General features: G+C 44.3%; 36 protein-coding genes, 3 tRNA genes and 1 pseudogene. 24 read left to right on the top strand and 16 right to left on the bottom strand.

The features are described 5' to 3' along the window. Positions 1-27 precede the first annotated feature (27 nt). The 3 genes from F6J94_RS00200 to F6J94_RS00190 all read left to right on the top strand — a co-directional run bounded on the left by F6J94_RS00200 (position 28) and on the right by F6J94_RS00190 (position 2,991). A complete protein-coding gene (locus F6J94_RS00200) occupies positions 28-270 on the top strand; it encodes a hypothetical protein (RefSeq protein ID WP_293035696.1) in 243 nt (80 codons plus the stop codon). 388 nt (positions 271-658) lie between these two features. Next, positions 659-1,045 carry a hypothetical protein gene (locus tag F6J94_RS00195; protein WP_293035693.1) on the top strand — a complete coding sequence of 129 codons (387 nt, stop codon included), beginning with the start codon at positions 659-661 and terminating at the stop codon, positions 1,043-1,045. Positions 1,046-1,341: 296 nt separating this feature from the next. Next, positions 1,342-2,991, top strand: a complete 1,650-nt coding sequence (locus tag F6J94_RS00190) for a tetratricopeptide repeat protein (protein ID WP_367142139.1) — start codon at positions 1,342-1,344, stop codon at positions 2,989-2,991. Between the two features lie 456 nt (positions 2,992-3,447). On the opposite strand, the gene F6J94_RS00185 is transcribed toward F6J94_RS00190, so the two are convergent. After that, positions 3,448-3,861, bottom strand: coding sequence for a peptide chain release factor 1 (locus tag F6J94_RS00185; RefSeq protein ID WP_293035690.1), 414 nt, complete (start codon positions 3,859-3,861; stop codon positions 3,448-3,450). A 70-nt stretch (positions 3,862-3,931) separates the two neighbouring features. On the opposite strand from F6J94_RS00185, the gene F6J94_RS00180 reads away from it, so the two are divergent. Beyond that, positions 3,932-4,849 (top strand): histone deacetylase, encoded by a 918-nt coding sequence (locus F6J94_RS00180; protein WP_293035687.1) that lies wholly within the window; start codon positions 3,932-3,934, stop codon positions 4,847-4,849. Positions 4,850-4,984: 135 nt separating this feature from the next. Beyond that, positions 4,985-6,136: a glutamate--cysteine ligase gene (gene gshA / locus F6J94_RS00175; RefSeq protein WP_293030429.1), complete on the top strand. Its 1,152-nt coding sequence runs from the start codon at positions 4,985-4,987 to the stop codon at positions 6,134-6,136. Positions 6,137-6,800: 664 nt separating this feature from the next. On the opposite strand, the gene F6J94_RS00170 is transcribed toward gshA, so the two are convergent. Continuing rightward, positions 6,801-6,980 (bottom strand): hypothetical protein, encoded by a 180-nt coding sequence (locus F6J94_RS00170; protein ID WP_293035684.1) that lies wholly within the window; start codon positions 6,978-6,980, stop codon positions 6,801-6,803. A gap of 285 nt (positions 6,981-7,265) precedes the next feature. Between F6J94_RS00170 and trmL the strand changes: the two genes are divergently transcribed. The 3 genes from trmL (at position 7,266) to F6J94_RS00155 (ending at position 11,903) form a co-directional block, all read left to right on the top strand. Further along, positions 7,266-7,727, top strand: a complete 462-nt coding sequence (gene trmL / locus F6J94_RS00165; protein WP_293018498.1) for a tRNA (uridine(34)/cytosine(34)/5-carboxymethylaminomethyluridine(34)-2'-O)-methyltransferase TrmL — start codon at positions 7,266-7,268, stop codon at positions 7,725-7,727. 1,395 nt (positions 7,728-9,122) lie between these two features. Then, positions 9,123-11,486, top strand: a complete 2,364-nt coding sequence (locus tag F6J94_RS00160; protein WP_293035681.1) for a peptidoglycan DD-metalloendopeptidase family protein — start codon at positions 9,123-9,125, stop codon at positions 11,484-11,486. Between the two features lie 344 nt (positions 11,487-11,830). Next, positions 11,831-11,903: transfer RNA gene (locus F6J94_RS00155), tRNA-Met, on the top strand. A 40-nt stretch (positions 11,904-11,943) separates the two neighbouring features. Here F6J94_RS00155 and pyrE read toward each other — a convergent pair. Further along, positions 11,944-12,555, bottom strand: a complete 612-nt coding sequence (gene pyrE / locus F6J94_RS00150) for an orotate phosphoribosyltransferase (RefSeq protein ID WP_293018270.1) — start codon at positions 12,553-12,555, stop codon at positions 11,944-11,946. 146 nt (positions 12,556-12,701) lie between these two features. On the opposite strand from pyrE, the gene F6J94_RS00145 reads away from it, so the two are divergent. Further along, on the top strand, positions 12,702-13,169 hold the full coding sequence (locus F6J94_RS00145; protein WP_293035679.1) for a hypothetical protein: 468 nt from the start codon (positions 12,702-12,704) through the stop codon (positions 13,167-13,169). A 56-nt stretch (positions 13,170-13,225) separates the two neighbouring features. Here the strand turns inward: F6J94_RS00145 and F6J94_RS00140 are convergent. Next, positions 13,226-13,298: transfer RNA gene (locus F6J94_RS00140), tRNA-Ile, on the bottom strand. A gap of 169 nt (positions 13,299-13,467) precedes the next feature. Here F6J94_RS00140 and F6J94_RS00135 point away from each other — a divergent pair. The 3 genes and pseudogenes from F6J94_RS00135 to F6J94_RS34050 all read left to right on the top strand — a co-directional run bounded on the left by F6J94_RS00135 (position 13,468) and on the right by F6J94_RS34050 (position 15,238). Continuing rightward, a complete protein-coding gene (locus F6J94_RS00135; protein WP_293035676.1) occupies positions 13,468-14,190 on the top strand; it encodes a hypothetical protein in 723 nt (240 codons plus the stop codon). Positions 14,191-14,529: 339 nt separating this feature from the next. Then, positions 14,530-14,987, top strand: a pseudogene (locus F6J94_RS00130) (CNNM domain-containing protein); the annotation flags it as partial. A gap of 23 nt (positions 14,988-15,010) precedes the next feature. Continuing rightward, positions 15,011-15,238 (top strand): NADP-dependent isocitrate dehydrogenase, encoded by a 228-nt coding sequence (locus F6J94_RS34050; RefSeq protein WP_367142138.1) that lies wholly within the window; start codon positions 15,011-15,013, stop codon positions 15,236-15,238. Positions 15,239-15,451: 213 nt separating this feature from the next. Here F6J94_RS34050 and F6J94_RS00120 read toward each other — a convergent pair whose 3' ends face one another. The 3 genes from F6J94_RS00120 to F6J94_RS00110 form a co-directional block, all read right to left on the bottom strand. Beyond that, a complete protein-coding gene (locus F6J94_RS00120) occupies positions 15,452-18,133 on the bottom strand; it encodes a DUF3769 domain-containing protein (RefSeq protein ID WP_293035670.1) in 2,682 nt (893 codons plus the stop codon). 210 nt (positions 18,134-18,343) lie between these two features. Next, positions 18,344-18,460, bottom strand: a complete 117-nt coding sequence (locus tag F6J94_RS00115; RefSeq protein WP_293035667.1) for a photosystem II reaction center protein I — start codon at positions 18,458-18,460, stop codon at positions 18,344-18,346. A 391-nt stretch (positions 18,461-18,851) separates the two neighbouring features. Continuing rightward, a tRNA-Thr gene (locus F6J94_RS00110) sits at positions 18,852-18,923 on the bottom strand. A 72-nt stretch (positions 18,924-18,995) separates the two neighbouring features. Here F6J94_RS00110 and F6J94_RS00105 point away from each other — a divergent pair. After that, positions 18,996-19,295 (top strand): DUF3493 domain-containing protein, encoded by a 300-nt coding sequence (locus F6J94_RS00105; protein WP_293021322.1) that lies wholly within the window; start codon positions 18,996-18,998, stop codon positions 19,293-19,295. A 309-nt stretch (positions 19,296-19,604) separates the two neighbouring features. On the opposite strand, the gene recA is transcribed toward F6J94_RS00105, so the two are convergent. Beyond that, positions 19,605-20,690 carry a recombinase RecA gene (gene recA, locus F6J94_RS00100; RefSeq protein WP_293021320.1) on the bottom strand — a complete coding sequence of 362 codons (1,086 nt, stop codon included), beginning with the start codon at positions 20,688-20,690 and terminating at the stop codon, positions 19,605-19,607. Positions 20,691-21,238: 548 nt separating this feature from the next. On the opposite strand from recA, the gene xseA reads away from it, so the two are divergent. After that, positions 21,239-22,474 carry an exodeoxyribonuclease VII large subunit gene (gene xseA / locus F6J94_RS00095; RefSeq protein ID WP_293035664.1) on the top strand — a complete coding sequence of 412 codons (1,236 nt, stop codon included), beginning with the start codon at positions 21,239-21,241 and terminating at the stop codon, positions 22,472-22,474. 17 nt (positions 22,475-22,491) lie between these two features. Here xseA and F6J94_RS00090 read toward each other — a convergent pair whose 3' ends face one another. From F6J94_RS00090 to F6J94_RS00080, 3 genes are all read right to left on the bottom strand, one after another. Next, positions 22,492-23,772, bottom strand: a complete 1,281-nt coding sequence (locus F6J94_RS00090) for an aspartate aminotransferase family protein (RefSeq protein ID WP_293035661.1) — start codon at positions 23,770-23,772, stop codon at positions 22,492-22,494. Positions 23,773-23,845: 73 nt separating this feature from the next. Beyond that, positions 23,846-24,493, bottom strand: coding sequence for a response regulator transcription factor (locus tag F6J94_RS00085; protein WP_293021314.1), 648 nt, complete (start codon positions 24,491-24,493; stop codon positions 23,846-23,848). A 152-nt stretch (positions 24,494-24,645) separates the two neighbouring features. Then, positions 24,646-25,176: a ferredoxin gene (locus tag F6J94_RS00080; protein WP_293035658.1), complete on the bottom strand. Its 531-nt coding sequence runs from the start codon at positions 25,174-25,176 to the stop codon at positions 24,646-24,648. A gap of 382 nt (positions 25,177-25,558) precedes the next feature. Between F6J94_RS00080 and groES the strand changes: the two genes are divergently transcribed. The 4 genes from groES (at position 25,559) to F6J94_RS00060 (ending at position 30,412) form a co-directional block, all read left to right on the top strand. Continuing rightward, positions 25,559-25,870 carry a co-chaperone GroES gene (gene groES / locus F6J94_RS00075; RefSeq protein WP_008180318.1) on the top strand — a complete coding sequence of 104 codons (312 nt, stop codon included), beginning with the start codon at positions 25,559-25,561 and terminating at the stop codon, positions 25,868-25,870. Positions 25,871-25,982: 112 nt separating this feature from the next. After that, positions 25,983-27,614 carry a chaperonin GroEL gene (gene groL / locus F6J94_RS00070; RefSeq protein ID WP_293035655.1) on the top strand — a complete coding sequence of 544 codons (1,632 nt, stop codon included), beginning with the start codon at positions 25,983-25,985 and terminating at the stop codon, positions 27,612-27,614. Positions 27,615-28,196: 582 nt separating this feature from the next. After that, positions 28,197-29,168, top strand: a complete 972-nt coding sequence (locus F6J94_RS00065) for a DnaJ domain-containing protein (RefSeq protein ID WP_293035652.1) — start codon at positions 28,197-28,199, stop codon at positions 29,166-29,168. After that, complete coding sequence (locus tag F6J94_RS00060; RefSeq protein ID WP_293035649.1) at positions 29,168-30,412, top strand: ATP phosphoribosyltransferase regulatory subunit; 1,245 nt, start codon at positions 29,168-29,170, stop codon at positions 30,410-30,412. The genes F6J94_RS00065 and F6J94_RS00060 overlap by 1 nt, the downstream gene beginning before the upstream one ends. Before the next feature lie 35 nt (positions 30,413-30,447). On the opposite strand, the gene pdhA is transcribed toward F6J94_RS00060, so the two are convergent. Beyond that, a complete protein-coding gene (pdhA, locus tag F6J94_RS00055) occupies positions 30,448-31,476 on the bottom strand; it encodes a pyruvate dehydrogenase (acetyl-transferring) E1 component subunit alpha (RefSeq protein WP_293035646.1) in 1,029 nt (342 codons plus the stop codon). A 405-nt stretch (positions 31,477-31,881) separates the two neighbouring features. On the opposite strand from pdhA, the gene F6J94_RS00050 reads away from it, so the two are divergent. The 5 genes from F6J94_RS00050 (at position 31,882) to F6J94_RS00030 (ending at position 42,947) form a co-directional block, all read left to right on the top strand. After that, the gene (locus tag F6J94_RS00050) at positions 31,882-34,269 is read left to right on the top strand and encodes an IMS domain-containing protein (protein WP_293035643.1); all 2,388 of its coding nucleotides are present in this window, start codon (positions 31,882-31,884) and stop codon (positions 34,267-34,269) included. A gap of 856 nt (positions 34,270-35,125) precedes the next feature. Then, positions 35,126-36,307 (top strand): DUF4912 domain-containing protein, encoded by a 1,182-nt coding sequence (locus tag F6J94_RS00045; RefSeq protein ID WP_293035640.1) that lies wholly within the window; start codon positions 35,126-35,128, stop codon positions 36,305-36,307. Positions 36,308-37,320: 1,013 nt separating this feature from the next. Then, positions 37,321-37,512, top strand: coding sequence for a hypothetical protein (locus F6J94_RS00040; RefSeq protein WP_293035637.1), 192 nt, complete (start codon positions 37,321-37,323; stop codon positions 37,510-37,512). Positions 37,513-37,993: 481 nt separating this feature from the next. Further along, positions 37,994-39,766, top strand: a complete 1,773-nt coding sequence (locus tag F6J94_RS00035) for a ShlB/FhaC/HecB family hemolysin secretion/activation protein (protein ID WP_293035634.1) — start codon at positions 37,994-37,996, stop codon at positions 39,764-39,766. A 262-nt stretch (positions 39,767-40,028) separates the two neighbouring features. Continuing rightward, positions 40,029-42,947, top strand: coding sequence for a cation-translocating P-type ATPase (locus tag F6J94_RS00030; protein WP_293035631.1), 2,919 nt, complete (start codon positions 40,029-40,031; stop codon positions 42,945-42,947). Here F6J94_RS00030 and F6J94_RS00025 read toward each other — a convergent pair. After that, entirely contained in the window at positions 42,910-43,404 is a 495-nt protein-coding gene (locus F6J94_RS00025) for a hypothetical protein (RefSeq protein WP_293035628.1), read from the bottom strand. The two genes, F6J94_RS00030 and F6J94_RS00025, sit on opposite strands and share 38 nt — an antisense overlap. Before the next feature lie 63 nt (positions 43,405-43,467). After that, positions 43,468-43,725 (bottom strand): hypothetical protein, encoded by a 258-nt coding sequence (locus F6J94_RS00020; RefSeq protein ID WP_293035626.1) that lies wholly within the window; start codon positions 43,723-43,725, stop codon positions 43,468-43,470. 39 nt (positions 43,726-43,764) lie between these two features. Between F6J94_RS00020 and recF the strand changes: the two genes are divergently transcribed. Next, on the top strand, positions 43,765-44,916 hold the full coding sequence (gene recF, locus F6J94_RS00015) for a DNA replication/repair protein RecF (RefSeq protein WP_293035623.1): 1,152 nt from the start codon (positions 43,765-43,767) through the stop codon (positions 44,914-44,916). Positions 44,917-45,258: 342 nt separating this feature from the next. On the opposite strand, the gene F6J94_RS00010 is transcribed toward recF, so the two are convergent. Beyond that, a complete protein-coding gene (locus F6J94_RS00010) occupies positions 45,259-46,536 on the bottom strand; it encodes a hypothetical protein (RefSeq protein ID WP_293035620.1) in 1,278 nt (425 codons plus the stop codon). 3 nt (positions 46,537-46,539) lie between these two features. Continuing rightward, entirely contained in the window at positions 46,540-47,448 is a 909-nt protein-coding gene (locus tag F6J94_RS00005; protein ID WP_293035617.1) for an Hsp70 family protein, read from the bottom strand. Positions 47,449-47,685: the final 237 nt, after the last annotated feature.

The following is a 47,685-nucleotide window of genomic DNA, read 5'->3' as shown; positions in this document are numbered from 1 at the left end:
TTGACTAACGTTAACTAGCAAAGATTTATGAACCGGGCAGTTATATTAACCGCTATTCCTGTTGAATACATTGCTGTTAAGGCTCATTTGAGCAATATTCAAGAGGAAGAACATGAACAAGGGACAGTTTATGAACTAGGACAGTTTTCAGATAATGGTAAGTCCTGGGAAGTAGGAATTGTTGAGATTGGTCCGGGAAATACCAGAGCAGCAATGGAAACAGAAAGAGCGATCGCTTACTTCGATCCTGATGTTGTTCTGTGTTTTTAATACGTATAATGTCTTACACATTAAATTGTATTTTTGTCAATTACATTTTATACCAAATTTGTATTATATGAGGTTTTATATGAGGTTTTATACCAATTTTGGTATTACATGAGGTTTTATATGAGGTTTTATATGAGGTTTTATATGAGGTTTATGAGGTTAATAGATACTTATTAGGGTTAATATTAGATTGTTCCAACTAAAAATTAGGAACTCGGGATAATTGTTCAAAGTTGTGGAACAAATGAACTATATAAGAGGTGCTTGCCCTGTGCTTAGTGTTATGTCATCAGAGTAAGCTTAAACCATAGATGGGACTCTAGATATAGTACAAATGTTTTGCATAAATGACATGTTCTCTGTAAAAAAATTAAAAGGAGAAGTTCAAATGAAAAGCATTCTCAAAATTTTTTCTTCCCTCTTGCTGACTTTTACCTTGTTCTTAGGGTTCACAGGTGCCGCAAGCGCCTACGGCTACCCCGAGTGCGATCTGGTCAACGATTACTTTTGTCCCCCTGAGAATTTGGATGTATATGATGTGGAAATAGTAGAGCTACCGAGTTTCAATACTGTGATTGTAGAGATCGCTCCTTTTGTGCCGGACATCCCATACTATGTGAATTATCAATTGGGAACTGAGAAAGATCCAAACAAAGAGTGTGTAAATATTTGTGAAATTGTGGCACCTACAGAGGGTACTGATTTAGGTTTTGTGCAAAACGTCTCCGTCGATTACCCGCAGATTATCGATGTTTCGATAAGCAAGCTGCGCTAGACTTCTAGTAAACTGAGATCTTGCACTTCACCTACAGCTGATTCTGGGTATGGTTTCGTCCCCCTAGCCCCCCAATTCTGGGTGTAACAAAACTCTCAAGCGATGCAGAGGTGCGCTTTCCGTTGGCGAATTAAATTCTCCAACGGAAAGCGCACCCCAGCGGTCTTGGGTAGGCAGCGAAGTCTTGGGGGTTTCCTATGAGCGACTGCCATGGTTTCCCCCATAAGCGACTGCATCAAGATAAGTCTCCCAGAATTGGGGATTTAGGGGGCTTAAATAAAACCAGATGATCGCGCATTCATTTCTTAATTCAGCAACGCCACTTTGTCGGTAGAGACACTCAACTTAAGGAGCTCCATCAGGAACTTCAAAAGACCGATAAACTAGCAATTTGTGCCATTGCCGGAATGGGCGGTGTGGGCAAAACCGAATTAGCTCTACAATATGCTCTAAGTTATCAGGATAACTACCCTGGTGGTAGGTGCTGGTTTCCAGTGCGCGGGCTAGATCTGGGGATTCAAGTTGTTAGTTTTGGGCGTACGGAATTAGGATTAACCATTCCAGATGACCTAGAGTTCAAGGAGCAGGTAAGATACTGCTGGAGACATTGGCCAGAAGGAACAGTATTGATCGTGCTGGATGATGTCGCTTCTTTCGGCAATGACTACAAACAGAGAATTAAACCCTATTTGCCTCCAGCTGAATCCCGGTTCAAAGTACTGGTCACCAGTCGTCAGCGTCCAGGAGCTTCTTACCGACGAATTGACTTGGATGTACTATCCCCAGAGGCAGCATTAGAATTATTACGTAAGCTTGTTGGAAAAGAGCGCATTGAGAAAGAACTAAACGAAGCAGAAGCGTTATGTAAATGGTTGGGGTATTTGCCTTTGGGTTTGGAGTTAGTCGGACGATATTTAGATCTACATCCGACCTTAACCATTGCTAAAGTTCAGAAACGTTTAGAGAAAAAGAAATTAGCAGCTAAGGCATTACTTGATCCCACAGAAGAAGGGGAAATGACAGCCCAGTTGGGAGTAGCAGCAGCCTTTGAGTTATCTTGGGAAGATTTGAAAGATTGTCCAGAAGCCCAGCAGTTGGGATGTCGTCTGAGTCTGTTTGCTCAAGCTCCTTTTGAGTGGTCACTGGTAGAGAAGTGTGTTATCGAAACTGAAGATGAGGATGACTGGGAAGAAGCACAAGAAGACTTGGAAGAATTACGCGATCGCGTAGCGTGGCCTACGGCCAATCGCAGTTTACTAAAACTGAACCTGTTGCAACTGACTGAACAGCAAACCTATCAACTCCATCCACTAATTCGAGAATTTTTCCTGACCAAGCTGGCTCAATTACCAGAGGCCGACTCCTATAAGGAAAGTTTTTGTCAGACAATGGTGGCTGTGGCAAAAGAAATTTCTTATACACCAACTCGCGATCAGATTTCAGCAGTTAGCCCGGCCATCCCTCATTTAGCAGAAGTTGCCACAGTCTTAACTGACTGGCTCAGGGATGAAGATTTAATATGGCCTTTTGTTGGCTTAAGAAGATTATATGAAGGTCAAGGTACCTATGACGAGGCTGAAGCATGGTGTAAGCAATGTTTAGAGATAACGATAAGCCGCCTGGGAGAAGAACATCGCGATGTAGCCACTAGTCTAACCTACCTGGCAAATCTCTACCAAGCTCAGGGGCGTTACCATGAAGCCGAACCCCTCTTTGTCCAGGCTTTGGACATGTATAAGCAGCTGCTGGGTGAAGACCATTATGATGTAGCCAGTAGTCTCAACAACCTGGCAAATCTCTACAAAGCTCAGGGGCGTTACCATGAAGCGGAACCCCTCTTTTTCCAGGCTTTGGAGATTGCAGAACAGAAGTTAGGGTCAAATAATCCTAATACTATAAACTGTCGTAAGAATCTAGAAAGTTTGCGCTATAACTTGTCACAGTAATCAGTATATAGAATGTAGAATTAAGAATTAAGAATTAAGAATTAAGAATTAAGAATTAAGAATTGAGAATTGACAATAACAAGGTACAATGCAAAATTTCTAAGATAGAAGGTAGAAGATCTAAGATAGAAGGTATAGCAGTCGTAGTAAAGCTTAACACATAATATTTCTGCTCCCTTTCAAACAAAATACTTTGTCCTAAACTATAATTCGGTTGCTATAAATTATTCATTCTAAGAGGATATCTGAAAAGTTTTTTGATACTGAATTTTGCCCCCCTAGCCCCCCAATTCTGGGGGGAACAAGAATCAATTTGCGGCTAAAAGTCCCCCGAGCGAGGGATTGCTCGCTCGGGGGATTTAGGGGGCTTTGATGTAGCAAATGATACTTCTCAGACAACCTCTAAATTCTCCATTCTAAATTCTAAATTCTAAATTCTAAATTCTAAATTTCCAACTAATTCCAATAACGCCAGTAAGGACGACCTTTCCAAAAGACCCCTAGGATTACTCCAATCACAGCATTCATGGAAAACCCAACTAACCCAAAAGGGATGGGAAGTTGGGACTTGAGCAATAAACCGACGATAAGGCACAACACTAAAGCCCAGAGACTAGAGGTCTTCAGGAATACCTGGGACTGCCAACGTTCACAAATATAAACTCCTAACACCCCAACTCCTATAGCCGCAGCCATAAACCAGATGATTGCTAGGGGTCTAGAAAATAGTAGCAGACGGAAAGTTTCTGATTGAGTCAAGACCCATATCAATAAGTTCTCTAGAGCAACTACCAGCACAGTGGTCAAAGCAGCTACTTTCGACAGAGGTAGCCAAGGCTGTTGCTTAAAAGTATTCCAAGGGTCATTCATGCTATGCTTCCTTTGACTTGGTTGATGATTATAAAAAAAAGTGTAGCGAGCTGGAAAACCCTGTCTGATCATGAACTTGCCAATCGTCTATCACCAGGACTATGTCGCACCTCTGCCAGACGGGCATCGCTTTCCCATGCCTAAATTTGGGAAACTCTACCAACTACTGCTACAAGAAGGCATTGCCACTCCTAAACAATTCCACACTCCAGACCTTCCCCCACTCGATTGGCTCCACCTGGTTCACACCCCCGCCTATGTTCAAGCTTACTGTCAAGGTACCCTTGACCCGAAAGCTGTGCGACGCATTGGCTTACCTTGGAGTCCAGCGTTAGTAAAGCGTACTTGTACTGCCGTAGGTGGCACGATTCTCACCGCTAAACTCGCCCTGAGTAAAGGGTTAGCCTTCAATACTGCTGGTGGTACCCATCATGCTTTTCCCAATTATGGCTCAGGGTTTTGTATCTTTAATGATTTAGCGATCGCATCCCGTGTCCTCCAACAACTGGGACTAGTTCAGAAAATTTTAATTGTTGACCTAGATGTCCACCAAGGAGACGGTACCGCCTTTATCTTCCAAAACGACCACACTGTCTTCACCTTTTCCATGCACTGTGAAGTCAATTTCCCTAGCACTAAACAAAAAAGTGACTTAGACGTTCCCCTACCAGAGGGAATGGATGATGATGCCTATCTACAAACTCTAGCCAAGTATCTTCCGGACTTACTCTCAGGATTCAAACCCAATTTAGTCCTCTACGATGCTGGAGTTGACCCCCATGTAGAAGACCGCTTGGGCAAATTAGCCTTGACCGACACTGGACTCTACCGTAGGGATATCCAAGTGTTGAGTACCTGTGTAGCAGCAGGTATCCCAGTGGCTAGTGTTATTGGTGGTGGCTACGGAAATGATTTCGATGCCCTGATCTATCGCCACTCTTTACTTTACCGTGCTGCTCTTGAGGTCTATCGCCAGTGTCAGCTTTAATGGCAAACTAAAGAAGGAGGAATTCTTTGGTCGTAATTTATAAGATTGATAGCTAGGTATAAGTAGATAAACTCCCTAGAGCTACGGCCAACGCTACTCCCCACTCCCAATTTAGCATTCCCCATAAAAAAAACTGTGCTGCTATCCAAAGGCTTTGAAGTAGAAATGTATACCGGCACTCCCGAAGGGGATATTGTCGGTTTTTCCGATCAGATTGTGGCATCCCTCGACGGATTTGTCCGAGAGCCAGATCAGCGCCATGTCGAATATACCACTGCTCCTTTATGTTGCTATGACCGTCTCTTATGTGCCTTAGTGCGTCCTCGACAGCAGCTGCGACAGTATTTAAAAAGCTTGGGTCACTATACACTAATTCCTGGCAGTACCCTGTCCTTAGGTGGAAGCGATCGCTTTTACATTTCTGACCCCAATAATCCTTACTATTCCTACATTGAGACCACCTACGGCACTAAAGTTGTCACTGCCAGCATCCATATCAATGTGGGCATCTCTGACCCAGAAATCCTGATGAGAGCTTGTCGTCTAGTGCGAATGGAAGCTCCACTGTATCTAGCCCTGAGTGCATCTTCCCCCTTTCTGGACGGTAAAACCACTGGCTATCACTCCACCCGTTGGGGAATGTTTCCCAAAACTCCCTGTGATGTTCCTTTATTTGAAAGCCATCGTCACTTTATCCAGTGGACTGAACAGCAACTCGCTGCTGGTACCATGTTTAATCTCCGTCATCTGTGGACCTCTGTGCGCCCCAATGGCAACCGACGCCCCTATGATCTCAACCGCCTAGAGCTGAGAATCTGTGATTTAATGGTCGATCCCATTGCCCTGTTATCGGTTATGGCACTATTGGAAGCACGCCTGATCCAACTGATTGATGATCCCAGCCTTGACCCCCTGGAGATAAGTACAATACCTGCCAACAACCGTTCCGCTGACTTGATTGCCCTCACAGATGCCAATGAAGTGGCTGCGGCTAAATCCAGTTTGGATGCCCAACTGAGGCATTGGCAGGATGGCAGACTAATTCTGGCAAGAGATTGGATTGAGGAACTTTATCAAGAGGTTTGGCCGGTAGCGAAAAAACACGGTTTTAGTTGCTTCCTCTCACCAATTAAGAAAATTCTACGGGAAGGAAACACCGCTTCGCAATGGTTACAACTTCATGGAGTGGGTTTTGAGCCTCGCCAAGTGATGATTCAAGCCATTAAATCCATGGCTGAGCAAGAGTCGCAACTAGAAGATCAACTGTGCCAGTCCCTGGTAGCCTAACTTCCTGGCGTTGCGTCAGTCTTCGAATGAATAGGAGTAGAGTGGGCATCCTGCCCGCACCTAAAAACTCTTAAAATCATTCCATTATTAAGCAACGCCTTTGTTATTAAATTCAACTTAAACAATTAAACTTGTAACTACGAGGGTAGGGCAAATCCTCATTCGCCCTACCCTCTGATTACGAGGCCATTTTTTATGAATTTTTATAAAGTTTTTAGAGTTTTTGTAAAGAAAACCGCCTTAATTGAATAATTTTTTGGCCAGGTGAAATGGTTTGAAATATAAGAATATTTAATATATGGTTCAACAAAAACTAATATAAGAAAAACATATGTGATCTATATCACTAGGTAGAGGTAATCTGAAATACATACAAAACTAGAGACCTTAGCTATGCCTATAGTACTATGACCTAAGATCTATATCGAATGCTCCTCGAACCTCAATCCCTTGAACTCATTCAAATAAATCTTTCCTGACACCCCTTCGCCCACACCCCACACCCCACACCCCACACTCAGTCAAGCGTTCAAGCTACTTGTGACCACTTAAAAAACCAATAGGCGATCGCCTATTGGTTTTTTAATCAGGGGTTTTAGACCCAGATTTGGTATGAATATAGATCACGGTCAAACGTGTTAAGGGTTTCTTGACACTGATACTTTTAACCCGGACAAATCGTGACATCCTGGACGTTTATTACGTCTGCGGAGTCAGATAAGCTGAGTACTACATCCCCGACACTGTCAAGGAAGGTGGTATCCCACATCGCCTTCAGGAAAATCCCGACGGCTCCATTGAAATCTCCCATGGCTAAATCAAGATTATATCCAGGGATTCGCAAGAGTACAAAACTCTTACTGGCTGAGCCAAACAGCCTCTAAACCCTCCCTTCGCCTAGCGGCGACCTAGGAGCATCAAACATCGGGCTTACTTGTTAGTTTTTGGTTCATGTCTTTAGCAGAGGCTTTTCAGCTTGCACATAAACCGCTGCTCTTTTGAGCGCATTAATCGGTGTTCCGATTTATCCATTCTAGCGGATATCATCGGAAAGAACAACAAATCTGGTCTCCAATTCCCCTCCCGTTATAGTCAAAGACTTAGCGGGAGGGGAATTGGAGTTGAAATGATGGTAAAAGTTGTCTTAATCAACCCGCAAATTCCACCGAATACCGGCAATATTGCCCGAACTTGCGCCGCCACCACTACTCAATTGCACTTAGTGGGTCCGTTGGGTTTTGAAATTAGCGATCGCTACTTGAAACGAGCAGGACTAGATTATTGGCCCTATGTAGATCTTAAATATCATGATTCCCTTGATGCATTTGTCAGCTATCACCAGAAGCAAGAGGGGCGTTGGATTGGCTTTACCAAGAGAGGAACATACAACTATATCAAGTTTCAGTTTCAGCCCAAGGACTGGTTATTGTTTGGCTGCGAAACCACAGGTTTGCCTCCCCATGTCTTAGATGCTTGTCAGGCTAAAGTCTTTATCCCCATGACCCAGCCGGGAGTTCGCAGCTTAAATCTCTCCGTCAGTGCTGCCCTTGGCTTATTTGAGGCCAGGCGTCAGTTGGGTTACTTGGAATAGGTGTTTTCTGTGTTAATAATTAGGACTTACTAAGTTTACTTGGTTTCCCCAGTCCTATTTGTATAAATTTTTGATATAGATTTCTTTTGTATAGATTTACTTGTATAGATTTTTCTTATAGATTTAGTTGTATCGATTTACTTGTATCGATTTACGTTTAAGCCTTAACCGTTTAATCCTTAATTAAAGCTTAGCACTTTAATATATCACTCCTGAAATCGGGTGTCAATAGAAATATCGACGGCGACTTTAGTCGCTGTTTCCCTAGTCCTAATTTTGCCGGACTTAAGATAGAAAAATTAAATGGAGAGCAACAGACGCCCCACTCAAAACATACTTATCCCCCTTCAGGGGTTTAAACACCATCAGTAGAGTTCAAATGCGTAATTTCACCTCTACTGATGGTGTCAATAGGAAATGTCTGTATAAATGTGTAATTTTCGTGAAAAACCATCCTTCTCAGTGAATTCCCTAGCTGATCAATCCATTACTATCTCTTTATATTGGGTTAAACTCTGTGAAAACGTTTTGTCGGACAAGTCTGTTTTAATCAGGGAAAGACCTCAAAACCAGGTATCTTTGGGTAAAATCAAGGACTTTCAGCCTACAGCTGACCGGACGCACCTTGGTTTAATGAGTTAGTGTGTGTAAAATTACTCACCAAAAATTAAGCTATCTAGAATACTGAAATTACCAAACACATATAAGAAATTTCTATCATAAAGAGTAGGATTACCGAGAAATTACCGATAGATTTTGCTGATATCAAATGGCGAGTGCTCAATATACGCGCGCCAGCTATCAATAGAGAAAAGGAGGATTTGAAAGATTTTGTGAGCGCACCATCAACTAGCAACCCACCAGGATTAATCTGCCGGTTGATACAGGATTCTACGGTTGTTGTCTTACCCAAAATTCGCGTAGAGTTCATCTGTAACCAGTTAGTTACTTCGAGATTCCCATCGCTGTTTTTATGGCGCTCAAAGAGAATAATCAGCAAATATGCTGGATTTTCTTGGGTTACTGAGGGTGGTTTCCCGGAGAAAGCTTGATTAGCCAGTTACTTTATATGCATATATTATGCAGCATATGCAGCCATCCTGAACCGCAGCCGTGGTAAATCCCGACAATATCTCTGCTATGGGATGTTGTCCACCTAGTGGTCTAAGGATAAGTACCTATCAATGGCTTCAAGGTGTATCTAGCTATTGCCATGAAAGAACAAATTTTTTAGTAGTCATGTGAGCTTGTCTAAATCAAAGAAGCACGGTAATCTTGGCTAAGTCTCCCAAATAGATGTGATTTGGATCACACTTTAGCAGTGAGTCACATCATTGACTGGTAAAAAATAAATCAGGAACTGTTAAGCGCTCGTCAAACACCAGGAGGACGTTTTTGAAAGGAACACTTACTGATAAGGTCAATCATGTTCCGACCTGTGCAGCAGAGTCATCAGATTCGCCATCGAAACTACCTGCAAGTAATCATCCGGTCGGTGCAGCAATTCCCCTTGAGGTGAACCGTAAGGCTCGTACCTCAGCAGCCATGATTGGATTGGCGATTTCCATGGGGGCATCTGGGTTACTATTACCTCAACAGGGTGATGAAGCAATGGCATTCGAGCCAGTTGCTCCTGAGCCAAGTGGGACGAATCTACCAGCAGCCGAATTTAAGGTTACCGCTGTTTCAATCCCCTCATTGCTAAACCCGGCTAAGGAGGGACAAGGGGGTGTGGAATCAAAGCCAGCCTCACCCTCAGAACTTGCGATTCGGCAAAGCCGACGCTACGCGAACGCGAATTTTAACAAGCTCAAAACCGATGAAACTCTCCCAATAGCCAGGAAGTCTACCATTGGTGAGGTTAAGGGTACTGATGTCAAAGCCTCATCTAAGTCTGAGGGTGTAGAGCCAAAACAGTTGCTAGCATCTGCACCAGTCTCAAAATCGGGTAACCTGTCAACGGATGCATCACAAGCTGTTTCCGACAAGACCAATAATCTTTTAAAAGCTAGACAAGACCTAGCCCTCAAGCGCCTTCAAAAACATCGAAACCGTCTGAGCAAAAGTCTGGTTCAGTTGAGGTCCGAGGAGTTTAACAAGTCTTATGAACTGGCATCAGCGACCCTTGGTTCTAGCCCACACACTTTACCCCCTGCAGTGCTAAAACCTGAGGGTTCAGTAACACAAACATCGCAGCCCATTGTTACGGTACCTACAGCTCCGGCGCTGCTCCCACAGCCAAGGCCGAAAGTTGCTGTATCACCAGCCTTAACCCAATCAACTAGATCTGAGCCACTACCAGTGGTCATTCCAGTACCGACTCCAGAAACAACTGTCATATCGGCAGTCAAACCATCAGTTTTCAAGGTCAGTACTCCAAGAATTGCATCGGCTACAACCAAGGTAACTACAGAGCAACTAAATGTACCACAGCCAGTGGTGGTGGGAACTAGGCTGTCATCTACTGGCAACTCTTTTCACCAGGTCAAAGGTGGTGAAACCCTCGATTCTATTGCCCGTAGTTATGGTTTATCCCGCTCAGAGCTAGTCTTAGCCAATCAGCTAGATAATCCTCACCTAATTGAAATTAATCAACAGCTGAAAATTCCTCAATTTAGGAGATTCGATCACCAAAAGTCCTCTTTTACCTTGCTATCTAGCAATAGCCGGAAATCTAAATCTTGGAAGCCAGGAATAGCGCGACCATTGGATTTAGGAACTATCTCTGTTAAGACTTCTACTAGTAGAGATCAAATCACACCCGTATCTATACAGGAAAAACCTAAGGTAAAACCGTTAACTGAGACGATTCTGACTCAATCGACTTCAGACAGTGGTCTGTTAGCTCAGGCTAATTCCTCTATTGAAAATCAGCCCTTAGAGTCTATTAACTCTCAGCGCAACTCCTATGTTGAAAAATTAAGGGCTGATATTCTCAAGATGCGAGAAGAAATCCGGGAGAATAAAACCAGCCCAGAGGAAAACAAACCAATCAACCTAGGAGTTCCTACTAACGAGGCAGTTGCTGAACCCTCAGATAAGGAGTCTAAATCTGTTGAGATCACTCCCCAGTTCAATCCTGAGAATAATCAAGCAAGCGGTACAAAAGAGTGGCAATTATTACCGCAGCCACCGACAGCTCCACAGGCTCCTATTGCTATTCCAAGACCTCAGCTACCTCAGAAAACTAGACGCAGTTCTATTGCCATTCCTGTGCCTCCACCTGAGGTATCACAACCGAGAAGGATAGCTGTAGCTCCTGCCCCACCGGAACGATTTAACCCAATAATCCGCATACCGGTAGGAAAACCTGTTTCACCAGGAGTGCCACCTCTGTCTCAACCAGATATGTACTTGCCAGATAGCCCTAACCGCTTTAACGGATATATCTGGCCAAGTAATGGTGTGCTTACCTCAGGTTATGGTCGGCGTTGGGGACGGATGCACAAGGGCATTGATATTGCAGCTCCCATTGGGACACCGATTATAGCAGCAGCCCCTGGTGTTGTGGTCAGTGCTGGTTGGAATTCAGGTGGTTACGGTAAATTGGTGGAAATCAAGCATCCTGATGGAAGTCTGACCCTTTATGCCCACAACAGCAGAATTTTTGTGCGTCGTGGACAACAGGTTGGCCAAGGTCAACGAATTGCCGCTATGGGTAGCACAGGTTATAGCACTGGTCCTCACTTACACTTTGAGCTTCATCCCAGAGGTCGGGGAGCTGCCAATCCAATGGCCTATTTGCCTAGAAGACGGTAATAAAGTGATTTCAAGGGAAGTATCCCCATCAGGCCAAATTACCAGGTCGAAGGAGGAGACAGAGGTGAAGGGTAAGGTGAGTAAACGGAACTTTCCTACTCTTCCTCACCTTCTGGTGACAATATTTAGTATGACCCTTAGCAGCTTGAGCTAAAGGCAAAGTCTAAGCCTGAAGCCGAAATTACCTTTCCTATTTTTCTTCTACCTTTTCCCTATACCCTTTTACCTGTGCCGTTCCATGGGTGCCCATGCAGTATGCCAACTAAACTTCTGTTCAAGAAATAGGAATTATTTAGATAAATTATTGGCATTGATATGTTATAGTACATAAGGGTTGAAAAAAAGGCTCAGTAGCTCAGTGGTTAGAGCAAGGGACTCATAAGCCCGAGGTCGCAGGTTCAAATCCCGCCTGAGCCATATAAATTAGCTAGTTAACTGGGCTAGCCAACTGGGCTAGTCAACTGGATTGATCAAGAGAACCCTGGTAGTGTTCTCGGATTTCGTTAATCGAAAACAGAGCTTGAAACATTAGCCCAGCCGACTGATAAAGCTCGGCTCCACCTTGCAGTCGGTCAACCAGCGCTATTACCAGCTCTACCTGGTAACCGGCTTCCTTAAGGCGGTCCACGGCTTTCATGGCTGATTGCCCAGTAGTCACAACATCTTCCAATACCACTACTTTGGCTCCTGTGGGCAAAGTAGGACCTTCAATGTATGCCTTGGTTCCATGACCTTTTGGCTGTTTGCGGATAATTAGACCTGGGATAGGGCAGTTTTCTAAGGCAGAAACAATGCTAACCGCACTCACGATCGGATCTGCACCTAGAGTTAAGCCAGCAACTGCTTGAGTATCAGCAGGTAGCATTGAGAATAGCAAACGTCCTATTGCCAATGCTCCTTGAGGATGAAGGGTGACCTGTTTACCATTGATGTAATAAGAGCTACGCTGCCCTGACGAAAGCACAAAATCACCCTCTTGGTAAGCGAGTTGGCAAAACAAATCCAGCAGAAAAGGTCGCAGGGTAGGTAAATCCTTTGGCATGGACAGGGCTTGAGATTGGATGTTCATGAAACTTACTGAAAAAAACCTAGAGTCAAGGTAAAATGGGAGCCTACAAGCTACCATCAAACCGGTTGATTTGGATTTGGTGGGTATTCTTTCACCCGCTGGGGTAGTTTCCCCCTAATATCGGATACTATTGAGGAAAACTACGGGTGATTACGATGCAAATGCGTTGGGCAAAGCTGTTTAGTGTTGTAGTTATAGCAGCCACTGCTAGTCTAGGAGCAGGTGGTGCCATAGCAGAAACTAATTCAGAGGACTTGGAGCCAATTCCTCTAATAACCTTACCTGAGGCTTTTGAAAACGCTTTTTTTGATAACTCTGGGGACTTTTTCGAAAACAGGAGCATCAAGAGTCAAATCGATACAATTTTCGGTTCCGGATGGCCACCTGCGTTTCCAGAACTAGCACTTGAGCGGGATGCTGAGCGTGTCAGTAATCTTTATCGGGATCTACTAGAGCAGCAGGTTTCGAGCGGTCCTGTCATTCGTACTCTGGATTTACCAAACCCCTACAATACTTCCCTACGGTTGCTAGAGCAATCGAGTGATATACCAATCCAAGTGGAAAACCAAGAATTTTTCTTGGCACCGCAGCCCATACCACAGCTGCGTAGATGATGAGTATGGGCGAGATCAGTATGGGGTGATAGTAGTAGCTGACCGCAAGTGTCCAATCCAGGGTGCAGGAGTTGAACCTGCCTAGGGCAAATTATGAGTTTGCTGCCTCAACCGCTCGGCCAACCCTGGGTGATTCCTTTATATTATTATGGTAGCCTGAATCAAGTTATTGCAACACCACTAACTATAAATTCCCGATTTATCCAATAATTCTGAGAACATAAGATAATCTAGCTGTATAGCAGCACTATAATACAGCACGGAACCAGCGGTAATTCGGAATAACGTTAATCACCCTATGAAATTCAACACAACTGTAGCGCTAACCATAGTTCTACTGACAATGATGTTAGGTGCAGGTGTCGTGAGTGCCTTTTGGGGATTCTCTCTCGGTCACGAAGCCCTCAAAGGAGTTACTCAACCGGATACTAACCCTAAGAAAAAGTTGACAGGAAAGAAGGGGTCTTCTTCTGGGAAAGAAGGGGTCTTGATTGTGAGCGAGAAGGATATCCTGGTTAACGTTCACGCCCACATACACAATAAGGGTAAAAATCCTTCGGCTAAGAAAAACAGCCAGAAAACTAAGCAAATTAGTTGGTCTAAGCCCGCTCAGAAGGAGTCGTCGTCTGGTGTATTGACTCAAGAGGCATCCTTCACTCGGAAAAACCCTAAGCTAAATTTACCGGTTAAAAGTCAGGATAAGGGAGTCACCCTAGCGGTAAATTCTGCCAGTGTCCAGGAGGGTTCTTTAATGTTGGATGTCAGCTTGAAGAATCAGAGTTCTAATCCAGTCAGGTTTCTGTACAGCTTTTTGAATGTTACCGATGATCGCGGTCGTGCCCTAAGTGCAATTACGGAAGGCTTACCAGGAGAATTACCGGCTAATGGCAAGGAATTTTCTGGAACAGTGAGCATACCGACAGCTTTACTAGAGAACTCCGAGAAGCTTTCCCTGACACTGACCGATTATCCGGATCAAAAACTACAGTTGAAAATGTCTCAGATTCCTGTAGTTAGATAAGGAAGCAAGTCGAGGGAATGGTTGTTAAGGAGAAAACGTTGAAGCTATGCTAAAAGCCTATGTTGATAGCAAGCAACTAAGGCAGTTTCAGAGTCAGTCTCACGGCCAGTCTCACAGCCAGTTTCACAGCCAGTTTCAGAAATTTCCTTGACTGGCATTCGTGAACTAGCTCAAGCAAATGCTAGTAATACAACTGAAAACCCCATAATACAACTGATAAGTTTTTGATGGTAACCGATAACTCCATACCAAGCTGCCCTAGCTCTAAGAAGATACATCAGAAGGCAACCGTAACCAGCAAAAAATGAAAATTATTTGCTTTTACCTTTCACCTTTTCTATGGTTGCCAACCTGATGGTTCTTCTAACAGTGGATGCTTCTATTAGCCTCTCTGAGGGAGAGGTTTTTCTGGGATTGTTATCAGTGCTACTACTGATAGCCATCAATGCTTTTTTTGTCACGGCTGAGTTTTCGATGGTGGCGGTGCGGCGATCGCGGATTAGCCAATTAGTAGATGCGGGTGACGTGCAAGCAAAGACGGTTCAGGCTTTGCAACAGAGCATTGACCGATTACTATCTACAACTCAGTTAGGGATTACCCTCTCGAGCCTTGCTCTGGGATGGATTGGGGAGACTACCATGGCAACTTTGGTAGCAGCTGGGATAGCAAAGCTACCACTACCGCCAGCTCTAACTCCAGTTATTACCCATTCCCTAGCAATCCTGGTGGCATTTTTCATGATTGCTTATCTACAAATTGTTTTGGGGGAACTTTGCCCCAAATCCCTGGCTTTACTNGAAAGATTGGGTCAAGCTGGCGGTGAACCGCGCCCGTGCCACCGGTGCCTCGGCCGTCTTTTGGCTAGATAAATATCGGGCGCACGACGCACAGCTCATCGACAAAGTTGAAAAATATCTGCCCGATCATGATCTGACCGGTCTTGATATCCACGTTCTGCCACCGGTTGAAGCGATGCGCTTTATCAGCAGCGATCGCCCCCTTGCTAATCTTGAGAAAATGCACCAAACTTATATCTCCACAGGCTAGTACCAGATGAGAAATCAAATCAACTTCAATTTCCGATCGTCCCGATAAATCGGGTAAGAGATGTTGTAGAGACTCTTCAAATTTTTCTGGATGAGCTAGTATCGACGCATCAAAAGCTTTCCAAAGAGAATCCATTGGATCTAATTCATCCTCTAACTGGGTTTGATCGGTATCTATGGTCCCTTTCGAGTGGGTTTTCAGACTTCCCTAAATTTAGATACTAATCAGGAAATTAGTATCTAAATTTAGGGAAGTCTGAAAACCCACTCGAAAGGGACCATAGAGTTGTTGGGTAATACCAGCATTAAGAATACGAGTATCTGCAACTCGGTCGAATAAAAATGGTGATGTATTTCCTAAAGCTACCTGACTATAGCTGATATTAAAACCCGTATAGTCCAGAAACGGTTTAGAAAAATGACCGAATTGCCCAGTTAAGCCAATGTTCCCACGGAGAAACTCTTGAGAATCACCGTTACTATAGGCACTAGCAACACCCGTAATGGATGAATTCAGTTGAATATTGGGAAGCAGTGGTGCTGGTGTATAGCGCATACCTTCTTCAGCAGTTGCTGGCAAGATTTTACCTTGCCAAAGGGGTTGTGTCCAAGTTAAGGTTGCACTCCCTTGATAACGGGTCAAATTAATCCGATTGTTATCCCGAGGTGGCAGAGGTAGCAAGTCTACTCGATCTGTGTTAGCATTAATGCGCTGAACGCCAGCTTGATATCGAATGCTCAAGCCAGTTTGCCCGATGGGAATTGTCGGTGATTCAAATATACCCCCAATACTACTCTGAACGGTTTGGAAACCCAAAGACCCGTTAAAAAGGCGATCGCGGTAGCTAGCTTCTAAGGTCAAGCGATGAGGGTAGGTGTTACCAATAGTTTGTCGGAGGCGCAAACTCCCCCTAGTTTCGTTTTCTAAATCCTCAGGATCCAGACTAGTGAGTGCTGCGGAACCTACTAGTGTAGTGCGTGGACCTAAGGTAGCATCGAGGTCAACAAGCAAACCAAAGTTAGCCGGATCGATTACGCCACCACCTTCTGCATCATTGTTCTCATCTTCATCATTGTCTCCAAGAATAGCTTTTTGAAGAAAGAACTGTGGTGTTAGACTAAACCTGACCGAGGGAGTTTCAACTATCTTGAAGCCACGCTGAATAAACACACCACCCCGGTCGTCATCATCATACCCAAAATCCAATAAACTCGGTTGCCGCTCACGGCGGTCAATCACAAACCGTTCACGAAATGTAGGCAAGGAAAACCCTTGATCAAAAACCAGTCGAGGATTCTTGGCAACTACTTCATCTACTTCTGGGGAAATCCGTCTAAATCGAGCATTTCTGGTGCGCCACTCCAACTCTGGTGGGGAAAAGGGGTCGTTGGTAATTCTGACATTAGTAGCAACTCCTTCTAACCCGTCAAACTCCACCCGGTCGGCTTCATAGCGGAATCTATTGATAGTCCCTTCTATTTCTGGGGATTCTATGGTTGTTGTGCTTGTCCCAGTTTCAGCATTGGGAATAACCCGAGCACCAAACTCAATGGCAAAGGCTCCAGGATTACTAATTCCAGTTAAGGGCTGGCTATTAATAATTCTGCGACTGACCGGTTGAGTTGGGGGGGGTGGCCCAGAATCTGAACTTGCTCTGACAAATTCTCCCCTAGCCTTGAAAACCACACCAGTATCTTGAACAAAATAATACTCAAAGCGCTCTCCCTCTAGCACCTGGTTACCACGGGTCAGAGCCACATTCCCATCCGCAACCACAATCCGAGTAGGCAAGTTGACTTGCAGACGGTCAGCTTCTAGTAAGGCATCTTGGAAGCGCAAGGTAACATTACCCACCGCTGTAATCACTTGTCTGGTTTGGTCATACTCCTGACGGTCTGAAGTCAGCTCAAGTATGTCTAGCTGCTCATTGGTATCGAAGGTAATTGTAGGAGCAGTAACTTCGGAATCTAACTCGGAACCAGATTGGGGTTGAGACAAGTTCTGGTCTGATGGTGGTGTAGTCTCGTCTAGGGAAGCTGGGTTAGATTGTTCAGGGATGATTAACTCAAACTCTCTAGTCTCTCCCCCCCGCTCTTGAGCTATAATGCGCTTGCTTCTAGCAATTGCCAAAGGGCAATTGGAATTGATACTCAAGGATTCATCTGGATTCGGTAAGGTTTCAAGAGTAGAACATGGTTTGGGGTAGGATTTGACAGCAAAGAATCTTTCCTGATTCCCAGGCTCAGGTTTAATCTCAGGTTGGCTATCAGCTTGGCGATCAGGTTGGCGTTGCTCAATTGAAGTCCGATAATTCCCCCCAAAATTGGGGGGTGAGGGGGGCAGGGGACTTTGAACGTTTTGTTCCCCCCAGCGAGGGATTGCTCGCTGGGGGGCTAGGGGGGCGGAATCATACCCAGAATCAGCAACGGGTGTCTCAGAAGTAACCGATGAGGAAAACCTAGGAGAAACCCTAGTCGAAAATTCCGGTTCCAGAGTTGATGGTGCTTCTGGAGTTGGACTCTTGAGTAAGGACGTTAAATCAGGATTGAGTGGTTGCTTGATTCCTAGTTTTAGAAGAGCTTGTTGCCAATGTTGTCCTTGCCCTAGTTGCCAATTGTCTTGGCTGTTTGTTATCCTTGGCAAGGTCTGGCCAACTGCTGGGGAAATGGGTGGACCTAAGCTAGCAGCGCTTTTGTCTGTGGCTAATATTGGGAAAGCCTCAATCTTGAGCTCTCCTGTGGGGTAGGGTTTGAGCAGTACCTGGTTTTGCTGTTTTTGGTACTGTGCCGAAACGGTTATGGTTTGAGATAATTCATCTAGGTGGCTAGTGGTCTGGGAAGGTTTAACGGTTTGAATAATTGCGGGTACGACCGGCGGCTGAACTGGCTGGGGCATTTTTCACTAATTGTCTGGTGTTTTACTATTCAGACCAACAATCCTTGACTCAATCCCCAAGATTGTAGTTCCAAATCGGTTATCGACAAAGACAGCCCATATTACAATAATTAACCACAAATACAAAACCACCCTCCTCTAAGAGCGTGGTTTTGTCTGTATAGTCCCGTGTTAAAGAGCTGTGGCTATCTCTAGTTGGCCGATCGCTATTTACTCGAAATCCTTCCGCTTAGGGTTACGAGATGGATCGTTTGACAAGAATCCAAAGACAAATAAGGCAATAAAGAAGCTAACGACTATATAAACAACGATTTTGAGGGTTACCATGTTGAGTTCTCCCAAGAAGATATGAAATACGGAAGATGAAGAAGTAGGTGAGACATTGGTCTAATGGTGAAAGTTCTAGAATTTGGAATCTAGATCAAAAACCATCTTACCTCGCTACACGATTAACTTCATACTTTTTTAAGATCATACCTAAAGGTGGCTCCCATTTGAGCTTTAATATCCTTAAAACTAATATCAGTGGGTAAGCAGTCAGCGGTCAGCGGTCAGCGGTCAGTGGTCAGTGGTCAGTGGTCAACAGTCAGTGGTCAGCGGTCAGCGGTCAGCTGATTTTATTCAAAAGCTGTTCAGTGTAGCTTGGCCACAGGCCCGAAGCTGATAGCTGATAGCTGATAACTGATAGCTGATAACTGATAGCTCTATGCTTACCCAAAGCCGATGAGCGGATTTGAACCGCCGACCGTTCGATTACGAATCGAATGCTCTACCACTGAGCTACATCGGCACCAGTTTATTAATATAGCAAATATTACTATAGCAATAGCCAATCAGTCAGCTAAGTTAGGGTAAAACATTAATGACAAACTCGAACTCAAAAAATCCTGACCCCAATCCCAAAGTCTCTCGGCCAAAAATAAATCCAGAGAAGTATGCCAGGCTAAAAGCAGAAGCACAACATCCCTACCGAGGCTTAAGAAAGTTTATCTATATTGCCTTCGGTGCCTCTGGTTTTATCGGTGCAATGGTTTTTTTAGCCCAGTTAGCTGCTGGGAAATCTGTAGCTACTGCCATGCCTAACTTGGCTCTGCAAATTGGTGTAGTTATCTTGATGGTTTGGCTATTTCGCTTGGAAAATAAGGCAGAACGAAAAATATAGCAGGAAAACCATGATACTCCTTTGAGCCAAAGAGGAATCTCAGGTATACTAGTAGGAGAAGAGTATCATCAAAGCCATGGTGAGCATAGGCTCTCTTATGGATCCGATTAGGTCACTCCGGCTCAGCAGTTATAAATTTTAGACCGCTTTTTGATTAGAAAGTACACTCAAGAAAAGTTAATTTTAAGCATTTAGCGATCAGCGGTCAGCGGTCAGCGGTCAGCTTATTTTATTCAAAAGCTGTTCGGTGTAGCTTGGCCACAGGCCTTTGGCTGATAGCTGATAAGCGACAAGCTGATCGCTGATAGATTAAGCTTCCTCATCTCCTGCTTCTAAGCTATCCGCTTCCTTGCTATCCATAGGAGCCACTGAGTTAGCTGAAACTACTGCTCCCATGTCGAGTTGCTGACGTACTTGCTGCTCAATATTCTCAGCAAACTCGGGATGTTCAACCAAATACTTAACTGTATTATCCCGACCTTGAGCAATATTGTCCCCATTGTGGCTGTACCAGGCTCCCTTGCGCAGAATGACTTTGGTTTGTTCTGCTAAATCCACCAAACACCCTAAGCGGGAAATCCCTTGGCCAAAAATAATGTCAAACTCTGCGATGCGGAAAGGAGGGGCAACTTTATTTTTGGCAACTTTGACTTTGGCACGAATCCCATATTCGCCCTCGTTAGATTTTTTCAGGGTTTGAATTCGACGAATATCCAGGCGAACTGAAGCATAGAACTTAAGTGCATTACCACCAGTAGTCACCTCTGGGCTACCATAGGTGATGCCGATTTTTTGTCGTAGCTGATTGAGGAAAATAACAGTACACCCAGATTTACCAATGTTACCAGCAATCTTGCGCAGCGCTTTACTCATCAACCGCGCCTGTAAACCCACTTGGTTATCACCCATTTCCCCTTCAATTTCTGCACGGGGTACCAAAGCGGCTACGGAGTCAATAACAACGATATCGACTGCAGCAGAACGAACCAGCTGATCCACAATTTCTAGGGCTGATTCCCCTGTGTCAGGTTGAGATACTAAAAGGTTGGCGATGTCAACCCCCAAAGCGGCAGAGTAGGTAGGATCAAGGGCGTGTTCTGCATCAACAAACGCTGCAACTCCCCCAGATTTTTGCACTTCTGAAACGGCATGCAACGCTAGGGTTGTCTTACCAGAGCTTTCTGGACCATAAATTTCAATAATGCGACCTTTTGGCAGACCACCCCCCAAGGCTAAATCTAGCGTAATTGCCCCACTCCGAATTGTTTCCACTTTCATCCGGGTGGCATCACCCAAGCGCATGATGGCACCTTTACCAAAATTACGCTCAATTTGTTTTAGTACCAGGTTCAGAGCTTTTTCTTTTTCGGGACTGTTTGTGATTGGGGTAGCCATGGATGCCTCAAAAAGTTTACTGTATCGGGACTGGTTAGGTAGTTTGGATTCTAAGTTATCGCTCTATAAGAGCTGTGGTGTGAATTTTAATTTTATTGAAATTAGGGCTCTTTACCGATTTGACTAATACTCTATATTAGGCCAACGGTCAGGTAAATCCCATCCCTTGTTAAGATTGGTGTTGCTCAAGCCTCCTGGATCTCAAATGCAAGGATAAGGCCAGAGTATAATTACTGATCCATTCTAACGGTTGAAAGTCCTTCAGCTCTCTGCAACACTGCTTGGTTAAGCTGGGTAGGAATGTTGAGGAGGATCAGTGACTTGGGTAAATTATAGTACAAAAGTACTTCCTTGTAAAGGAACTAGTCAGATTTTGTCAGTTGCTAAGGGCACGAGTCTTGGCATGGGCTACCCACTAGGAAATACTTTTGTTCAGAATTTAAATAAAATTGGTTACATAGAATCAACAAAACCCTTGTTGAGTCACTAAACAACATTCAACAGCATTATGTGAAAAATTATTAATTTAATAGACGATTAGCTTAACAATGGCCTCATCTCTAATCAATTCCCTATTCTCAGAAGCAATTTTGTCGGTTGCTGGGTTAACCGACTATATCCAAGAGTTGTTAGAGGAAGATAACCAACTCCATAGAGTTTGGGTGATTGGAGAAGTTTCTAGTAGCAACAACCATCCAAAAGGGATGTTTTTTACCCTCCAAGACCCAGATGCCAAAGCTACTATACAATGTGTAGCCTGGAGGAGCCAGTTAAGCAAGCTGGTGCAGGTACCAGCACTAGGAGAACAGTTGATTATTTTGGGCAGCCTCCGAGTTTATCCTCAGCGGGGACAGTATCAGCTAAATGTTTGGCAAGCCTTACCGGCGGGTGAGGGGTTGCAAGCCTTGCGCTCACGCCAATTACGTCAACGATTTGAAGCAGAAGGATTATTTGACCCACAACGAAAGCGCCCCCTGCCGATTCATCCTGAAACTATTGCTGTGGTTACCTCCCCCCAAGCTGCCGCTTGGGGAGATATTAAACGTACACTAAAGCAACGGTATCCTGGTTTACGAGTCTTACTTTCACCAGCTCAGGTTCAGGGGGAACTTGCTCCAACCTCAATAGTTAACGCTATTGATCGAGTCGAGCGGGATGGCAGAGCCCAACTACTGATATTAGCTCGGGGGGGTGGAGCATCAGAGGATTTAGCTTGTTTCAATGATGAACGGGTGGTGCGAGCAATTGCTCAATGCTCAATACCGGTGATCACTGGTATTGGTCATCAACGGGATGAATCCTTAGCTGACTTAGTAGCTGATCACAGTGCTCACACTCCGACAGCAGCAGCGGAAAAAGCTGTACCAGAACTGATTACCCTTTATGCTGAACATCAACAGCGGCGGACTAGCCTTGATCAAGTAGTGACTCAAATCACAGAGGCATCTCGCCATCAACTGCACCATCTACGAACACGATTGCGACACTTAGCTGTAGACCAAAAACTACACCAGGAACAAAATGCGATGGCATTTCAGCATCAGCGATTGTTGCAAGTTACATCAAAGCGTCTGAGCCAAGGGATCCAGCACTGTCAACTTCTCAAGGAAAAGCTCAATACCCTTGACCCTCAAAAAGTCCTACAACGAGGCTATGCACTAGTGCGCACCGCAGACAGAACCATTGCTTCGTCTACAGAAAATTTGACTCCTGGAGAAGAACTACAAATTCAGTTAGATGAGGGTCAAGTTAAAGTCAAGATTATCGAGATTGTTGATAGTTGACGGTTGAGGGTTAACGGTTAAGTTAAAGCTTGTAAGGCTTGCTCTACAATAAGAGCTGCTTGGTCAACTTCACCGGCTGAGACAATTAGGGGTGGAACAAAGCGAACTACCTTTGGTCCTGCTGGTACCAACAACAAACCCCGTTCCATCACAGCTTTAACCACATCCACTGAAGTTAGATCAATATCTGATTTTAGTACAAGCCCATTAATTAGACCCCAACCTCGCACTTCTTCAATGACTTGGGGATATTTTTGAGCGATCGCTCTCAGTCTGGTGCGCAGCTGGTCACCCCGCACCTGAACATTTTGCAAAATATTCTCCTGTTCCAAGGTTTTTCCTACAGATAGGGCGACTGCACAGACAAAGGGATTACCACCAAAGGTGCTAGCATGCTCTCCAGGTTGGAAGATATCACAGAATTTCTTAGACATCATCGCTCCAATGGGAATGCCACCAGCCAATCCCTTAGCACTGGTGAAGATATCTGGCTCTATTCCCAGATTCTGATAGCCCCAGTATTTACCAGTACGACCCATACCCACCTGGACTTCATCTAGAATCAGCAGGATGCCCGTTTCATCACAGATCTTTCTAACTTGCTGGAAGTAGTCTAGGTCTCCTGGGCGAACACCCCCTTCTCCCTGCAATGGTTCGAGCATCACTGCTGCTACTCGCCGATTTCCCTCATCAATATCTGCGATCGCATTTTCCAGTGCCTGAATATCGTTGTAGGGTACGTACTCGAATCCAGGTACCAAGGGGTCAAAGTTTTTCTGGTACTTAGGCTGGCCAGTTGCCGTGATTGTTGCCAAGGTTCGCCCATGAAAACTGGAGTGAGCGCTCAAAATCACTGGCTGTTCAATCTCTAGCACAGTGTGGCCATATTTCCGTGCCAGTTTGATAGCAGCTTCATTAGCCTCCGCTCCCGAGTTACAGAAAAATACTCGTTCTGCACAAGAATGGTCAATGAGCCATTTCGCTAATGCCCCTTGCTCTGGAATGTAGTAAAGATTAGAAACATGGTTTAGCTTTTGGATTTGCTTAATTACCGTTTCTACCACAACTGGGTGAGCATGACCTAAGGTACAGGTAGCAATCCCTGCCACAAAGTCAAGATAGTCTCGCCCGGAAGTATCCCAGACATGGCAACCGGCACCCCGCTCTAAGGCAATAGGAAAGCGTCCATAGGTTTTCATGACCCTAGCATCGAATTCAGTTAGGTCATAAGGTGCACCCCTAGCCGGAGCTGACTCTGCCGGTGGCGAGGGATTGTTAACAATAGTTTCTGGGCTCACGAGCTTAGTCCTTGTGTGATTAGTGAACGGTCAAGGTTGGTTTTCTAGGATTTACCAATCAGCGTATGGAGCGTTATGCCATACTATTTTCAATTGCCCAACGAGCTAATTCAGTACGGTTATGGAGACCAGTTTTCCCTAGCATGTTCGATACATGGCTTTCTATGGTGCGCTGAGAAACATTCAGTTTCTCAGCTATTTCCCGATTTGCCATACCTCTTGCCACGTGCTGGACAACCTTTAGCTCAGTAGGAGTCAACTCAACATCGTAAGGAACTTTAATTTTGGGTGTGCTGTCTGGACCAGAACCTGAGTGAAGGATTAGACGAGACGCTTGCTTGAGGGAGGATTCCACCTGTGCTACCAGTTCTTCTGGCTCAAAGGGCTTCACCATATAAACATCCGCACCTTTATTAAGACCCTTTACGCGATCTTGGCTTTGACCCTTGGCTGAGAGAAAGAGTATGGGAATCCAGCTGGTGCGAGAATCATCTCTGACCTTTTCTACCAGGGTATAGCCGTCCATCTCTGGCATCATTACGTCACAGATAATCATATCAGGAATATCCTGCTCTAAAATGTCCAGAGCTTCTTTCCCATGTTCAGCAGTAATCACTTCGTATCCCTGAAACTCGAGGTAGTCCTTGACTAACAATATGAGGTTGGGGTCATCATCAATCAGCAGCAGTTTTTTTTGCTCTCTTACAGCATTGTCCTTCATAACTGTAACGTTTGTTATACTTTGCTTGCTTAATTTTATTAATAGTGGTAGTACCTCTTGCCTTTTCTTATGCCTGGAAGTTACCAAGCTGCTTTAACTCTCCAACCAATAATCCTACCTCACCATAATTAGGGTTGGTAAGGAAAAGGATCTTAACCTGGTTGGGGTTGGGTACCATTTGCTGCCATTGCCTGGTAGTCTGAAGCAGATGCTTGAAGAGTTTCTGGCAAAGGATGAACTAAAAAAGCATAGTCTTCTAAAACTTGGTTGCCAATAATATGCTCTTGAATAATGCGTTCAATTACCTCAGGGGTAGCATGGTGATACCAAACACCATCTGGGTAAACTACCATCACAGGACCAGAGGTACAGACTCGCAGACAATTAGCCTTGGTGCGAAAAATGCAACTTGGCTCAACCTCCTTGGGCTGGTCTAGTTTTAGCTCTTTTAGGCGTTTTTTAAGATATTCCCAGGATTCAAGGCTAATTTTTTTTGAGCAGCATTTCGGTTTAGTTTGATCAGCACACAAGAAAATGTGGCGCTGAATTTGATTAAGTCCTAAGCTCTTTACGTTAGCGGCTAGGGTAAGTTGTTCCGATTCTCCGAGAGTCGAAGTGTCAGAATTCTCATAATTCTCAGAATTAGATAGTGTAGCTTCAGGCTCAGTTTTGTCTGCTGGCATGAGTTTTAGGGCTTTTGTTGTGTGAGGATGAGTCGAAAGGACGAGAGTAAGAATATATCTGTTATATCTATTTGCTGGTTTTAGTGATCAGTGGTCAGCAGTCCATGGGTTGTAGTTCTGGTTTTTTAATCAATTCCTGGGACTAAGGTCAAACCTTAGATGAAACAGGTACAAGCTACACCATACCGATACGGATACACAGATAATAACCCAAAGCTATATCATCCGTGCATTTGCCATCTGTTAACCTACTATGAGTTCGGGAACCCGTACAGAGGTATTTATTGCCATCTCTTGCTGATTTTGAGTAAATTAGCACTCAGGAGCTGAGAGTGCTAAATCGGCTCAGATGAATCAGATGAAGTAGAGAGGAAAAACTGATATGGCAGCTGTAACTCTGAGTGTTTCCACCGTTAAGCCCTTAGGGGATCGAGTTTTTGTTAAGGTAAGCGCCGCTGAAGAAAAAACTGCTGGCGGTATCCTACTACCGGATAACGCTAAGGAAAAGCCTCAAGTTGGGGAAATTGTAGCGACCGGACCTGGGAAGCGGAACGATGATGGTTCTCACGCTGCTCTCGAAGTCAAAGTAGGGGACAAGGTACTTTACTCCAAGTACGCTGGTACCGATATTAAGTTAGGCAACGAAGAGTACGTTTTGTTGTCAGAGAAAGACATCTTGGCAGTCGTCAGCTAACACCTTGAAGGTGAGTAAACAGCAAACAAGTTGAACCCTTAAATTTTCAACCTTTTACCTTCAACCTTTTACCTTCAACCTTAATAACCCTTAGGAACTGAATTCAAAACCTATGGCTAAGCGCATTATTTACAACGAAAATGCTCGTCGCGCCCTAGAAAAGGGAATGGACACTCTGACTGAAGCTGTAGCTGTCACCCTTGGACCAAAAGGTCGCAACGTAGTGTTAGAGAAGAAGTTTGGTGCTCCTCAAATTGTTAATGATGGTGTCACCATTGCTAAAGAGATTGAACTGGAAGACCACATTGAAAACACTGGTGTTTCTCTGATTCGGCAAGCAGCTTCAAAAACCAATGATGCTGCTGGTGATGGGACTACAACCGCTACAGTACTAGCTCATGCTGTGGTCAAAGAAGGCTTGCGCAACGTGGCTGCCGGTGCTAACCCCATCGCTTTGAAGCGGGGTATTGATAAAGCTACTGCGTTTCTGGTGGACAAGATTGCTGAACATGCCCGTTCAGTAGAAGACTCTAAAGCCGTTGCCCAAGTTGGTTCTATCTCTGCGGGTAACGATGAGACTGTTGGTCAGATGATTGCTGACGCAATGGACAAAGTGGGCAAAGAGGGCGTGATTTCCCTTGAAGAAGGGAAGTCTATGACCACTGAACTAGAAATTACCGAAGGGATGCGCTTTGACAAAGGCTATATCTCTCCCTACTTTGCTACTGACACTGAGCGGATGGAAGCAGTTCTAGAAGAACCTCACCTCCTGCTCACTGACAAGAAAATTACCCTGGTACAAGACCTGGTGCCAGTACTCGAGCAAGTGGCTCGTTCTGGCAAGCCGTTACTGATTATTGCTGAGGACATTGAGAAAGAAGCCCTGGCAACCTTGGTGGTCAACCGCCTACGGGGTGTTTTGAATGTAGCAGCTGTCAAGGCTCCTGGCTTTGGCGATCGCCGTAAGGCTATGCTGGAGGACATTGCTACTCTAACTGGTGCACAAGTAATTACTGAAGATGCAGGTCTAAAGCTTGACAACGCCAAGCTGGAAATGCTGGGTAAATCCCGTCGTGTGACCATAACTAAGGACAACACTACTATCGTTGCTGAAGGTAACGAAAATGCAGTGAAGGGTCGTTGTGACCAAATCCGCCGTCAGATGGACGAAAGCGATTCTTCCTACGACAAAGAAAAACTGCAAGAGCGGTTAGCTAAGCTGGCTGGTGGTGTCGCAGTGATTAAAGTGGGTGCTGCGACAGAAACGGAAATGAAAGACCGCAAGCTGCGTCTGGAAGATGCCATCAACGCTACCAAGGCAGCTGTGGAAGAAGGTATTGTCCCTGGTGGTGGCACAACTCTAGCTCACCTGACTCCTGACCTAGAAACTTGGGCAAACGAGAACCTTAAGGCTGAAGAACTTACCGGTGCTATGATTGTTTCTCGTGCCTTGTCTTCACCTCTGAAGCGAATTGCCCAGAATGCTGGTCAGAATGGTGCGGTGATCGCTGAGCGAGTTAAAGAAAAAGAATTCAACGTTGGCTACAATGCTTCCAATGGTGAGTTTGTAGATATGTTTGAAGCTGGTATCGTTGACCCAGCTAAGGTAACTCGTTCTGCTCTCCAAAATGCCGCTTCCATCGCAGGTATGGTGTTGACCACTGAGTGTATTGTGGTAGACAAGCCTGAGCCTAAGGACAATGCTCCTGCTGGTGCTGGTATGGGTGGAGATTTTGATTACTAAAGCTTACGGAATTAATTAAAGTACTCTAATTGGAGGTGCAACTATTAGCCTTATAGCTCTCTAAACCTTGTCAAACATTATCTACTGTTTTATAATCAACTAAGTTAGTAACTTGTTTAACAAGGGAACACTACCGCCAAACGAAGAACTAAAAGCGAAGGCAGCTGGTCGTAAGTTAAGCGACGTAAAATAATGGACTGAGTGAAGTTACAGTGCGGTTTGAGAGTAGGCACCAGAGCCTCCATTAAGAAAATTAGCGCAATGCTTTTGGCATTGCTTTGTCGGCAACAACCATTAGTTTTAACTAATGCTATACCATCGTCCTATCTGCTTGTGAGTAGGTTTGTACAGGTTAAATGTTGCACTATAGGTGCGCTCTTACCATTAAGAATTAAATTCGCACCGCTTTGGGCGCGCCTTTCGGCAAAGCCGACGCGGTGCGCGTTATGGTCGCACCATTAGCTAGTTACAGCTGCTTCGTTGAAGAAGCAGCTGCTTTTTATTACCCAAACAAACCTAGATTCTCTAATCTAAGAGATACTAGAAACGAGCCTTGCAGCAGTTGAGATGGGACAGTTGCCTATGTCTTTGAAAATTGAATACGGACTCTTCAAGCTTGATTTCACTGACTACCACGCAGTTTTAGGAATTCCAGTTGATGCGGATGTTAAGGCAGTCCGTCAACGCTACCTTCAAATTGCTAGACGTTTGCATCCCGACAGTTGCAAAGCCAGTACCGAAGCGGAAAAAAAACAAGCAAATCTGCTGTTAACACGGCTGGTTAATCCCGCTTATGAACAGCTCTCTAGAGGTCATCGTGACTATGCTGCTAGTCTAAGCCACTTGAGTAAGCGGTTAGGGGCTCAAGGAGATAAAATTTCCCTAGCTAGCGTAACGGCTAAGCAATTATTACAAGCAGGGGCAAATTTAGATAATCTTTACAGAAGCTCAGTTGACCACCTAGCATCAGAGCAATACCAACCCCTTGACAAAGCCTTGGCAAAAATTGCCGAAATCAGTGAACTTAACCTAGTTTATCTGATGTGTAAAAGTAGTAAGGGTGAAAGGGTAAAAACTCCTGTTTCAACCCCTGTGAAAACTCAAGCAACTGGTGTGACCCAGCCAAATCGTCAGACTAGTACCGTTGGCACATCACAGGGAGGGTCGGTTGGGCCTAAGGGAGTATCACGAGTGGATAGCTATATCCGACGTGCTGAAGGATATTTGGTCAAGAACAATTTTGCTGCGGCAGTTCTGGAGTTGCGAGAAGCTCTCAAATTGGACCAAAACAATAGCGACTGCCATAGTTTATTGGGAATTGCTTATTTGAAGCAAAATAAGGGGACAATGGCTAAAGTACACATTAATAAGGCGTTGCAATTGAATCCTCAGAACGAAAGAGCATTGAAGGCGAAACAGCTTATCAATGAATTCACCCTGAAAAGTGGCGGTAACCAGTCAAAGGTGTCGCCTGAAGCAGCTAAAGGGAAACCGTCGAATAAATCTAATGGTGGTGGGTTATTTGGTGGTTTATTTGGTGGAAAGAAAAAGTAATGATTCATCAACCACCCCCAGGGGCAAGGGATTTACTCCCCCTAGAAGTTACCCAAAAACGCTGGATTGCTAACCACTTACAGCAAGTATTTCACCGCTGGAGTTACCACCGGATTATCACATCAACCCTAGAATGGTTGGATACTCTGATGGCAGGAGGAGCTGTCGAACGTTCCACGGTTATTCAGTTGCACGATGCTGAGGAAGGAACGCTGGGGCTGCGTCCAGAATTAACGGCATCCATAGCTAGAGCAATGGTTAGTCGTATTGCTGGCAGTAATAGTGAAGCCTGCCTATCCTTACCCCAGCGACTCTATTACAATGCCAATGTATTTCGACGACCAAGTATAGGTCACCACGGACGTCAACTAGAGTTTTACCAGTCGGGGGTAGAATTATTGGGAGTTGGTGGGCTGTTGGCAGATGGGGAAATTTTGCTGTTGCTAGCCGATTGTCTTAATCATTTAGGGTTACAACAATGGCACCTGATTTTGGGGGAAGCTCGGCTAACGCGATCGCTTTTGTCTCCGTTCCCCAAACCTATGCAAGAAAAGGTTCGTCAAGCCATTGCCTATCTTGACCGGGTTAGCCTAGAAACCTTACCCCTCTCTCCAGAATTGCGAGAGCGGGCATTGTTTCTGTTTGACCTGAGGGGAGACCCTGCTGATGTTTTGCAAAAGGTTGCTAACTTGGATTTAGACTCATCAGAACACGAGATTGTGACCAATCTCAAATCCCTGGTGGAACTTTTAAATAGTAGTTCCCCTAGCCCCTTACCGATCGTTCTCGACTTGACCTTAGTACAAACCTTTGACTATTACACTGGTATTGTCTTTGAAGTAGTCAGTAGTAGCGAGGGCTCTAGCCGAGTTTTAGGTCAGGGAGGGCGCTACGATCAATTGCTGAGTCTATATCATCCTCAAGGAGAAGCCTACCCTGGAATTGGTTTTTGCCTCAACCTAGAAGACCTTCATTATGTCTTACTTTCCAGTAATCAATTACCCACCCAGACACCAGCTAGTGATTGGTTAGTGGTGCCAGAATTTCCCGAGGCTGAGGCAGTGGCTTTTACCTATGCCCAGAAACTTAGAGATTCTGAGCATTTGGTCAGGGTAGAGATGGATTTAGGGGGACGCTCACCAGCACAAATTAGAGAATACGCCCTGGGTCACGGTATCACCTACATTGCCTGGGTACAAGCCGATGGCACTCCTAGGATTGAGACCGTGACTAAGAAAGTGTGAAGTATTTCATAGTTCACACTTGCTACTTCAGTTAACTAATCCTCAGCAAAAACATAGCGATGTAGTTCGCTAGGGTCAGGTTCAGGACTGGCTTGGGCAAACTCAACTGCATCATTAATGACGTCCTGGATTTTGCTCTCAATGGCTTTGAGTTCTTCGGCAGTAGCTAGATTATTTTCTGTCAGGTAACTTGCCATCTTTTTAATGGGATCGCGAGTTAACCAGAATTCCTTCTCTTCTTTGGAGCGGAGTTCATCGGGATCAGCCAGAGAGTGACCTCGGAAGCGGTAGGTCAGGGCTTCAATTAGGGTTGGTCCTTCTCCTGCACGTGCCCGAGCGATCGCTTCTTGGGCAACAGTTCTGACAGCCATTACATCCATGCCATCGACTTCTACTCCAGCCATCCCGAATACACTGGCTTTTTTATAAATTTCTGGCTGGGATGTTGCCCGTTCATGAGCCATCCCAATTGCCCACTTGTTGTTTTCCACCACATAGATAACGGGCAGTTTCCAAAGGGCTGCCATATTCAAACATTCAAAGAACTGACCATTATTGCAAGCTCCATCACCAAAAAAGCAAACGGTGACTTGATCAGCACTCTCATCCCCCAAGGCTTCGCGACGGTATTTACTTTGGAAAGCACTACCGGTGGCAACAGGAATTCCCTCAGCTACAAAGGCATAACCTCCCAGGAGATTATGTTCTTGTGAGAACATATGCATTGAACCACCGCGTCCCTTGCTGCAGCCTGTTGCTTTGCCAAATAACTCTGCCATCACTTCCCGTGCTGGCACTCCTGCACTTAAGGCATGGACGTGGTCACGATAGGTGCTACTAACAAAGTCTTCACCATTACGCAACGCCTTGATGACTCCTGTTGACACTGCCTCTTGACCGTTGTAGAGGTGGACAAAACCAAACATTTTGCCCCGATAGTACATTTCAGCACATTTGTCCTCAAAAAAGCGCCCGAGCACCATATCCTCGTAAAGTAGTAATCCTTCTGCGCTGGTAATGGGGCTATAATCCTCTACTTTAGGTAAAGTTCTTTCCTGAGCCATTAATTTGTCCTATACTTGTCCCAACACTATACTGGCATTTCGCCAAACTACTTGTTTACCCAATTTAAGCAAAGCTATCATAAAGTTTGACTCAAGCCTACAGGGTTTATCTTCCAGGATTTATCTTCTAGGTCAAGCCTGGAGGGAATAGTTAGGTCAAGTTGACTTGAGTTAAAATCACACTACTGCTTGACAACCAATACTCTTTAGTTTAATTAAAGTTAATTAAAGGAGATGATCCACCCTAGTTGCTAGAATTAATAGTGTTTAGGGACTCGACAAAACCGGTTAGCTGCGATACTGTGTCTTTGACAATGACAGATGAATAGCTATAGCCAGTTTAGGGAGTACGATATGGGCTATCATCAACTCATTCAGTTGCTCGAAAAGCTGGGGAAGTGAACCGTGCGCATTCCGCTCGATTACTACCGCATATTAGGATTGCCGATTCAGGCTACAGCCCAACAGCTCAGCCAAGCCTATCGTGATCGTACCTTACAACTACCGCGCCGAGAATATTCGGAAGCAGCAATAGCCTCTCGTAAAACACTCCTTGAAAAAGCCTACGGGGTTTTGAGTGACCCCGAAACAAGAGAGGAGTACGATGCTGGCTTGATTGCCAAAGCTTATCAACTCCAAGAGCAACACCCATCAGTGGCGGGTGCTCCTGGTACTAATCAAACAGTAACAGGTGAAACCGTCGAAGCTCACACTCCTACGATTGAAATTGATAACGACCAATTACTCGGAAGCTTACTGATTCTTCAAGAACTTGGGGAATACGAACTGGTTCTAAAACTGGCGCAACCGTTACTGGAAAAAGGTGACAGCGTTGGATTAAGTCAGGGGAAATTGGGGGATCCCCAACTTGTTCAACCCGACGTGGTTTTGACCTTAGCTATTGCCTGCTTAGAGCTAGGTCGAGAGCAATGGCAGCAAGCGGAGTATGAAAACGCAGCTATGTCCCTAGAAACTGGACAACAATTACTTCTACAAGAAGGCTTATTTCCGAGTGTTCGAGGGGAAATCCAGGCAGACCTCTATAAACTTCGCCCTTATCGCATTTTAGAATTATTAGCCCTGCCAGAAGAAAAAGCCATTGAGCGGCGCAAAGGCTTGCGGTTGCTCCAAGAAATGTTACAGGAGCGTCGAGGTATCGATGGCACTGGTAATGACCAATCTGGTTTAGGGATTGATGACTTTCTCCGCTTTATCCAACAGTTGCGAGGCTATCTTACCTCCAACCAACAGCAAACCTTATTTGAAGCTGAAGCACGACGCCCTTCAGCAGTTGCTACATACCTAGCTGTTTACGCCTTACTAGCAAGGGGATTTGCTCACAGAGAACCAGCTTTGATTGCTCGTGCCAAGAAAATGCTGATGCGTTTGGGTAAGCGGCAGGATGTTCACCTAGAACAAGGGGTGTGTGCTCTGCTTCTCGGCCAAACGGAAGAAGCCAGTCGTGCCTTGGAACTGAGCCAGGAATACGAACCTCTAGCTTTCATTCGGGAACATTCTCAAAATTCCCCAGACTTATTGCCAGGATTATGCCTCTACGGAGAGCGTTGGCTACAAGAATCTGTATTTCCCCACTTCCGGGATTTGGCGAATCAAAAGGTCTCTTTGAAGGAATACTTTGCTGATGATCAAGTACAAGCCTATCTAGAAAATTTACCAGATTCATCTGAGGAAACTAGCAATCAGTGGACGGTTGTACCTTCCCAAACAACCAGCTATGCAACGGTAGGCTCTTCTAAAAGCATCCTGGGGCAAGAGAGATTCAGCAATGGCCAAGGCTCACAGACAACGGCAGAACCAGTAACGGTGGGGTCAAGGTGGCCAAGTGGGGCGTTGGCAAACGGTGTTAGTCAAAGCAGGGTCAATAGCGATCGCTTCACCACTAATGGGGTATCAACTTTGCCTACAGCTCAAGGGATGTCCCACTCATCAAATGGCTCAGAAGCACAAACTCATCAGGACTTAGAGTCAAAAACCACAGGCTTGCGGAGTCATGGGCGGCGTCGTAGGCGTCAATCCTTAGGTAGTTTTATGGGTGGGGGCAAGTCAGGCAAAACCCTCGATAGTCAAAATTCAACTGCCTCAGGTGGTTGGTCTAGAGGCGGTTCTTTGGTCAAAGACTCCTCAAGTCAGCGGAGCAGTCTGAATCATTCATCCCCTGATCGTCTTGAACATTCACCAGAGCGATTCAAACCAGGGACTAAACTAAGACGTCTGATTTTCCTGAGTCTTTTAGGTTTGCTAGGACTGGGCATCCTGCTGATTTTGCTCAATAAAGCTCTTAAAAGTTTGTCAACACCACCCTTAGAGGGAGAACAAGCTTTTGTGCAGCTTGACCAACCTCCAGTCCCGATTCCTCCGAGCGGCAGTGAGCTGATCGCTCCAAGTGGTCCTCTAAATCAAGAAACGGCTCAGCAAGTCATCGAAACCTGGCTAAACACTAAGAAACTTGCCTTTGGAGAAAAACATGACGTAGGGCAACTTAATAAAATATTAGCTGAGCCAGCTCTGTCTGTCTGGCTCAAAAGTGCTAAAGCGGCTAAAAACAATAACTCTTACCGGTTCTACAAGCACAGCGTCAAAATTAACTCAGTTGAGACTAACACATCGAATCCTAATCAAGCTGTGATAGATGCTGCGGTCAAGGAGGAAGCAAAGGTATATCAAGATGGTATTCTGAGTCCGGCAGCTTCGAGTAATGACAACTTAAGAGTCAAGTATGAGTTAGTACGCCAAGGGGGTCAGTGGTTAATTAAAGGTTGGATGGTAAGATAACTAAAAACATATCTGACCAGTTAATTCCTGTCGAAAAGAAAAGGGAAAACTAATGATTATTCCTGTCGATGATTGATGATGCGATTAGCTTTGGCTTGCCACTTTTCGCTCACCGCTGAGGAAAGTAGTCATATAGTGTTGCTTATCATCAATCCTGAGAGATAAATGATTAATAAGGAATTTCAATGATAAGTAGATCAGAGTTTTATCCTTCTTGGCTACAGATCATTTATGGTAGCTAAGTTGATAATATTGATGACTGAGTCCTTAGGTGCGCTTGACCTATTAAGAATTAAATTCGCGCTTTGGTGCGCGCCTCCTAGGCCGGGGAACCCGGCCTAGGGTCGCGCCTTTCGGCAAAGCCGACGCGGGGCGCGTTCGGGTCGCACCTGAGGAGTGATGTGATAATTTCATGACATTTTGAGTCCATATTTTCTGGTAAATGCGTGAATTTACCGAAAATCGCCTGATTTACCCCTTGACCTGACCAAAAAATTCCTTGTTATATATAGTTGTTCAGAGGATCCCATAAAAATGTTGGTTTGTTAGTATTTCACCAAATTATCGATGGCTGACTTGAGCATATTGTTGGTATAAAAAATAACTGAAGTGTCGCAAGGGTAGACGGGCAATTTCCATTAAAGTCTGGGAATCAAGAAGGATAAAAACTTTAGTCAGGTCTGACCTAATGGTAAGTTTCATAGCAACCAAAACTTTTTTTAATTAGGTGCGCTTTCCGTAATGGCGTTCGCGTAGCGTGACCTACGGTCAAGGGATTGCTCGCCATCACGGGTCGCACCTCAAGATTGACATCAGTAATCTATCAGGCAACCTAACAACGTATAGAACATAAATCATGGCAAAAGAAGGAACTCCCCTAGAAGAAATGACTCTACGGCAATTACGTAGAGTCGCGAGTGAATATGGTATATCTCGATACAGTAGAATGCGGAAAGCACGCTTATTGGCGGAAATTCAAGCAATAGAACGTCACAAAAGGTCTACCACTCCATCGCCGATAATTGAGGCACAACCGAATGTGGAATCAACCAAGTTTGAATTAGCTCAAGAAGAGCCGACTAGTGATACTCTAGTTTCTGTTGATGAGGGATTAGCAGAGCTACCAGAAGGTTATGGTGAAAGCCGGATTGTCCTAATGCCTCGTGATCCACATTGGTCTTATGCCTATTGGGATATTCCCTATGAACATAAACAAGAACTGCGCTCTCATGGAGGTCAACAACTCGCTCTAAGGCTCTATGATGTTACCGCAATCAAACTGGATTATCAAAGTCCCCATAGTATCCAAGAATATCCCTGTGATGAGCTAGCGCGAGAATGGTATCTACCCATGCCAGTTAGCGATCGCGATTATTTAGTTGAGATTGGTTATCGCTGTGAAGATGGTCAATGGCTAGTTCTGGCTCGTTCAGCACCTATCCATGCCCCCCCAGCCTATCCCTCTAAATGGATGGAAGACCAATTCGTCACGGTCAACTGGGATGATAATCTACAGGGTAAGACTGTCCTAAAACTTGTGCCGCCTAGCCAGACAGCTAATGGGAGTAGCTCGGAAATTCCTGATCGACCTATCTATGGGGAAATCTTTGGCATGACTCAATCTGTGGAAGCTGAGGGAGTAGCTGGTTCTCTTTATAGTTCTATGCAGCAACTACCAAGGTCAGTAATAAGTTCCAATGCTTTCCCTTCGGGTATTGGTAAGTGGGTTTCTCCAAACATGTCGGGAGCTGGTTTCAATGCTTCTGCTCCCCCCGCTCGTTCTCCGGAATTGTCCTTAGTCGTAGATGCTGAGCTAATTATCCATGGTACCACTGATCCTCGTGCTTCCCTTACTATTGATGGACGTCCGATTAAGATTAACCCAGACGGTACCTTCAGCTTCCAGATGTCTTTCCAGGATGGTGTGATTGACTACCCAATCATGGCAGTGTCAGTGGATGGCAAGGAAACTCGCTCAATCCATATGAAGTTAATCCGCGAGAAGCCATCATGCCATACTGATATCGTGTTCAGTTGAAGAAAATTTGTGAGTGCAGTCCCCACCCATAATTTACACCTATACTTTATAAGTTGGGTGGGGTCAGCCAAACCAGCTTTTACCGAAGCGAAGCGTCAGCTTCTATGGTACGATACCATTAGCAGTTCAACGACTCAGGGTTGATGAGGTTAGTAGACAGTAGGCAAAAGTATCACAAAGCTTGCCAAAACCTCAAGTAATTTGCTATACTTTAACTATGAAATTAGTGCCATGACCTTGTCTCACAATTAAATAAATTTCCCGAAAACCAAGGGTTTTGTAGTGACATTGGATCTGGTTGACGCACTTTTATGATGGCGCACGAGGAATATTTCTTCGTGCTTTGGGAGATACCCCCTGGCTGAGCAATCAGCTTGCATTGGCGGGCTAAAGTTTCTCTTGGTAGACTTTGGTAGCTAAAAAGTATCGGTTCTGAATCTCCTTGTATTTATGGGTTCGATAAAGTCAAACATAAATATGCTATAATCTCAAAGTTTTATAGTTACCAGGATCAGTTGTAGCTTTTGATACCAATAATCTAATAGTTAGTATAGCTAGATACTAACTATTTGTATATAGTTCAAGAAGCAGCATTGACCTATAATAACCTGAGAATTCACACTTCATACTTCTAAGGAGTTCCCCCGACACTAGCCGGGGGATTTTTTTGCCAAGAGTCAATAGGTGCGCTTGACCCATTAAGAATTAAATTCGCCACGGGTCGCACCTGAGGGAGTGACAAGCAGGATAAAAACTAGACCGGGTGTGGGTTGTGGACTGAAAGGATTTGGGGAAAATAGGAGTCAGTTCCCTGGTTCTAGTCACGCCAAGAATTTGACAAAACTTGCCTTTTCCCATCCCTCTTAAGCCGCGAAGCTCAAACTAGTTAGGTGTGCTTTCCGCATCTAATTATTAAATTCGCCACGGGTCGCACCTCAAGTGTGATTAATTGGTTATGATCGCAAGTGGTTTGAAGAGAATAACAACTCATCTCAAGTCTGCTTGATACCAAGTTGCGGTCAAACGTACAACTTTCTCTTCCGCCAATTTCCCCATCTCCCCATCTCCCTATCTCCCTATCTCCCTATCTCCCTATCTCCCTATCTCCCTATCCAACCAATCTACTATCTTTGAATGCAACTCGGTATGAATACCCACGGGCTAGACTGACACCGGAAAACCCACCACACGGTCAGACAGGGTAGAGATTTTGATTATGGGTAATTAAACGAATTTGATATAAGCTATAACTGCGAGAGACGATGGTGATAGTTTTTTGTAATTTTTGAACTAATCAGGGTTAGGCTTTTTAGTGGCGTTTACGTTTGGACCATTCGTTGTCACCCAAAATCCCTAGATATCCGGCTCTTCCGTTTTGAGTATGCTAAATTATCACAAACCCAATCTAAACTGTTGATACAATAAGGAGGTTGTGGGTTTAGCTAAAATTTTATAGTAAAAAATAATTATCAAAACCTTAAAGCTATACATGATAGTAATTTGAGTTCATCAAAGCTAACAGTTTAGCATAACAGGTACGGAAGAGCCAGATATCCCCACCCAAGGAGAATAAAAAACCCGATGCGCTCGAAGATCGGATTGCTTTGGCATCAGATGTTAATTAAAATTGTGCTTATAAAGTATTTATTAAAGAAATTAATATCAAATAAAAATAAATTTACACCGTTGTATTTAATAATTGCCTGGACCAGTTGTAATGATGCCCTAGCAGTAACCCTAACTTCTTTGCCAAGCAATCATAGATCTCTAAGAGCAAGTAACCTTCTGCTTAAGCAGCAGGAGAATAAAACTGCTCAGGAGTCAGTAAAATTGGTTGATGGAAATTATCAAAATCAGATAGGTGAACTATTAGCGCCCATACTATCAGATTCAGAAGGACCAGTTCTACTAGAGACTAAACCCAATACACCTGCTAGACTAACTGCTTTTGACTCTAAAACCATTCAAGTTGATAAAATCGAAGTCATTGGCAGCACCATCTTTTCACCAGAGCAGTTTCAGCAGATCATACAACCCTATCTAGGACGCTCCCTGACTATTGAACAACTAAGAGAAGTCGCGGATGATATTACCACCTTTTACCTCAAGCAGGGCTATATTAACACTAGAGCAATTCTTCTTGCCGATCAAACAATTGACATTACCAAGGGCATTGTTACAATTCGTGTCATAGAAGGGGGTATAGAAAAGATCGAAGTTGAAGGAACACGCCGCCTCAATCCCAACTATATCCGCAGCCGTGTCCAGTTGGGGACTGGAACACCATTCAATACTACTGATTTGGAAAACCAATTACGATTGTTACGGCTTGACCCAAAGTTGGACAGCATAGAAGCCAGCCTGCGCAAAGGAACAAAAGTGGGACAGAGCATTCTGATTGTTCGTGTTGTGGAAGCTAATCCGTTTGAAGGAAGTGTAGGGGTTGATAACTACTCACCTCCTAGTATTGGTTCTGAACGAATGAGCTTTAATGTTCGCCATCTCAACCTAACTGGCAATGGGGATGAAATTTCCTTCACTTATCGTCGTTCGACCACTGGCGGGTCTAATATTTTTGATTTTGGCTATCGCTTTCCCCTCAATCCCCGCAATGGTACCTTAGAACTGCGAACAGTGATCGACCGTAATCGGGTGACTCAAGCACCATTCAATGTTTTTGATATTGAGGGAGAATCTGAGCTGTATGAAATTCGATTTCGTCAGCCGTTGTACCGTACACCTCGGGAAGAATTTGCTCTGTCTCTAGGGTTCAGTTATAGAGATGGTCAGACTTTTTTGGGTGATGAGCCTCTTGGGTTTGGCTTTGGTCCAGATCAAGATGGCTCGACTACCCTGAGCGTGATTAAGTTTGAACAAGAGTATCTACGTCGGGATTTGGAGGGAACTTGGTTTTTGCGATCGCTTTTGAGTCTGGGAACTGGCTGGTTTGATGCCACTATCAACCCCGATCCTATACCTGATGGACGCTTTTTTCGCTGGCTAGGCCAAGTACAGCGGTTGCAGATTCTCTCAGAGGATAATTTCTTAATTATGGGAACCGAGGTTCAGCTTACCCCCAATAGCCTATTGCCTCCCCAACAATTTTTGCTTGGCGGTGGTCAATCCCTGAGGGGCTACCGTCAAAATATTAGAGCAGGGGACAATGGATTACGATTCTCTATTGAAGACCGTATCACTTTACATCGAGATGTAGACGATCACCCCACATTACAACTAATTCCGTTTTTCGACATGGGTTATGTCTGGAATAACCCTGACAATCCTAATACGTTACCGTCACAACGGTTTTTAGCGGGTATTGGCTTAGGGCTAATTGTGCAGCCAGTGACAGGGCTTAATCTGCGACTTGACTATGGCATTCCTCTGGTTGATTTGGATGATCGCAGTAACAATGCCCAGGATGAGGGCTTCTACTTTAATGTTCGCTATCAATACTAAACTATTTCAACTCTGACGATTACGGTGAATGGGCAACCGTGAGCGTCAACAGTCAATAAAACTTGATCAAATACTGACTAAATTACTAGGATTAGCGCCAACTGCCTATCTTTAGAATACAGACTTTGAATAGAAGAACAGATGTTCACTTCCTACATCGGGTGCTATGTTGCTGCGCTAGATTCGATTATAGTCTTGGTTTCCAAACTCCCTAGGAAATTTTTATGATCGAATGAATATCATCTAAAAGCAAACATTCCCGGTGAATCCATTGACCCATTCTAATTTATTGCCTGACCCGTTAAAAGCGTGGTACACCCAATCTGTCGAAAATTCTCTAGCAGAATCCGGCTGTGACCCTCAAGCCGGTTTGACCTCTCAACAGGTATCACAGCGGTTGGAATACTATGGCTTAAATGAGCTAGAGGAAAAAGCAAAGCGCAGTTCCTGGGCAATGTTCCTTGATCAATTCAAGGACATCATGCTGCTGATGCTGATTGCAGTAGCGATAGTTTCCGGGATTTTAGATCTGATCAATCTGCAACAAGCCTCAGAAAAGGCGAGTGAATTCCCCTTCAAAGATACGATTGCTATCCTCTCAATCGTGATTCTCAATGGCATCCTCGGGTATCTCCAAGAAAGCCGTGCTGAAAAAGCCCTAGCAGCCCTGAAAAGTATGGCATCCCCTAAGGTACGAGTGCTGCGGGATGGTCGTACCTTAGAGGTAGATAGTCAACAGCTTGTACCAGGGGACATCATGTTGCTGGAAGCTGGGGTACAAGTTGGAGCAGATGGTAGGCTAATCAAGGCATCGAATTTGCAGGTCAGAGAATCTGCACTGACTGGGGAAGCTAATGCTGTCAATAAAACCGTAGAGGTGGAGCTATCGGAAGATACTCCCATAGGCGATCGCATTAATTTAGTTTTTCAGGGAACTGAAGTTGTCCAAGGCAGAGGTAAAGTCCTAGTTACTGGTACTGGGATGAATACGGAACTGGGTAAAATTGCCCAGATGCTACAAGGGGTGGAAAGTGAACCGACACCTCTGCAACAGCGCATGTCTCAGCTGGGAAAAGTCTTGGTAACCGGTTCGCTGTTGCTAGTAGCACTAGTAATTATCATTGGCTTGGGCGTAAGCGGTTGGGACTTGAGTGTGTTCCAACAACTGGTAGAAGTTTCTTTAAGTATGGCAGTTGCTGTAGTTCCAGAAGGCTTGCCAGCGGTGGTGACTGTTACCTTAGCCCTAGGAACCCAGAGAATGGTACGCCGTCATGCTCTAATTCGCAAACTACCAGCAGTGGAAACCTTAGGAAGTGTGACTACCATTTGTTCTGATAAAACTGGTACCCTGACCCAAAACAAAATGGTTGTGCAACGGGTGGATACCCTCAACACTAGTATTCAGGTGACTGGGAATGGTTATGAACCTGTAGGGGAATTTCTCCTAGACAATCAGCCCATTACTACAGAACAGTATCCTGAACTCGAACCCCTACTTCTAGCTTGTGCTCTGTGTAATGATGCCATCTTGCAGTATGAACAGGGGGAGTGGAAGATTTTAGGAGACCCCACAGAAGGAGCATTAATTGCTCTGGCTGGTAAAGGGGGTGTAGATAAGGAACCCCTGAGTCAACAGTATTCTCGTGTGGATGAAATTCCCTTTTCCTCTGAGCGCAAGCGTATGAGTGTGATTTGTCAGTGGGATAGTTCTCCAGATAACTGTGAACCTGCTAACCTAGCCTACTCGAACCCCAAAGGCGAACAACCTTGGCCTTTCGGCCACGCTACGCGAACAACCGAGAACCCACAACTGACCGGTTACATGATGTTGACCAAAGGGTCTCCAGAATTGGTGTTAGAGCATTGTACTTCATCAGTACATAATGATGACTTAGCAGGAGGAACTCTAGGGTGTCAACCCTTGACAGAAGACCAGCGGCAACAGATTTTGGAACAGAATAACCAAATGGCAGGGGCTGGTTTGCGAGTCCTAGGTTTTGCCTATAAATCCCTAGATAGCTTATCAGCTCCAGAAGCAGACCATGAAACCTTAGAGCAAGGGTTGGTGTGGTTGGGGTTAGTGGGAATGTTGGATGCTCCACGGCCAGAGGTACGAGAAGCAGTTCAGCGGTGCCGGAATGCTGGAATTCGTCCGATTATGATTACCGGAGACCATAAACTTACCGCTAGAGCGATTGCCCAGGATTTGGGAATTGCCAATCACACTGATCAGGTACTGACTGGTCAGCAGTTACAAAAGCTCTCCCAACTCGATCTAGAGGGACAGGTAGACCAAGTCAGCATTTATGCTCGTGTTGCTCCTGAACACAAACTCAGAATCGTTCAGGCACTCCAGGGTCGGGGTAAATTTGTTGCGATGACGGGAGATGGAGTGAATGATGCACCCGCTCTCAAGCAAGCTGACATTGGTATTGCTATGGGAATTACCGGAACCGATGTCAGTAAAGAAGCCAGCGATATGGTGCTTTTAGATGACAACTTTGCCACCATTGTTGCTGCCACAGAAGAAGGTCGGACAGTATATGACAATATTCGCCGCTTTATTAGATACATCCTGGGCAGTAACATCGGTGAGGTATTGACTATTGCCGCAGCCCCGATCATGGGATTACCAGATGTTCCCCTCACACCCTTACAAATTCTCTGGATGAACCTAGTCACTGATGGTTTACCCGCTCTTGCCCTAGCTGTGGAACCAGCAGAACCCGATGTGATGAAGCGATCGCCTTTTAGTCCTCGGGAAAGTATTTTTGCCAGAGGGTTGGGGTCTTATATGGTGCGCATTGGTATTGTTTTTGCCATTTTCAACATTACCTTAATGGCAATCGCCTACGGATACTTCCCTCACTGGAAGACAATGGTATTTACTACCCTATGTATTGCTCAAATGGGCCACGCCCTCGCAGTCCGCTCCAACAAACGCATTACTCTGGAATTAAACCCATTATCTAACCCTTATTTGCTGTTGGCAGTTACTGTGACTACTCTCTTACAGCTGCTACTGGTTTATGTACCCTTTTTGCAAGACTTCTTTGGCACTGAGCCTCTGACTATGATGGAATTTGCTGTCTGTCTTGGCTTTAGTACGTCACTGTTTGTTTGGGTTGAGCTGGAGAAATTATTTATTCGTTGGTATAGCAAGGGAAAAGTTCAAGGTTAGTCGGTTGGGAGGTTGGGAGGTTGAAGGTTGAACGCGAACGCGTGGCCAAAGGCCAAGGTTGGGAGGTTGAAGGTTGGGAGGTTGAAGGTTGGGAGGTTGAAGGTTGAACGCGAACGCGTGGCCAAAGGCCAAGGTTGAAGGTTGAACGCGAACGCGTGGCCAAAGGCCAAGGTTGAAGGTTGAACGCGAACGCGTGGCCAAAGGCCAAGGTTGAAGGTTGAACGCGAACGCGTGGCCAAAGGCCAAGGTTGGGAGGTTGAACGCGAACGCGTGGCCAAAGGCCAAGGTTGAAGGTTGAACGCGAACGCGTGGCCAAAGGCCAAGGTTGGGAGGTTGAACGCGAACGCGTGGCCAAAGGCCAAGGTTGGGAGGTTGAAGGTTGCTGGTTGAAGGTTGCAGATTGAAAGTGAAATATTAAACGGTTAGAGATTTTTTTAGTTGATATCAGACTTCTCATCTTAAGGCTGTTAACCTATTCACCTAGAACCTGCTAACCTAGAACCTGCTCACTTTCAACCAGCTAACCAACCCTACAAGAGATGCCTTGGGCAAACAACCTCTTAACCTTTAACCTCTTAACCTTTAACCTCTTAACCTTGGCCTTTGGCCACGCGTTCGCGTTCAACCTCTTAACCTTGGCCTTTGGCCACGCGTTCGCGTTCAACCTCTTAACCTTCAACCTCTTAACCTTCAACCTCTTAACCTTCAACCTCTTAACCTTCAACCTCTTAACCTTCAACCTACTAACCTTGGCCTTTGGCCACGCGTTCGCGTTCAACCTTCAACCTGCTAACCCCCAACCTGTAACCTTCATTGGATGTACCTTAAGAGCCTACACCTGCGACAGTTTCGTAACTACAGGGATTGCCTGGTTAACTTCGATGCTCCCAAGACAATTTTACTGGGTAATAATGCTCAGGGGAAATCGAATCTACTAGAGGCAGTAGAGTTGCTCTCTACCCTAAAGAGTCATCGGTCAGCACGCGATCGCGAATTGGTCTTAGAAACTACTCCCATTGCGGAGATTCGGGCTACTCTAGAACGAACCTATGGTTCAGTAGAACTAGGATTAACCTTGCGCACTCAAGGACGACGTACTGTTGCTCTCAATCAAGAATCCTTACGTCGGCAGTTGGACTTTTTAGGTATTCTCAATGCGGTACAGTTTTCTAGCCTGGATTTGGAACTGGTGCGAGGAGCACCAGAACGGCGTCGCGCCTGGCTCGATTCGATTCTGACTCAGCTCGAACCAATTTATGCCTACATTTTGCAGCAATATAACCAGGTATTGCGACAGCGCAATGCTTTGCTCAAAAAAATCCGTAAACTTCAACAAGAAGGGGAAGTTGATGCATCGGTATCCAACCAGTACAATGCCGAGCTAGGGTTGTGGGATGCCCAACTGGCTACTGCTGGCTCACGAGTCACCCGCCGTCGAGAGAGAATGCTAAAACGGTTAGCTCCTTTAGCACAAGCATGGCACGCTAGTATTAGTGGCAAGACAGAGGTATTGGATATTACCTATGCCCCTAATGTCAGTCTTTCCAAAGATGACCCCGATCTAGTCAAGCAGGCTTTTCTAGAGAAAATCCAACAGTACTCTATTCCTGAATTTCATCAAGGGAGAACCCTAGTCGGTCCTCATCGGGATGAAGTACAGTTTACCATTAATCAGACTCCAGCCAAGTCCTATGGTTCTCAGGGTCAACAGCGAACGTTGGTATTAGCGCTTAAGTTAGCTGAATTGAAGCTGATTGAAGAGGTGGTGGGAGAGCCACCTCTGTTGTTACTAGATGATGTATTAGCTGAACTAGACCTGAATCGGCAAAATTTATTGTTGGATGCTATTCAGGATCGGTTTCAGACTTTGATTACTACTACTCACTTGGGAGCTTTTGATTCCCAATGGCTGAATTCGTCTCAGATTCTTTCAGTGCAAGCAGGACAGATTAAAAGGTTGGAAGCTTGATGGTTGATGGTTGATGGTTGCTCGGGAAAACTGCTTTTACACTTTGTTATTAAGCGTTGCAGCAACGCCAGAAATTTTGTAGTTCAAAGGGTTGCCAGATTTTTTTCTAGCAACAAATACAGTATCCAAGTTTTTCTAATAGGATAGCTTGTATTGATTGACTGATAATGCTTCTGGAGATTGGCTTCCCAGAGAGTGACAAAAGAGGGATAGTATAGCGTTTCTAGGACTCATGATCGACAAAGGGATCCCCCTAAATCCCCCTTAAAAAGGGGGACTTTGAGGTTGAGCAGTGTACCTCATAGATGAAATAAACGCTAGAGCTTAATTTTGCTCATTAACCTACTTTTGTTCCTCTGTTTTTGGAGCTACCATAACTGATGCTCTTTCATATACTCTATCTTCAACAAGATAAGCTGGAAATATCGTTAGTTCTATGGTTCCTTCTTCCTCTCCGAGAATATCTTCGTGTTTTTCTTTGTCGAAGGGAGTACCTTGATCATATATTTCTAATCGTCCAGGGGAATCGGCAATTGTAATATTGTGTACTAACTTAAGACCTTGTTTGATTAATTTATCAACTTCTTCATCAATTTTAGAAAAGTCAGGTGATTGCTGATTCAACGTTTTTTTCAATGTAGAGTAAATGTCTTCTCGTACCTGATCAGTAACTTCTTGTTTAATATTTCCTTCAGAGTCTAAAGGAGTCTTGGTATCATCTTTATTTTGCACCAATTTTAGTATTTCTTTGACAAGCTCTTTTACTTTAGCACTTGAATCAGCAGATTGCTCTGTCAAATTTACTCCTTCAACATCTGATAAAGCTTGAATGACTTTTTGTGTTACTTGCGTTAATTTTTCCTCATCTTTATCACTCCTAAATAATTTCAAACCTTCATAAAGTATTTTTTGAGAGAGGATCGATTGTATTTTTGATACTTCTTGTCTACGATTATTTTTTAACGATGAATCAAATTCGGCTAAAAAGTTAAAAATAGTCTTGCTTACAGGATGAAAAGTTTGACTTTTTTGTGTTTTGTATTGTTGAAAAATTTCATCATTACGAGGATTTTCACTAGATAAATTGACTGTTTTAGTCTTATCTCTCAATTTTTTACCCGCTATACTTAGTAATTTTGCTCTATCTTCTTCAAGTCTCTTCACTTGACTGTCCAAATCATCTACTTTATTTTTTAATGTATCGCGTTCGCTGGTTAGGCTTGTTATTCTCTTTTCAAGAGATGCGTTTTCATGAACAGCTTGTTGTAATTGTTGAGAAATATTGTCTCTAGCTTGAGCTTTACTTGATGCTTGTGCTTTTTTTATATATTCTTCAAATTCTTCAATAATTTGAACTATTTTAGAGAAAATACCTTTTATTGATGAGATTTCTTTTTCTCCTAATAAATAGTTTTGATCGTTAAAAATCTTTATTATTTTTATAACTGTTTTTACGTCATCTTTTATCTCTTGTATATTTTTATAGTCTTTTTCAACCCCTATTAGTTTATCAAAGCATTTTTGAATTCCTTCTAAATAATTATCATCTCTTGGTATTTGAACTCCTTGAGATTGAAAGTCTTGAGGATTTTCTATTTGATTGTGATCTTGATTATTCATGATTTAATCTCCTATTAAGTCTGGGGAATAAGTCGATAAAAAGCGAAGAGTAGTAGAGCACTGGTTTCCTGATGTTTTATCTTTGGCTGAAACTTTTATCTCTGTTTTTCCAAAATACATGGTAACTTCTATTTCACGATCCAAACCACCTGTTTTATCTGGCATTTCAACCTCCATTTCGCCTAGTGTAACAAAACCAGGTTGATCTATATAACGAATATCTTCTGGGTTGTTCTTCGTTGTGGCATAAAAATTAAATGCTACCTTTGTTTGATCAGGATAAGTGGGGTAAAAAGTGTGTCTTACTGGCTCATCTACCTCCACACTCTCTCCTGCCAGGACAAACATACAAAAACAGTCTCGGCAATAATACTCTTGCTTGTATTCGTGATAGTATCTTTTATTTTTTGGATCTTTATCAGAGATAAAAGATCTATGTACATCACACCCGTAAGTCAAGCGAGAGCGACGAGAACGAATAATCGAAGGATCTAGCCCAAACGACACAGCACCTTTTACCACAGCCTCACCTGGTCTAGCAGGAATAATAATCTTATTTTTAACTCTTTTCTCAAATTTCTGTTTAATCCATTTTTGTAGAAGAGGAGACTGAGAAAAACCTCCCACTAAATACATCAAATCACATTGGCGATTTTCCAGTTCAAGGTTTTTAAACTGTTCTTCTACCTTTTCGATCACACCTTCTAAAGTTGGACGAAAAATATCAAGCATGGTTTGGGAGTTAAGAGAGATAGAATCATCATCCCCATTTTGCTCATCAGCTAATTTTTCTAAAATATCGGTAAAGCTTTTCAGTAGTATTTTGTATAATTTAGGTCGAATAGGAAAATAAACAATTTTATTAATATCATCTGGGTCGAAATCACATTTTATACGTTCCCATTCTGCCATTGATTCTAAATAATCAACAGGTTCTTTTTCATAGTATTCCCATATAGCATGAGATGATAGTTTCCTTTCTAAATAGTCTCTAAACGTCTGGTCAATATAAGTTGAACCAAGGTAAAGGCTTCAGAATAGGGACGCAGTCTCGCTAATTCTTGCTTAACCCAATCGCGATCAAAAACACTGCCATAAATCCGGTTGTTAACTTTTAAATACCCATCCCGCTCCACTACCAACCCCGAT

This window comes from Moorena sp. SIO1F2 (assembly GCF_010672755.1).
GTDB lineage: Bacteria > Cyanobacteriota > Cyanobacteriia > Cyanobacteriales > Coleofasciculaceae > Moorena.
The sequence above is the reverse complement of the archived record's forward strand: the minus strand, read 5'-3'. Positions and strand labels throughout refer to the sequence as shown.

Coding starts and splice junctions, on each gene's coding strand:
- F6J94_RS00200 (WP_293035696.1), top strand. CDS start 28: ATGAACCGGGCAGTTATATTAACCGCTATTCCTGTTGAATACATTGCT.
- F6J94_RS00195 (WP_293035693.1), top strand. CDS start 659: ATGAAAAGCATTCTCAAAATTTTTTCTTCCCTCTTGCTGACTTTTACC.
- F6J94_RS00185 (WP_293035690.1), bottom strand. CDS start 3,861: ATGAATGACCCTTGGAATACTTTTAAGCAACAGCCTTGGCTACCTCTG.
- F6J94_RS00180 (WP_293035687.1), top strand. CDS start 3,932: ATGAACTTGCCAATCGTCTATCACCAGGACTATGTCGCACCTCTGCCA.
- trmL (WP_293018498.1), top strand. CDS start 7,266: ATGGTAAAAGTTGTCTTAATCAACCCGCAAATTCCACCGAATACCGGC.
- pyrE (WP_293018270.1), bottom strand. CDS start 12,555: ATGAACATCCAATCTCAAGCCCTGTCCATGCCAAAGGATTTACCTACC.
- F6J94_RS00135 (WP_293035676.1), top strand. CDS start 13,468: ATGAAATTCAACACAACTGTAGCGCTAACCATAGTTCTACTGACAATG.
- F6J94_RS00120 (WP_293035670.1), bottom strand. CDS start 18,133: ATGCCCCAGCCAGTTCAGCCGCCGGTCGTACCCGCAATTATTCAAACC.
- F6J94_RS00115 (WP_293035667.1), bottom strand. CDS start 18,460: ATGGTAACCCTCAAAATCGTTGTTTATATAGTCGTTAGCTTCTTTATT.
- F6J94_RS00105 (WP_293021322.1), top strand. CDS start 18,996: ATGACAAACTCGAACTCAAAAAATCCTGACCCCAATCCCAAAGTCTCT.
- recA (WP_293021320.1), bottom strand. CDS start 20,690: ATGGCTACCCCAATCACAAACAGTCCCGAAAAAGAAAAAGCTCTGAAC.
- xseA (WP_293035664.1), top strand. CDS start 21,239: ATGGCCTCATCTCTAATCAATTCCCTATTCTCAGAAGCAATTTTGTCG.
- F6J94_RS00085 (WP_293021314.1), bottom strand. CDS start 24,493: ATGAAGGACAATGCTGTAAGAGAGCAAAAAAAACTGCTGCTGATTGAT.
- F6J94_RS00080 (WP_293035658.1), bottom strand. CDS start 25,176: ATGCCAGCAGACAAAACTGAGCCTGAAGCTACACTATCTAATTCTGAG.
- groES (WP_008180318.1), top strand. CDS start 25,559: ATGGCAGCTGTAACTCTGAGTGTTTCCACCGTTAAGCCCTTAGGGGAT.
- groL (WP_293035655.1), top strand. CDS start 25,983: ATGGCTAAGCGCATTATTTACAACGAAAATGCTCGTCGCGCCCTAGAA.
- F6J94_RS00065 (WP_293035652.1), top strand. CDS start 28,197: ATGTCTTTGAAAATTGAATACGGACTCTTCAAGCTTGATTTCACTGAC.
- F6J94_RS00060 (WP_293035649.1), top strand. CDS start 29,168: ATGATTCATCAACCACCCCCAGGGGCAAGGGATTTACTCCCCCTAGAA.
- pdhA (WP_293035646.1), bottom strand. CDS start 31,476: ATGGCTCAGGAAAGAACTTTACCTAAAGTAGAGGATTATAGCCCCATT.
- F6J94_RS00045 (WP_293035640.1), top strand. CDS start 35,126: ATGGCAAAAGAAGGAACTCCCCTAGAAGAAATGACTCTACGGCAATTA.
- F6J94_RS00025 (WP_293035628.1), bottom strand. CDS start 43,404: ATGAGAAGTCTGATATCAACTAAAAAAATCTCTAACCGTTTAATATTT.
- recF (WP_293035623.1), top strand. CDS start 43,765: ATGTACCTTAAGAGCCTACACCTGCGACAGTTTCGTAACTACAGGGAT.
- F6J94_RS00010 (WP_293035620.1), bottom strand. CDS start 46,536: ATGAATAATCAAGATCACAATCAAATAGAAAATCCTCAAGACTTTCAA.
- F6J94_RS00005 (WP_293035617.1), bottom strand. CDS start 47,448: ATGGCAGAATGGGAACGTATAAAATGTGATTTCGACCCAGATGATATT.